At 62.5% G+C, this 44148-nt stretch carries 37 protein-coding genes, 2 tRNA genes, 3 rRNA genes and 1 pseudogene (1 of these 43 cut by a window edge); 15 read left to right on the top strand and 28 right to left on the bottom strand.

The window, feature by feature from the left end; genetic code table 11:
• Nucleotides 1-8: 8 nt before the first annotated feature.
• The 5 genes from rrf to PTT45_RS22235 form a co-directional block, all read right to left on the bottom strand.
• Nucleotides 9-124 (bottom strand): 5S ribosomal RNA (rrf, locus tag PTT45_RS22255).
• Nucleotides 125-261: 137 nt separating this feature from the next.
• Nucleotides 262-3153 (bottom strand): 23S ribosomal RNA (locus PTT45_RS22250).
• A gap of 229 nt (nt 3154-3382) precedes the next feature.
• Nucleotides 3383-3458, bottom strand: a tRNA-Ala gene (locus PTT45_RS22245).
• A 24-nt stretch (nt 3459-3482) separates the two neighbouring features.
• Nucleotides 3483-3559: transfer RNA gene (locus PTT45_RS22240), tRNA-Ile, on the bottom strand.
• Nucleotides 3560-3650: 91 nt separating this feature from the next.
• Nucleotides 3651-5187: ribosomal RNA gene (locus PTT45_RS22235) — 16S ribosomal RNA — on the bottom strand.
• Together the 16S, 23S and 5S rRNA genes with 2 tRNA genes alongside form the textbook arrangement of a ribosomal RNA operon.
• Before the next feature lie 32 nt (nt 5188-5219).
• Between PTT45_RS22235 and PTT45_RS22230 the strand changes: the two genes are divergently transcribed.
• Nucleotides 5220-5723 (top strand): hypothetical protein, encoded by a 504-nt coding sequence (locus PTT45_RS22230; RefSeq protein WP_273816158.1) that lies wholly within the window; start codon nt 5220-5222, stop codon nt 5721-5723.
• Here the strand turns inward: PTT45_RS22230 and msrQ are convergent.
• The 4 genes from msrQ to ilvC all read right to left on the bottom strand — a co-directional run bounded on the left by msrQ (nt 5720) and on the right by ilvC (nt 9421).
• Nucleotides 5720-6355: a protein-methionine-sulfoxide reductase heme-binding subunit MsrQ gene (gene msrQ, locus PTT45_RS22225; RefSeq protein ID WP_273816157.1), complete on the bottom strand. Its 636-nt coding sequence runs from the start codon at nt 6353-6355 to the stop codon at nt 5720-5722. The genes PTT45_RS22230 and msrQ overlap by 4 nt on opposite strands.
• Nucleotides 6355-7356: a protein-methionine-sulfoxide reductase catalytic subunit MsrP gene (gene msrP / locus PTT45_RS22220; protein WP_273816156.1), complete on the bottom strand. Its 1002-nt coding sequence runs from the start codon at nt 7354-7356 to the stop codon at nt 6355-6357. Before msrP ends, msrQ begins: the two co-directional genes overlap by 1 nt.
• A 62-nt stretch (nt 7357-7418) precedes the next feature.
• Nucleotides 7419-8246 (bottom strand): CDP-diacylglycerol--serine O-phosphatidyltransferase, encoded by an 828-nt coding sequence (gene pssA, locus PTT45_RS22215; RefSeq protein WP_273816155.1) that lies wholly within the window; start codon nt 8244-8246, stop codon nt 7419-7421.
• Between the two features lie 158 nt (nt 8247-8404).
• Entirely contained in the window at nt 8405-9421 is a 1017-nt protein-coding gene (gene ilvC, locus PTT45_RS22210) for a ketol-acid reductoisomerase (RefSeq protein WP_160081834.1), read from the bottom strand.
• A gap of 125 nt (nt 9422-9546) precedes the next feature.
• Here ilvC and ilvY point away from each other — a divergent pair, with 125 nt between their 5' ends.
• Nucleotides 9547-10428: an HTH-type transcriptional activator IlvY gene (gene ilvY, locus PTT45_RS22205; protein ID WP_273816154.1), complete on the top strand. Its 882-nt coding sequence runs from the start codon at nt 9547-9549 to the stop codon at nt 10426-10428.
• Between the two features lie 40 nt (nt 10429-10468).
• Here ilvY and ilvN read toward each other — a convergent pair whose 3' ends face one another.
• Nucleotides 10469-10960, bottom strand: coding sequence for an acetolactate synthase small subunit (gene ilvN, locus PTT45_RS22200; RefSeq protein WP_273816153.1), 492 nt, complete (start codon nt 10958-10960; stop codon nt 10469-10471).
• Nucleotides 10961-10962: 2 nt separating this feature from the next.
• Nucleotides 10963-12693 carry an acetolactate synthase 3 large subunit gene (locus PTT45_RS22195; RefSeq protein ID WP_273816152.1) on the bottom strand — a complete coding sequence of 577 codons (1731 nt, stop codon included), beginning with the start codon at nt 12691-12693 and terminating at the stop codon, nt 10963-10965.
• Nucleotides 12694-13101: 408 nt separating this feature from the next.
• Between PTT45_RS22195 and PTT45_RS22190 the strand changes: the two genes are divergently transcribed.
• Nucleotides 13102-13536: a DUF4124 domain-containing protein gene (locus PTT45_RS22190; protein WP_273816151.1), complete on the top strand. Its 435-nt coding sequence runs from the start codon at nt 13102-13104 to the stop codon at nt 13534-13536.
• A gap of 22 nt (nt 13537-13558) precedes the next feature.
• On the opposite strand, the gene PTT45_RS22185 is transcribed toward PTT45_RS22190, so the two are convergent.
• The 3 genes from PTT45_RS22185 to mrcB are packed head-to-tail and all read right to left on the bottom strand — an operon-like array spanning nt 13559 to nt 16954.
• A complete protein-coding gene (locus tag PTT45_RS22185; protein WP_273816150.1) occupies nt 13559-13888 on the bottom strand; it encodes a YqcC family protein in 330 nt (109 codons plus the stop codon).
• Complete coding sequence (locus tag PTT45_RS22180; RefSeq protein ID WP_273816149.1) at nt 13888-14613, bottom strand: tetratricopeptide repeat protein; 726 nt, start codon at nt 14611-14613, stop codon at nt 13888-13890. Before PTT45_RS22180 ends, PTT45_RS22185 begins: the two co-directional genes overlap by 1 nt.
• A 22-nt stretch (nt 14614-14635) precedes the next feature.
• Nucleotides 14636-16954, bottom strand: a complete 2319-nt coding sequence (mrcB, locus tag PTT45_RS22175; protein ID WP_273816148.1) for a penicillin-binding protein 1B — start codon at nt 16952-16954, stop codon at nt 14636-14638.
• Nucleotides 16955-17072: 118 nt separating this feature from the next.
• Between mrcB and PTT45_RS22170 the strand changes: the two genes are divergently transcribed.
• The 5 genes from PTT45_RS22170 to PTT45_RS22150 all read left to right on the top strand — a co-directional run bounded on the left by PTT45_RS22170 (nt 17073) and on the right by PTT45_RS22150 (nt 21005).
• Nucleotides 17073-18635 (top strand): bifunctional aminoglycoside phosphotransferase/ATP-binding protein, encoded by a 1563-nt coding sequence (locus tag PTT45_RS22170; protein ID WP_273816147.1) that lies wholly within the window; start codon nt 17073-17075, stop codon nt 18633-18635.
• 56 nt (nt 18636-18691) lie between these two features.
• Nucleotides 18692-19036, top strand: coding sequence for a pentapeptide repeat-containing protein (locus PTT45_RS22165; protein WP_273816146.1), 345 nt, complete (start codon nt 18692-18694; stop codon nt 19034-19036).
• 12 nt (nt 19037-19048) lie between these two features.
• On the top strand, nt 19049-19807 hold the full coding sequence (locus tag PTT45_RS22160) for a class I SAM-dependent methyltransferase (protein ID WP_273816145.1): 759 nt from the start codon (nt 19049-19051) through the stop codon (nt 19805-19807).
• An 18-nt stretch (nt 19808-19825) separates the two neighbouring features.
• Nucleotides 19826-20098, top strand: coding sequence for a TfoX/Sxy family protein (locus PTT45_RS22155; protein ID WP_043309081.1), 273 nt, complete (start codon nt 19826-19828; stop codon nt 20096-20098).
• A gap of 106 nt (nt 20099-20204) precedes the next feature.
• Complete coding sequence (locus tag PTT45_RS22150) at nt 20205-21005, top strand: cyclic nucleotide-binding domain-containing protein (protein ID WP_273816144.1); 801 nt, start codon at nt 20205-20207, stop codon at nt 21003-21005.
• A 374-nt stretch (nt 21006-21379) separates the two neighbouring features.
• On the opposite strand, the gene PTT45_RS22145 is transcribed toward PTT45_RS22150, so the two are convergent.
• Nucleotides 21380-22387, bottom strand: coding sequence for a DUF481 domain-containing protein (locus tag PTT45_RS22145; protein ID WP_273816143.1), 1008 nt, complete (start codon nt 22385-22387; stop codon nt 21380-21382).
• Nucleotides 22388-22491: 104 nt separating this feature from the next.
• Nucleotides 22492-23487: a DUF481 domain-containing protein gene (locus tag PTT45_RS22140; protein ID WP_273816142.1), complete on the bottom strand. Its 996-nt coding sequence runs from the start codon at nt 23485-23487 to the stop codon at nt 22492-22494.
• Between PTT45_RS22140 and PTT45_RS22135 the strand changes: the two genes are divergently transcribed.
• Complete coding sequence (locus tag PTT45_RS22135) at nt 23486-23878, top strand: MGMT family protein (protein ID WP_273816141.1); 393 nt, start codon at nt 23486-23488, stop codon at nt 23876-23878. The genes PTT45_RS22140 and PTT45_RS22135 overlap by 2 nt on opposite strands.
• A gap of 36 nt (nt 23879-23914) precedes the next feature.
• Nucleotides 23915-25531, top strand: a complete 1617-nt coding sequence (locus tag PTT45_RS22130) for an AmpG family muropeptide MFS transporter (RefSeq protein ID WP_273816140.1) — start codon at nt 23915-23917, stop codon at nt 25529-25531.
• Here the strand turns inward: PTT45_RS22130 and PTT45_RS22125 are convergent.
• Together PTT45_RS22125 and PTT45_RS22120 are read right to left on the bottom strand one after the other, a co-directional pair.
• A complete protein-coding gene (locus tag PTT45_RS22125; protein WP_273816139.1) occupies nt 25523-26359 on the bottom strand; it encodes a mechanosensitive ion channel family protein in 837 nt (278 codons plus the stop codon). The two genes, PTT45_RS22130 and PTT45_RS22125, sit on opposite strands and share 9 nt — an antisense overlap.
• A gap of 108 nt (nt 26360-26467) precedes the next feature.
• On the bottom strand, nt 26468-26947 hold the full coding sequence (locus PTT45_RS22120) for a YajQ family cyclic di-GMP-binding protein (RefSeq protein WP_273816138.1): 480 nt from the start codon (nt 26945-26947) through the stop codon (nt 26468-26470).
• A gap of 137 nt (nt 26948-27084) precedes the next feature.
• Here PTT45_RS22120 and PTT45_RS22115 point away from each other — a divergent pair.
• The 4 genes and pseudogenes from PTT45_RS22115 to PTT45_RS22100 form a co-directional block, all read left to right on the top strand.
• Nucleotides 27085-28062, top strand: a pseudogene (locus tag PTT45_RS22115) (response regulator); the annotation flags it as partial.
• A complete protein-coding gene (locus PTT45_RS22110) occupies nt 28059-28988 on the top strand; it encodes a putative 2-dehydropantoate 2-reductase (RefSeq protein WP_273816137.1) in 930 nt (309 codons plus the stop codon). The pseudogene PTT45_RS22115 and the gene PTT45_RS22110, both read left to right, overlap by 4 nt.
• 54 nt (nt 28989-29042) lie before the next feature.
• The gene (locus tag PTT45_RS22105; protein ID WP_273816166.1) at nt 29043-31055 is read left to right on the top strand and encodes a sensor histidine kinase; all 2013 of its coding nucleotides are present in this window, start codon (nt 29043-29045) and stop codon (nt 31053-31055) included.
• Entirely contained in the window at nt 31055-31639 is a 585-nt protein-coding gene (locus PTT45_RS22100) for a cob(I)yrinic acid a,c-diamide adenosyltransferase (protein WP_273816136.1), read from the top strand. The genes PTT45_RS22105 and PTT45_RS22100 overlap by 1 nt, the downstream gene beginning before the upstream one ends.
• A 15-nt stretch (nt 31640-31654) precedes the next feature.
• Here PTT45_RS22100 and PTT45_RS22095 read toward each other — a convergent pair whose 3' ends face one another.
• The 4 genes from PTT45_RS22095 to secA all read right to left on the bottom strand — a co-directional run bounded on the left by PTT45_RS22095 (nt 31655) and on the right by secA (nt 37425).
• A complete protein-coding gene (locus PTT45_RS22095) occupies nt 31655-32596 on the bottom strand; it encodes a Nudix family hydrolase (protein WP_273816135.1) in 942 nt (313 codons plus the stop codon).
• Complete coding sequence (locus PTT45_RS22090; RefSeq protein ID WP_273816134.1) at nt 32593-33225, bottom strand: glutathione S-transferase family protein; 633 nt, start codon at nt 33223-33225, stop codon at nt 32593-32595. Before PTT45_RS22090 ends, PTT45_RS22095 begins: the two co-directional genes overlap by 4 nt.
• A gap of 135 nt (nt 33226-33360) precedes the next feature.
• A complete protein-coding gene (argJ, locus tag PTT45_RS22085) occupies nt 33361-34593 on the bottom strand; it encodes a bifunctional glutamate N-acetyltransferase/amino-acid acetyltransferase ArgJ (RefSeq protein WP_273816133.1) in 1233 nt (410 codons plus the stop codon).
• A 99-nt stretch (nt 34594-34692) separates the two neighbouring features.
• A complete protein-coding gene (secA, locus tag PTT45_RS22080; RefSeq protein ID WP_273816132.1) occupies nt 34693-37425 on the bottom strand; it encodes a preprotein translocase subunit SecA in 2733 nt (910 codons plus the stop codon).
• A 248-nt stretch (nt 37426-37673) separates the two neighbouring features.
• Here secA and PTT45_RS22075 point away from each other — a divergent pair, with 248 nt between their 5' ends.
• Nucleotides 37674-38126, top strand: a complete 453-nt coding sequence (locus PTT45_RS22075) for a DUF721 domain-containing protein (protein ID WP_273816131.1) — start codon at nt 37674-37676, stop codon at nt 38124-38126.
• A gap of 84 nt (nt 38127-38210) precedes the next feature.
• Here the strand turns inward: PTT45_RS22075 and lpxC are convergent, their stop codons facing one another.
• From lpxC to murC, 6 genes are all read right to left on the bottom strand, one after another.
• Nucleotides 38211-39122 (bottom strand): UDP-3-O-acyl-N-acetylglucosamine deacetylase, encoded by a 912-nt coding sequence (gene lpxC, locus PTT45_RS22070; RefSeq protein WP_273816130.1) that lies wholly within the window; start codon nt 39120-39122, stop codon nt 38211-38213.
• A 106-nt stretch (nt 39123-39228) separates the two neighbouring features.
• Nucleotides 39229-40428, bottom strand: a complete 1200-nt coding sequence (gene ftsZ / locus PTT45_RS22065) for a cell division protein FtsZ (RefSeq protein WP_273816129.1) — start codon at nt 40426-40428, stop codon at nt 39229-39231.
• Nucleotides 40429-40480: 52 nt separating this feature from the next.
• Nucleotides 40481-41725, bottom strand: a complete 1245-nt coding sequence (gene ftsA, locus PTT45_RS22060) for a cell division protein FtsA (protein WP_273816128.1) — start codon at nt 41723-41725, stop codon at nt 40481-40483.
• Between the two features lie 22 nt (nt 41726-41747).
• Nucleotides 41748-42620 (bottom strand): cell division protein FtsQ/DivIB, encoded by an 873-nt coding sequence (locus PTT45_RS22055; protein WP_273816127.1) that lies wholly within the window; start codon nt 42618-42620, stop codon nt 41748-41750.
• A 3-nt stretch (nt 42621-42623) separates the two neighbouring features.
• Nucleotides 42624-43565, bottom strand: coding sequence for a D-alanine--D-alanine ligase (locus PTT45_RS22050; RefSeq protein ID WP_273816126.1), 942 nt, complete (start codon nt 43563-43565; stop codon nt 42624-42626).
• Nucleotides 43562-44148 carry the 3' portion of a UDP-N-acetylmuramate--L-alanine ligase gene (murC, locus tag PTT45_RS22045; protein ID WP_273816165.1) on the bottom strand. Its footprint extends 820 nt past the window's final position, so the window shows 587 of its 1407 coding nt (coding positions 821-1407); its start codon lies beyond the right edge, outside the window — the gene reads right to left on this strand; the stop codon is at nt 43562-43564. The genes PTT45_RS22050 and murC overlap by 4 nt, the downstream gene beginning before the upstream one ends.

Here is a 44148-nt window from a genome sequence, read left to right as displayed (position 1 = left end):
GGATAGGAGCTTGACGATGACCTACTCTCACATGGGGAAACCCCACACTACCATCGGCGATGCGTCGTTTCACTACTGAGTTCGGGATGGGATCAGGTGGTTCCAACGCTCTATGGTCGTCAAGCAATTCGGTTGCTGTATCGGTGTTTAGTCGCTACAGCGAATTGGGTATGTGATCTTGGCTTTGCGGTTCTTAGCGAACTTTCGGTTCGTTTGTCGACTTCACCATCACCGACAATCTACAGATTGTTTGGGTGTTATATGGTCAAGCCTCACGGGCAATTAGTATTGGTTAGCTCAACGCCTCACAGCGCTTACACACCCAACCTATCAACGTCGTAGTCTTCGACGGCCCTTTAGGGAGCTCAAGGCTCCAGTGAGATCTCATCTTGAGGCAAGTTTCCCGCTTAGATGCTTTCAGCGGTTATCTTTTCCGAACATAGCTACCCGGCAATGCCACTGGCGTGACAACCGGAACACCAGAGGTTCGTCCAACCCGGTCCTCTCGTACTAAGGTCAGCCCCTCTCAAATCTCAAACGTCCACGGCAGATAGGGACCGAACTGTCTCACGACGTTCTAAACCCAGCTCGCGTACCACTTTAAATGGCGAACAGCCATACCCTTGGGACCGGCTTCAGCCCCAGGATGTGATGAGCCGACATCGAGGTGCCAAACACCGCCGTCGATATGAACTCTTGGGCGGTATCAGCCTGTTATCCCCGGAGTACCTTTTATCCGTTGAGCGATGGCCCTTCCATACAGAACCACCGGATCACTAAGACCTACTTTCGTACCTGCTCGACGTGTCTGTCTCGCAGTCAAGCGCGCTTTTGCCTTTATACTCTACGACCGATTTCCGACCGGTCTGAGCGCACCTTCGTACTCCTCCGTTACTCTTTGGGAGGAGACCGCCCCAGTCAAACTGCCCACCATACACTGTCCTCGATCCGGATAACGGACCAGAGTTAGAACCTCAAGCATGCCAGGGTGGTATTTCAAGGATGGCTCCACGCGAACTGGCGTCCACGCTTCAAAGCCTCCCACCTATCCTACACAAGCAGGCTCAAAGTCCAGTGCAAAGCTACAGTAAAGGTTCACGGGGTCTTTCCGTCTAGCCGCGGATACACTGCATCTTCACAGCGATTTCAATTTCACTGAGTCTCGGGTGGAGACAGCGCCGCCATCGTTACGCCATTCGTGCAGGTCGGAACTTACCCGACAAGGAATTTCGCTACCTTAGGACCGTTATAGTTACGGCCGCCGTTTACCGGGGCTTCGATCAAGAGCTTCGCTTGCGCTAACCCCATCAATTAACCTTCCGGCACCGGGCAGGCGTCACACCCTATACGTCCACTTTCGTGTTTGCAGAGTGCTGTGTTTTTAATAAACAGTCGCAGCGGCCTGGTATCTTCGACCGGCATGAGCTTACGGAGCAAGTCCTTCACCCTCACCGGCGCACCTTCTCCCGAAGTTACGGTGCCATTTTGCCTAGTTCCTTCACCCGAGTTCTCTCAAGCGCCTTGGTATTCTCTACCCAACCACCTGTGTCGGTTTGGGGTACGGTTCCTAGTTACCTGAAGCTTAGAGGCTTTTCCTGGAAGCATGGCATCAACCACTTCATGTCCAAAAGGACACTCGTCATCAGTTCTCGGCATTAAGACCCCGGATTTACCTAAGATCTCTGCCTACCACCTTAAACACGGACAACCAACGCCGTGCTGGCCTAGCCTTCTCCGTCCCCCCATCGCAGTAACTAGAAGTGCAGGAATATTAACCTGCTTCCCATCGACTACGCATTTCTGCCTCGCCTTAGGGGCCGACTAACCCTGCGTCGATTAACGTTGCGCAGGAAACCTTGGTCTTTCGGCGTGCGAGTTTTTCACTCGCATTGTCGTTACTCATGTCAGCATTCGCACTTCTGATACCTCCAGCAAGCTTCTCAACTCACCTTCACAGGCTTACAGAACGCTCCTCTACCGCATCACTTACGTGATACCCGTAGCTTCGGTGTATGGTTTGAGCCCCGTTACATCTTCCGCGCAGGCCGACTCGACTAGTGAGCTATTACGCTTTCTTTAAAGGGTGGCTGCTTCTAAGCCAACCTCCTAGCTGTCTAAGCCTTCCCACATCGTTTCCCACTTAACCATAACTTTGGGACCTTAGCTGACGGTCTGGGTTGTTTCCCTTTTCACGACGGACGTTAGCACCCGCCGTGTGTCTCCCATGCTCGGCACTTGTAGGTATTCGGAGTTTGCATCGGTTTGGTAAGTCGGGATGACCCCCTAGCCGAAACAGTGCTCTACCCCCTACAGTGATACATGAGGCGCTACCTAAATAGCTTTCGAGGAGAACCAGCTATCTCCGAGCTTGATTAGCCTTTCACTCCGATCCACAGGTCATCCGCTAACTTTTCAACGGTAGTCGGTTCGGTCCTCCAGTCAGTGTTACCTAACCTTCAACCTGCCCATGGATAGATCGCCCGGTTTCGGGTCTATACCCAGCGACTAAAGCGCCCTATTAAGACTCGCTTTCGCTACGCCTCCCCTATTCGGTTAAGCTCGCCACTGAATATAAGTCGCTGACCCATTATACAAAAGGTACGCAGTCACCTAACAAAGTAGGCTCCCACTGCTTGTACGCATACGGTTTCAGGTTCTATTTCACTCCCCTCTCCGGGGTTCTTTTCGCCTTTCCCTCACGGTACTGGTTCACTATCGGTCAGTCAGTAGTATTTAGCCTTGGAGGATGGTCCCCCCATATTCAGACAAAGTTTCACGTGCTCCGTCCTACTCGATTTCACTTCTAAGACCTTTTCGCGTACAGGGCTATCACCCACTATGGCCGCACTTTCCAGAGCGTTCCGCTAAAATCAAAGAAGCTTAAGGGCTAATCCCCGTTCGCTCGCCACTACTAAGGGAATCTCGGTTGATTTCTTTTCCTCAGGGTACTTAGATGTTTCAGTTCCCCTGGTTCGCCTCTTGCACCTATGTATTCAGTGCAAGATACCTAACTTATGTTAGGTGGGTTCCCCCATTCAGAGATCTCCGGATCAAAGTCTGTTTGCCGACTCCCCGAAGCTTATCGCAGGCTACCACGTCTTTCATCGCCTCTGACTGCCAAGGCATCCACCGTATGCGCTTCTTCACTTGACCATATAACCCCAAGCAATCTGGTTATAGATTCGTAACGTGAAGACGACATTCGCCGAAAATTCGCGCTTGAACTCGCAAATTTTGCCTTGATTTGCTGAATGCAGTGAAACATTCAACAAGTCACTTCTATCACATACCCAAATTTTTAAAGAACAGTTCTGGCGCAAAGACCAGAAATCAACATTGAACTACCAATGTTCATTTCTGAGCTTTCAGCGATTTGAGTTGATGGTGGAGCCAAGGAGGATCGAACTCCTGACCTCCTGCGTGCAAAGCAGGCGCTCTCCCAGCTGAGCTATGGCCCCGTCTAGACTGGCCATCCCGACAATTGGTGGGTCTGGGCAGATTCGAACTGCCGACCTCACCCTTATCAGGGGTGCGCTCTAACCAACTGAGCTACAGACCCAATCGTCACTCTCGGGTCTAAACCCAATCGCTTTTCGCAAGTGAATCAAGCAATTCGTGTGGGAGCTTATGAAGAAGCTGATGTCTTCGATTAAGGAGGTGATCCAGCCGCAGGTTCCCCTACGGCTACCTTGTTACGACTTCACCCCAGTCATGAATCACTCCGTGGTAACCGTCCCCCTTGCGGTTAGACTAGCTACTTCTGGAGCAACCCACTCCCATGGTGTGACGGGCGGTGTGTACAAGGCCCGGGAACGTATTCACCGTGACATTCTGATTCACGATTACTAGCGATTCCGACTTCACGCAGTCGAGTTGCAGACTGCGATCCGGACTACGATCGGTTTTATGGGATTAGCTCCACCTCGCGGCTTGGCAACCCTTTGTACCGACCATTGTAGCACGTGTGTAGCCCTGGCCGTAAGGGCCATGATGACTTGACGTCATCCCCACCTTCCTCCGGTTTGTCACCGGCAGTCTCCTTAGAGTGCCCACCATAATGTGCTGGTAACTAAGGACAAGGGTTGCGCTCGTTACGGGACTTAACCCAACATCTCACGACACGAGCTGACGACAGCCATGCAGCACCTGTGTCTGAGTTCCCGAAGGCACCAATCCATCTCTGGAAAGTTCTCAGCATGTCAAGGCCAGGTAAGGTTCTTCGCGTTGCTTCGAATTAAACCACATGCTCCACCGCTTGTGCGGGCCCCCGTCAATTCATTTGAGTTTTAACCTTGCGGCCGTACTCCCCAGGCGGTCGACTTAATGCGTTAGCTGCGCCACTAAAATCTCAAGGATTCCAACGGCTAGTCGACATCGTTTACGGCGTGGACTACCAGGGTATCTAATCCTGTTTGCTCCCCACGCTTTCGCACCTCAGTGTCAGTATCAGTCCAGGTAGTCGCCTTCGCCACTGGTGTTCCTTCCTATATCTACGCATTTCACCGCTACACAGGAAATTCCACTACCCTCTACCGTACTCTAGCTCAGTAGTTTTGGAGGCAGTTCCCAGGTTGAGCCCGGGGATTTCACCTCCAACTTGCTGAACCACCTACGCGCGCTTTACGCCCAGTAATTCCGATTAACGCTTGCACCCTTCGTATTACCGCGGCTGCTGGCACGAAGTTAGCCGGTGCTTATTCTGTTGGTAACGTCAAAACAGCAAGGTATTAACTTACTGCCCTTCCTCCCAACTTAAAGTGCTTTACAATCCGAAGACCTTCTTCACACACGCGGCATGGCTGGATCAGGCTTTCGCCCATTGTCCAATATTCCCCACTGCTGCCTCCCGTAGGAGTCTGGACCGTGTCTCAGTTCCAGTGTGACTGATCATCCTCTCAGACCAGTTACGGATCGTCGCCTAGGTGAGCCATTACCTCACCTACTAGCTAATCCGACCTAGGCTCATCTGATAGCGCAAGGCCCGAAGGTCCCCTGCTTTCTCCCGTAGGACGTATGCGGTATTAGCGTTCCTTTCGAAACGTTGTCCCCCACTACCAGGCAGATTCCTAGGCATTACTCACCCGTCCGCCGCTGAATCAGAGAGCAAGCTCTCTTCATCCGCTCGACTTGCATGTGTTAGGCCTGCCGCCAGCGTTCAATCTGAGCCATGATCAAACTCTTCAGTTCAATACTGCTTGGGTTTTGAGAAAACCCTAAACTTGGCTCAGCAATCGCATGCTCTATTTAAAGAGCTAAAACTCTCGAATTCACGAGTGTTACTTGCGTTGCTGATAATCAGTCGACTACCAGTCTTACATCACAAGCACCCACACGAATTGCTTGATTCAGTTGTTAAAGAGCGTTTCGGCGAAGTCTTTCGTCTCAACCGAGGCCGCGCATTCTACAGCAGCCTTTCAACCTGTCAAGCTGTTTTTGAAGAATTTTTCGTTTCTTCTCAACCGCTTGCGCTTCGGATCAGAACTTCTTCTCGTCAGCGGGAGGCGCATTCTACAGCGATCAAAACCGCTGTCAACCACCTCTTTCAACCGCCTTCGATCAGAACCGATCGAAGCACCAACAAGACCAATCCAGCACCTTGTCAGCCCGGCGCATTCTACTCGAATCCACCGCCGTCGCAACCTTTAATTTCATCTAACTTCTTGTTTATCAAGGAGTTTTCAGATCGGGCTGCGCCGAAACAGGTGCGCATTCTAGGGATTTAGAATCTCCCGTCAACTCTTTTCTGAAATGTTTTCGTCATCTTCAAGCGCAGACCAACCACCCTCTCTATAACGAGCGGTACGCGAAGGAGCATTAGCAGCGCACCAGCACCTGCATAGAGAGCCCATTCGGCGATATCGGAGCGTACGACCCAGAGCATGTGCAACAGTGCCAACGCCAGGATCGGGTACACCAACCGATGGAGCTTCTTCCAACGCATGCCGAGACGACGCTGGCTCCAGCGATTCGACGTCAGCGCCAATGGGGTCAGCCCAGCAAGCGCCAATGCCCCGACGATGATGTATGGCCGCTCGGCAAGATCCGCCAGCAGCCGATCCATTCGCAAACCGAGCAGGAACAGCAGATAAGCGGATAGATGCAGCACAACATAGGTAAAGCACCATAGCCCCAGCTGACGGCGCACGGAAACCCAACCACTCCAGCCAGTCAGCTTGCGCAGAGGCGTCAGGCTCAACGTCAGCAGGAGCAGGACAAGCGCGCCTTGGCCCAGATTGTCCACCAGCACCTTGCCCGGGTCAGGCCCCGTCAGATGCATGAGCCCCTGATACAGCCATACCACAGGAAACGCCGCCGCCACCGCAAAGACCACAGAGCGCCATAGCAGGTAAGGCATCAGTAGTTCTTCCGCAGATCGAGACCACTATAGAGAGAGGCCACTTCGGCGTAGCCATTGAACAGGCGGGTATCGACGACATTGGGACTGAACAGACTATTGGGCAGACGGCGCTCGGTAGCCTGACTCCAGCGCGGGTGATCCACCTGCGGATTGACGTTGGCATAGAAGCCATATTCGGCGGGAGCCAGGTTTTCCCAGGTGGTGCCAGGCTGTTCCGCGACCAGGCTGATGCGCACGATCGACTTGATGCTCTTGAATCCGTACTTCCATGGCACCACCAGACGCAGCGGCGCACCGTTCTGGTTGGGCAGTACTCGCCCATACAGACCAACCGCCATGATGGTGAGTGGATGCATCGCCTCATCCATGCGCAGCCCCTCAACGTAGGGCCAGTCGATCAGCGAGAAACCCGAACGCACACCGGCCATCTGCTCGGGCGCCAGCCTGGTCTCGAAACGCACATACCGAGCATTGCCGGTTGGCTCGGCACGCTTGAGCAATTCGGCCAACGGGAAACCCAACCAAGGAATGACCATCGACCAGGCCTCGACACAACGCAAACGATAGATGCGCTCCTCGAGCCGATGGGGCCTTACCAGTTGCTCCAGCGAGACGGGCCCTGGCTTGGCCACCTCACCATCGATCACGACCGTCCAAGGGTCGACCTCCAGCCGGTCCGCATAGCGCGCCGGATCGCCCTTGTTAGTGCCGAACTCGTAGAAGTTGTTGTAGTGCGTGACGTCCGCATAGGGCGTCAACGCCTCCTCCCCCGCAGTGACCGCCTGCCACTGCACGCTCGGCAGCTTTTCAGCGAACCAACCAGGTAACGCACCTGGCTCGACATCCGTATATCGCTCGGCCTCCGCTCGCGCAGGAAAAGCGCCCAGCGCGAGAGCACCGCCTGCTGCCGACATGAAGCGGCGACGAGAGAGGTAGATGGCTTCGGGGGTAACTTCACATTCGCTTGCGGCGGATGCGAGAGGGGTCTTGATCAGCATAACGAGCTCCGCAGCTGGACATCGAATGTGCCAGTAGACTGCGGAGCCGCGCGGAAATTACATCACTCGGCCGCCTTGCGACGGCGCAGTTGCAACAAATATTGCACAGGACCGGAAGCCGCGTAAGCGAGGAAGATCAGCAGCAGGATGCGAGGCGGATCGCTGAACACCACGGCGAAGACCAGCACTACCGCCAGAATCGCGACAAAAGGTACGCGCCCTTTAAGGTCCAGGTCCTTGAAGCTGTAGTACTTGATGTTGCTGACCATCAGCATGCCCGCAGCGGCCACCAGTACCGCGAACAACATCACCACCACCACCGGCATATCGACGCCTTCGACGTCGAAGTCCTTCAGTGCCCACACGGTTCCGGCAACCACACCCGCGGCAGCCGGGCTGGCCAGCCCGATGAACCACTTCTTGTCGATCTTGCCGATCTGCGTGTTGAAACGGGCCAGGCGCAGGGCGGCGCAAGCGGTGAAGATGAAGGCGACGGTCAGCCCCACATTGCCCAGCTCGGACAGCGCCCACTTATAGGCCAGCAGGCTCGGCGCCAGACCGAAGGCAACCATGTCGGAGAGAGAGTCGTATTCGGCACCGAAGGCGCTCTGCGTATTGGTCAGGCGCGCCACACGCCCATCCAGGCTGTCTAGCACCATGGCGACGAAAATCGCGATCGCTGCCGATACGTAGTTGCCGTTGGTGGCACTGACAATGGCGAAGAAGCCAGCAAACAGGTTGGCCGTGGTGAACAGGTTGGGCAGCAGGTAGATGCCGCGGTGGCGGACCTTGCGACCCTCGGCGTCCTGGCCCTCCTCCACATGTTCATCGATGGGCAGCAGGCTCTCCGGTTCGGAGCCTTTGCTGGAATCCTCGGGACGTTCGTTCATGAACAACACCTTGCAGCAATTGGATGAGACTTCGACCGATGCCACCGGAGCAGGTTCGCCAGTGGCACGGTTAAACGAGAGGGCTTTATACCAGAAGCCCGTTGCGCGCATAAAAAAACGCGGCCTAAGCCGCGTTCTTTTTCGAGCGTCGGAAGACCTTAGTTCTTGGTCTTGTCGACGATCTTGTTGGCGGAGATCCACGGCATCATCGCACGCAGCTTCTCACCGACCACTTCGATGCCGTGAGCGGCATTGTTGCGGCGGTAGGCGGTCATGGACGGGTAGTTGGCCGCGCCTTCGGTGATGAACATCTTGGCGTATTCACCGTCCTGGATGCGCTTCAGAGCGTTGCGCATGGCCTGACGGGATTCGGCGTTGATGACTTCCGGGCCGGTCACGTACTCGCCGTACTCGGCGTTGTTGGAGATCGAGTAGTTCATGTTGGCGATGCCGCCTTCGAACATCAGGTCGACGATCAGCTTCAGCTCGTGCAGGCACTCGAAGTAAGCCATTTCCGGCGCGTAACCAGCTTCAACCAGGGTATCGAAACCGGCTTTGACCAGCTCGACGCAACCGCCGCACAGAACAGCTTGCTCGCCGAACAGGTCGGTTTCGGTCTCGTCCTTGAAGGTGGTTTCGATGATGCCGGTACGGCCGCCACCGACGCCAGCGGCGTAGGACAGGGCGACGTTCTTGGCGTTGCCGGAAGCGTCCTGGTAGATGGCGATCAGATCAGGAATACCACCGCCTTTGACGAACTCGGAGCGTACGGTGTGGCCCGGGGCTTTCGGCGCGATCATGATCACGTCGAGGTCGGCACGCGGTACGACCTGGTTGTAGTGGATCGAGAAGCCGTGGGAGAAGGCCAGGGTGGCACCTTTCTTGATGTTCGGCTCGATCTCGTCCTTGTACAGGCGGCCCTGGAACTCGTCCGGGGTCAGGATCATGACCAGGTCGGCGTTGGCTACAGCAGTGGCCACGTCGGTCACTTTCAGGCCATGGGCTTCAGCCTTGGCGACGGTAGCGGAGCCCTTGCGCAGACCGATGGTGACGTCAACACCCGAATCCTTCAGGTTGCACGCCTGAGCGTGGCCCTGGGAGCCGTAGCCGATAACGGCGACTTTCTTGCCCTGGATGATGGAGAGGTCGCAGTCTTTGTCGTAGAAAACTTTCATGTTCTTGGCTCTTCTGGATCGAATGAAGGGGGTGCTCAGCACCGCTACGGAGGCACCTTAAGCGATCCTTTCCATTGCGTAAAATGATATATTTGCAATACAACGTGCCGATATATGAAACAGTTATGGACAGCCACGCACTCAGGCTTTTTCTTTCTCTGGCAGACAACCTGCACTTCGGCAAAACCAGCCGCGAACAGCATGTCAGCCCTTCCGCACTCAGCCGCAGCATCAAGCAGCTCGAGGACGAGCTCGGCGCACCTCTATTCCTGCGCGACAATCGCTCGGTTCGCCTGACCCGCGAGGGCCAGCAGTTTCGCGGATATGCCCAGGAGGTCATGAACGGCTGGCAGGCCATCCGCCAGACATTCAAGCAGGACCAGCTGATCCTGCATGGCGAGCTCTCTCTGTATTGCTCGGTCACGGCCAGCTACAGCTTTCTGTACGACATCCTCAGCAGCTTCCGACAGAACTACCCGCGCATCGAAATGAAGCTGCACACCGGCGACCCGGCAACGGCCGTCGAGCGCGTGCAGCAGGAACTGGAAGACCTGGCTATCGGTGCCCGCCCGGACAATCTGCCGGCCGACATCGAGTTTCAACCCATAGCCCGCTCCGAACTGCGCTTTATCGGCCCACAGTCATCGCAACTACTCAGCGACGAGCAGTTGAAGCACCCCAACGCGGAAAGCTGGCGGGACGTACCGATGATCCTGTCGGAAGAGGGACTGGCGCGAACGCGCACCGACCGCTGGCTGAAGAGCCACAACATCAAGCCACGTATCTACGCCCAGGTGAGCGGCAACGAAGCGATCGTCAGCATGGTAAGCCTGGGGTTCGGCATCGGCGTGGTGCCGCAGATCGTCCTGGACAACAGCCCACTGACTGCGCGCATCCGCATCTACGATATCCAGCCACCACTGACCGCCTATGACATCGGCCTGTTCGCGCTGCAGAAGCGCCTCAAGGATCCGCTGATCGCCGCCTTCTGGAATCGCCAGAAATAAAAAGCCCCGCACTAGGCGGGGCTTTTTCACAACATGACGATCAGATGCTCAGGACCTTGTCGCCACGCGCAATACCGGTGACACCACTACGGACAGTTTCCAGGATCGACGCGGTGCCGATGGCCTGGATGAAGCTGTCCAGCTTGTCGCTGGTACCGGCCAGCTGGATGGTGTAGACGCTGCTGGTGACGTCGACGATCTGCCCGCGGAAGATGTCGGTGGTGCGCTTGACCTCGGCGCGCTGGGCGCCAGTGGCCTTCACCTTCACCAGCATCAGCTCGCGCTCGATGTGCGCGCTTTCCGACAGGTTCACCAGCTTGACCACTTCGATCAGCTTGTTGAGGTTCTTGGTGATCTGCTCGATCACGTCATCGTGTCCGGCAGTGGTCAGCGTCAGACGCGACAGAGTCGGGTCTTCGGTCGGCGCCACGGTCAGGCTTTCGATGTTGTAGTTACGCTGGGAGAACAGACCAACCACGCGCGACAGGGCGCCCGGCTCGTTTTCCAGCAACAGGGAGATGATATGGCGCATGTTCAGGTCCGCTCCGTCTTGCTCAGCCACATGTCACGCATGGCACCGCCGCGAATCTGCATCGGGTACACGTGCTCGCTGGTATCCACGGCAATGTCGAGGAACACCAGGCGGTTCTTCATGGCGAAAGCCTCTTCCATCATCGGCTTGAGGTCCTTGAGGTCGGTGATGCGCATGCCCACGTGACCATAGGCCTCGGCCAGCTTGACGAAGTCAGGCAGCGATTCCATGTAAGAGTGCGAGTAACGGCTGCTGTACTGCATGTCCTGCCACTGGCGAACCATGCCCAGGGCACCGTTGTTCAGGTTGATGATCTTCACCGGCAGGTCGTACTGCAGGCAGGTCGACAGTTCCTGGATGTTCATCTGGATGCTGCCCTCACCGGTAACGCAGGCCACGTCAGCCTCCGGGAAGTTCAGTTTCACACCCATCGCAGCGGGGAAGCCGAAGCCCATGGTGCCCAGGCCACCGGAGTTGATCCAGCGATTGGGCTTGTTGAAGCGGTAGTACTGCGCCGCGAACATCTGGTGCTGGCCCACGTCGGAAGTGACGTAAGCGTCGCCACGGGTCACTTCGCTGAGGGTCTCGATCACGGTCTGCGGCTTGATGATGCTGCCGTCACCCTCGTTGTAGGGGAACAGGCGGCCGCCACCACGCCACTCGTCGATCTGCTTCCACCAGCTGGCGACGGTTTCCTTGTTCGGGGTTTCGCCAATCTCCTTGAGGATCGCGACCATCTCGGTCAGCACGCTGTCGACCGGGCCAACAATCGGGATGTCGGCCTTGACGGTCTTGGAGATCGACGCCGGGTCGATGTCGATGTGAATGATCTTGGCGTTCGGGCAGAACTTGGCCGCCGTCTCACCGTTGATCACCCGGTCATCGAAACGCGCGCCGACGGCCAGGATCACGTCGGCGTGATGCATGGCCAGGTTGGCGGTGTAGCTGCCATGCATGCCTAGCATGCCGACGAACTGGCGGTCGGTACCCGGGTAGGCGCCGAGGCCCATCAGGGTATTGGTCACCGGCACGTTGAGCATGCGGGCCAACTCGGTCAACGGCTCGGAAGCGCCACCCATGACCACGCCACCACCGGAGTACATGACCGGGCGCTTGGCAGCAAGCAGCATCTCGACAGCCTTGCGGATCTGCCCGGAATGACCACGGGCAGCAGGGCTGTAAGAGCGCAGCTTGACCTTCTTCGGATAACTGTATTCGAACTTCTGCGACGGATCGCCCATGTCCTTCGGAATGTCCACGACCACAGGACCGGGGCGACCGGACTGGGCGAGGTAGAAGGCTTTCTTGATCACTTCGGGGATTTCCGAAGGATGTTTGATGATGAAGCTGTGCTTCACGATCGGACGCGAGATACCGACCATGTCGGTTTCCTGGAAGGCGTCGGTACCGACCACGGTGCTGGGCACCTGGCCGGAGATGATCACCATCGGGATCGAGTCCATGTAGGCAGTAGCAATGCCGGTAATGGCATTGGTTGCCCCCGGGCCGGAAGTCACCAGCACCACACCGGCCTTGCCGGTGGCGCGGGCGTAGCCGTCAGCCATGTGAGTGGCAGCCTGCTCGTGACGAACCAGGATGTGGGTTACTTCCGGTTCCTTGAACAGGGCATCGTAGATGTGCAGGAGGGCACCGCCCGGGTACCCATAGATGTACTTAACGCCTTCGTCACGCAACGAGCGGACGACCATTTCAGCGCCGGATAAAAGCTCCACGTTGTTCACCTCTAGAACGCCAGATCACCACCCGACAACGAGTGGTCCTTGATGTAGGTATTACTGGCCGACAGACAGGCGCGACTGTGGTCGCGGGCGATGCAGGGGTCTGTGTGACGAGTAACGGAAGAGCCCAATCTTGCGGAGCCTTTCCTTCCCAGCGCGAGGTAACGCGTTGCGGGTGTAACGGGGGTCGGCACGGGTAGCGCCTTTTTCCACTGAGCTGAAGGACGCTTGCGGCGGACTTCACAACAGCAGGAAGCGCCGATTGTTCGGATTACTGAACGCCAAGTCAAGCCGCACTTCACTGTTTCTCGTCCTGCCGGCTTGTGACATGGCGCAGGATGAAGATTTGCAGCTTTTGGTTATAGTAACGGGCAAGTTTTGCTGCCGAAAAAAGGAAATGACATGCGTCGCATGATTCTCGCGTGCAGTGTACTGCTCGCCTTGAGCACCGGAGCCACTGCTGGCCAGATATACAAGTGGGTGGATAGCCAGGGCAATGTGCACTTCGGCTCGCAACCGCCGGAAGGGCAGCCATCTGCAGCCGTGAACCCTAATGTCTCCCAGCCCAAGGTCGCCGCGCCCCCACCAGCAGTGCCCAAGAGCGAAGCCAAAGACGAGAAGCAGGAAAAGCTAGACCGCGAGGCCAAGGATCAGATTGCCAAGCAAGATGAAGAGCGCAAAGCCTACTGCGAAAGCACCCGCCAGGATCTAGCGCAGATGCGCGCCACCTCGCGCTTGCGTGTCGAGGAAAACGGCGAGCTGCGCCGCCTTACCGAGGAAGAGCGGCAGGCGCGGATCGACAAAGCCGAAGCTTCGATCAAGGAAAACTGCCAGTAACCTACTGGCAGGCATGGAGCGCTCAGCGAGCGCTCCCGATCAATCGATCAAACTCTCCCAGCGCCCCCAGCAGCGCGCCGACCTCCGCATCACGCCCCTTGTAGCGCTCCTCGGCCAGCGCTCGAATGCCGGATGCCGTCGGCAGAGGGCCGCCCGACTCCAGCAACTGCTTCATCCGCGGCAGGAACAGCCACTGCAGCCAGGCCTCGAAATCCAGGGTATCGATGCAGAACGGCTGCTGGCTGGCCAGCGCCTCGGGAGACGGAGCCTCGACCGACCACATGCCTAGCAGGCGCAGCTCGCGCTCGATCAGCAGCAGCTGATCGGCCAGCCGCGATAGACGCACATCCATTACAGATTGACCCGAGCGCGCTCGCGCGCCTGAGCGGCGCCGGCCGGATCGCCCTGGCGATCACGAGCCTGCGCGATCAGTCCCCAGAGGCTGGCCTGCAGCGCCGGGCGACCGCTGGAGTAGGTCAGCCCGCGGCGCGCCAGCTGCTCGGCCTGGGCAGCATCACCCTGTGCCAGGCGCACTTCGGCGAGACGGTAGAGCACTTGCGGCTCGCGTGGGGCGATGCGCTGTGCACGCTCCAGGCTCGAGGAGGCACCATCCAGATCGCCATTTCCCTGCTGTTGCTGGGCGCTGGTGAGCAGCGCTAGCACCGGGCCATCCAGCTGTTCGTCGGCAGCCAGACCGCCGCCGGACGGAATGCCGCTGGGCATGCTCGGAGCGCTCGGAGCCTGGTAACCACCAGCACTGGAAATCGGCGCGCTGCTCATAGGCGTCGGATTGTAGGTCGATGGTGTTGCGTTGCTGCCATCCGGATAGGTATCCAAGGGCGCCGAACTCACACCACCGGGCACCATCACCACCACGCCCGAATCCTCGGGCATGCTCTGGGCCTGGCTCTGCTGTTGCGGCTGTGCATTCACACCACCACGGCCGGCGAAGGCGCCCTGCTCATCCGAGCGCAGGCTGCCGGTCGAATCCTGTACCGGAATCGAGCCCTTGGGCACGCTGGAACAGCCCGACATCACTGCCGAGGCCAGTACTACGGTAATCCACCACTTAGACATTCATTTCCTCACTCGAAGCGGATCAATTGAGCCAGCCACGCACCCAGTCCATCACGTTGTCAGCCGGAGCCTCCAACAAGCCACAGGGCTGACCGGGCGGCGGCTCGCTGCCACGGATATAGGGAATTTCCACCGCGTTCGGGCAGCCTGCGGCAGAGCCCTGTCCGCTGTATGCGTCTATCCAGGCCGACGCGACGTTATCTGGCATAGGCATGTCCAGCGGCAGCGGATCGGCCTTCTTCATGAAGCCGGTCCATACCTGCAGCGCGCCGGTGGCGCCGGTCAGCGGCGTCTTGCCGTTGTCGTCACGCCCCATCCACACCACGGCCAGCAGATCCTGGCTGAAGCCGGCGAACCAGCTATCGCGCGAATCATTACTGGTACCGGTCTTGCCTGCCAGCGTCAGATTGCTCGGCAACTGGCTGTACACCGAGCGCCCGGTGCCTTCGCGCATAACACGCTGCATCGCATTCTGCACCAGGTAGATGGCACCCGGATCGAAACGCTGCTGGATCTGGAATGGATAGCGCTTGAGCGGCTCGCCCTCGGCAGCCAGAACGCTGCGAATACCTCGCAGCGGCGTATTGAAACCACCATTGGCCAGCGTCTGGTACATGGTCGCCACCTCCATGGGGCTCAGCGCACCGGCGCCCAGCAGCATCGACGGATAGGCCGGCCAATCCTTCTCGACACCCAGCCGTTCGAGGGTTTTGAGCACATTCGGCACGCCCAGTTCCAGGCCGAGCTTGGCGGTCGACAGGTTGTAGGAGTTGGCCAGGCCCTGATACAGATAAATGGTGCCGTGGGCCTTGCGGTCATAGTTCTGCGGACGCCAGACCTGGCCATCCTGGCCCTTCACCGAGAAGGGCGTATCTTCCAGCCAACTGGTCAGGGTGTACTGGCTGGGGCGCTCCAGCGCCGTGAGATAGACGGCAGGTTTGATCAGCGAACCGATCGGGCGATTGGCGTCCATCACTCGATTGAAGCCGGCGAAGCGCGGCTGGCGACTACCGATCAGTGCCTGCACCTCGCCGGTTTCCGGGTTGGTCACCACCATCGCCGCCTCCACCTCGTCCAGCCCCTGACGACCAGACAGACGCTTGAAGGTCTCGCCCAGCGCCGATTCGGCCTTGAGCTGCAGGATCGGATCGAAACTGGTGAAGATACGCAGACCTTCCTCGGTCAGGTCTTCCTCTCGGTAGTCCTCGCGCAGCTGGCGTTTGACCAGGTCGAGGAAGCCGGGGAACGAGCTGTCGGCCAGGCTGCCACGCTTGGTCACGCCCAGCGGTTTCTGCTTCGCCGCTTCGGCGATCTCGGCAGTCACCACGCCCTGCTGCACCAGCAGGTCGAGCACTAGGTTGCGGCGCTCCAGGGCGCGCTCCGGATTACGCCGCGGGTTGTAGAAGGTCGGCCCCTTGACCATGCCGACCAGCAGCGCCACCTGGTCGAGCTTGAGCTCACCCAGCGGCTGACTGAAGAAGTACTGGCTGGCCAGACCAAAGCCGTGCACGGCACGCTGGCCATCCTGACCGAGGAACACCTCGTTGAGGTAGGCCTCGAGGATTTCCTTCTTGTCGTAGTGCAACTCCAGCAACACCGCCATCATGGCTTCGGTGAGCTTGCGGGTCAGGCTGCGCTCGTTGGTGAGGTAGAAGTTCTTCACCAACTGCTGGGTCAGGGTACTGCCGCCCTGGCGCAATTGGCCGGCACTGGCGTTGATCCATACCGCACGGGCGATGCCTTTGGGTGACACACCGAAGTGGTTGAAGAACTCACGATCCTCGACAGCGACCAGCGTCTCGACCAGATACGGCGGAACCTGATCCAACTTGATCAGGATGCGGTCTTCGTGGTGCGCCGGGTACAGGCCGCCGATCAGCAGCGGCTCCATGCGCGCCACCGCCAGCTTGGTGCCATTGCCCTGATTCAGGCCGGCCACGTAGTCGCCGGAAAACTTCACCCGCACCCGCTGGGCCGGCTCGTTGCCTTCATAGAACTGGAAGCCGCGGGTATGCAGGTCGACCAGGTTGCCATTCACCGCTGCCGCGCCCGGGCCGTTGGCAGCGCCTTCACGGCGATAGCCAAGGGCATCCAGTTCGGTGAGGAAGTCCTCCTTGCTCAGCTTCTGGCCGACGAACAGCTCCAACGGCCGGGCATAGACCTTGGCCGGTACCGTCCAGCGCTTACCGGAGAATTTCTCCTGCACCACGGCATCGAGATACACGGCGAAGCCAGCCAGCAGCACCAGGCCGACCAGCGACAACTTGAATAGCCAGCCCAGCCAGGAACGGCTGCCGGCGCGGCGCTTGGCGCCTTTACGAGGGGTACGGGAACGAGTCATGGCGCGGCATTATACGCACTTTGCCCTGCCCCAACAGGCGCGCCCTGGCGGTTTGCAGAGTGCCTCACAGCGGCCATAATGCCGCCTCTAATCGACTCCAAGAACGCAAGGAAAGACCGTGAGCCAAGCCCTGATTGCCGCCCTGCAGAACCCCACCCTCTACCCCCACCCGGTGGACGGCTTCCAGGTAATCGAGACGCACATCTCCTGGGTCCTGCTCACCGGCCCCTTCGCCTACAAGATCAAGAAACCGGCCAACTTCGGCTTCCTCGACTTCACCAACCTGGACCAGCGCCAGCACTTCTGCGGTGAGGAGCTGCGCCTCAACCAGCGCCTGACCGACGGCCTGTACTTGGAAGTCGTGCCGATCACCGGCAGAGAAAGCGCTCCGCAACTGGGCGGTGAAGGTCCGGCCATCGAATATGCACTGAAGATGCGCCAGTTCCCGCAGACCCAGCTGCTCAGCGCCGTACAGGGCCGCGGCGAGCTGACCCCTGCACACATCGATGCCCTGGCCCAACAGATCGCCGACTTCCACGGCCGCACGCCAGCCGTGGCCATCGAGCATCCGCTGTGCCTGCCAAAATCCATCGTCGCGCCGATGCGGCAGAACTTCGAACAGATCCGTCCGCTGCTTTCCGACGCTGCCGACCTGCGCCAACTCGACGCTCTGGAAGCCTGGGTCGAGGCCAGCATCGCCCGCCTGGAACCGCTGCTGGCCAAGCGCGCAGCCATGGGCGCGATCCGCGAGTGCCACGGTGACATCCACCTGGGCAATGCCACCCTGCTGGATGGCGAAGTGGTGCTGTTCGACTGCATCGAATTCAACGAAGAATTCCGCCTGATCGACATCGCCCTGGACGCCGCTTTCCTCGCCATGGACCTGGAAGACCGCGGTCTCAAGGCGCTGTCGCGGCGCTTCGTCAGCGCCTGGCTGGAGCACAGCGGCGATTACGACGCCCTGGAACTGCTCAACCTCTACAAGTCCCACCGCGCCCTGGTTCGCGCCAAGGTCGCCCTGTTCAGCCTGGCCCACCAGAGCGATGCCGTGCAGAAGGCCGCAACCCTGCGCCAGTACCGCAACTACGCCAACCTGGCAGAAAGCTACAGCGCCATCCCCTCGCCGTTCCTGGCCATCACCAGCGGCGTATCCGCCGTGGGCAAGAGCCAGGTCGCCCTGCGCCTGGTGGACGCCTTGGGCGCCATTCGCCTGCGCTCGGACGTGGAACGCAAGCGCCTGTTCGGCGAACAGCCGGATGCCGCCAAAGGCAGCCTGAACGGCGGCATCTACAGCGCCGAGGCCAGCGCAGCCACCTACCAGCGCCTGCATGAACTGGCCGAGCGCGCCCTGCATGCCGGCTTCCCGGTGGTGCTGGACGCTGCCTACCTCAAGCATGCCCAGCGTGCAGCAGCCTGGCAGGTCGCCGAACACAACGGCGTGCCCTTCCTGATCCTGGATTGCCAGGCACCACAGGAAGTCATCGCGGCCTGGCTGGAACAACGCCAGGCCGAAGGCATCGACCCGTCCGACGCCACCCTCGAGGTCATCCAGGCCCAGCAAGCCAGCCGTGACGAGCTGAATGCCGACGAGCAGGCCCATAGCCGCCGCGTCGACACTCACCAGGCAGCCAGCCTAGACAGCCTGATCGAGAGCATCCGCCAGCGCCTGCCGGGCCTCTGATCCGCACCATCCAGGGCCTGTCTATACTGCCGGCAGGCCCTGAATGGAGGCACCCCATGAGCCAGCCGCGCCAACTGGATAACCCGCTCTACCGTTTGCTGCACGATGAGAAGGTCGCCGAGTTCAACAAGCAGAAGCCCGGCGACGGTCCCGTCGACCTGCGCGGCGCCGATCTACGCGGCCTCGACCTGCGCCTGCTGGACGCCAGCCGTGTCGACTTCACCGATGGCTACTTCCGCGGCGCCGACCTGCGCGGCCTGGATCTGCGCGAGTCCAACCTGGAAGGCGCCAGCATCGCCCACGCGCAGATCTCCGGCGCATATTTCCCGGCGCAACTCAGTGCTGACGAAATCCTGCTGTCCATGCAGTTCGGCACCCGCATGCGCTATCGCCCCAACTGAATCCGAGACCCCATGAGCGAGATCGCCCGCCTGTTCGGCAACCGCGCCGATGCCTACGCCAGCTTTCGCCCGCAATACCCCGAGCAACTGTTCGACTGGCTAGCCAGCAACGCTCCCGCCCACGAGCGGGCGCTGGACATCGCCTGCGGCAATGGCCAGGCCAGCCGCCCGCTGCTGGGGCGCTTCCAGCAGGTACTGGCTTGCGACGCCAGTGCCGAGCAGTTGCGCGCCGCACCCGACCTGAAGAGCGTCGACTGTTTTGCTGCGGACGCCACCGCCCAGCCATTGGCCGATGCCAGCCTGGACCTGATCGTCGTGGCCCAGGCCCTGCACTGGTTCGCCACACCCGACTTCTTCGCTGAGACACGTCGCCTGCTCAGGCCCGACGGCCTGTTCTGCGCATGGTGCTACAGCCTGTTGCGTATCGACGATGCGCTGGATGCCGTGCTCGATGACTTCTACTGGAACACCCTGGCCGGCTATTGGCCCGCTGGCCGCACCAGCGTCGACGCCGGCTACAGCGATATCCAGCCGCCCTTTGCACGCATCCAGGTGCCGGCATTCGCCATCGAACTGGAATGGGATCTGCCGCAACTGGTTGGCTACCTAAGCACCTGGTCCGCCGTGCAGAAGCTGGAGCAAGCCAGCGGCCGCGATCCCGTGCAGGACCTGCTGCCCAGACTGCAGCAGGCCTGGGGCGACGGGCAGCAAAAGCGTTTTGTGCGATGGCCGCTACACTTTCTCGCAGGCTTCCCGGCACGCCCCTCATGACAACGGCAAGGAGGCGCCATGAATGATGAGCTGCAACACCTGAAGAACCTGGGCAAGACATCTGCGCAATGGTTGCATGCGGTTGGCATCCATAGCGCCAACGACCTGCGCCGGCTGGGCTCGGTCGACGCATACCGCGCAGTAAGGGCCCGCGGTTTTCGTGCATCCAAGGTCCTGCTCTACGCCATCGAGGGCGCCCTGCTCGACGTGCACTGGAACGATCTGCCGCCAGGGATCAAGGACAGCCTGAACGGTCAGCTGGACGAGCGGGTACCGCGCAACAAGAGCTAGCTCACAACCTCCGAGCAGCGGCATTTACCTGCATCACGCTGCGACCTATTGTTGCCGCACTCTGCGTGCCTTATCGTCAGCCCAGCCAGTTCAAGGAATTACCGACATGTACCTACTCGGGGAGCAACCGGCCTACGCCGACCAGCTGATCCAACGCCTGCAGAGCATTCCCGCACAACTGCTCGAAGGGCTGCAGCCCAGCGGCTCGCCCCTGCGCCTCGAGCAGGTCGAGGATCTGGCCAAGATTCTTCCGGGCAACCAGCTGTACATCATCGAAAACGGCCTGCTGCACGCCCAGGTCGATGAGCGCCCGCTGTTCTACCTGCAGGAAGGCGACCTGGTCGGCCTGCGCCAGGGCATCGACCTGCCCAGCTGCCGCTACAGCAGCGAAGAGCACCTGACCCTGGTGCCCTATGCCCGCACCGATGTGTTCAAGCACATCTACACCAGCGAGCAGCGCCAGGAACTGTTCATCCAGTACCTGATCGGCCACACCGCCCTTCTCTCCGACGCACTGGCCCGCCTCAAGCAACCGGAGATCCGCCCGGCCACCGGCTTCCAACACTTCGCCGCAGGTGAGGAACTGATTCACCAAGGTGACGACGCCGACCACGTGTTCGTGATCATCGAGGGCCACGCCGAGGCCCACGTCGACGGCCAGAAGGTCGGCGACGTGCAGAAAGACGAGATCTTCGGCGCCATGGCCGTGTTCACCCGCGAGAAGCGCAGCGCCACGGTGATCGCCAGCGAGCCCTGCACCGTCATGGTCATCCCCAAGGACCAGTTCCTCAGCCTGATGCAGAGCAACCCGCGCATCGCCCACAGCCTGATCGAGAGCATGGCGCGGCGCATCGACCTGCTGAACAAGGAAGTCACCCAGCTGCGTACCCAGCTGCCGCAAACCTGAGTCACGCAGGGCTGTAACGACAAACCCCGGCCATGGCCGGGGTTTTCTTTGCGCAGGTGTTTTGCCAACCAGTCGAAAATAATTCTCATCCGGGTGTTGACTGGAAAATGAGAATTGTTATTATTACCTCAACTGGTCGCGAGATCAGCCGATAAGCTCAAGAGACCACAGCAGTCGGACTCTTCAGATTATCTCCTCATCAGGCTAATCACGGTTATTGACCCGGCAATTTGCCGGGTCTTTTTTTGCCCGCAGTTTTTAGCCACCACCCGCAGCCACGTCAGTGCAGCCTTGCAAGCGCATTGGACCGGGTATCTCAAATCACTGGGAAATGACCGCCCTCCAGAACGGAAGGCGGCGGCGAGGCGCGTGTCTTACCAGCCCACGCCCAGACCGATCATGTAGCGGCGCTCGTTGGTATCGCCGTACTCGCTGGCGACCTTGTCCCACTCGGCCTTGAGGCTGAGTGCCGCCCAGCTGTTGAGCCGGTAGCGCACGCCCGCCTCGCTATCGATGGTGTAGTCCACCGAGTCGATGAAGGGAGCGCCCACCTCGCCCTGGGTATAGATCTCCAGGTTCTTGCCATACAGGTAGCGCTTGTAGTCCCACTTGCTGGTAGCCGAAGTGAAGTGCTCGGTGCTGCCATCGGCGAACACATAGTCGTTGCGGTTGAGCAGGCCGGCCAGGGAGAAGGCGCCCAGCTCGTCATCCCAGAACTGGTAACCGGGACCGGTACCGATGGTGCGCTGGGTCTCCAGGTCCTCGATGCGGTCGTGGCTGTACTTGAGCTGGCCCTTCCAGAAGAATTTCTGCGTGAAGAAGCGGTCGAGGTCGTAACCCAGCTCTACCCGGTCGGTCTTGCGCTCGTCGTCCTTGGTCTCGTGGTCATACTCGGCCGTGATGCCATGGCGCCAGGCACCGTGGCGGGCCTTGGTGTCGAGATCGACGTTGTAGTCCTTGACGTCGTTGGCGGCGCGCTTGTAATCGGCCGAGAAGTCCAGCGTGCCGGTCCATGCCAGGTCCTGCACCAGCGGCTTGGGCGGCATCATCTGGCTGATAGAGGCAAGCTCCACCACCTTGGGCGCCTCGCCATTGACCAGTTCGACCTGCCCCTGCCCTGCCGGTCTCAGCGACTTGGCATGCTCGCCGACGAAGTCGTCCTGCTTGACCAGCAGCGCCTGGTCACTCTCCAGCGTCGCGACCTTCTTCATGTCGAGGGTGATGACACCGGCGAAGTCGGTCTTCAGCAGCAGCTTGCCGCTGTCGAGCAACTGGATGGTACCGGTGATCTTGTCACCGCTCTTCAGCCAGACAGTGTCGGCGAACAACGGCGTGGAGGCGGCGCAAACGGCCAGGCAAAGCAGGGAGCGAAACGATTTCATAGGCACGGTCAGGCTGGTACTGGAAAAAGGCGCGCATTATCCGGATGCACACCAGCTGAGCAAGCACAGACCGGCAAAACGGCCCATGAGTTCAGCTCTTTCGACTACCAGCCCACACCTATGCCAATCAGATAGTGGCGATCGGAGGCCGTGGTACCCAGTCCGCGAATCTGATCCAGCTCGTACAACAGCGACAGTCGCGCCCAGTCGTTGAGGTGGTAGCGCAGCCCCGCCTCGCTATCGAGCACGTAGTCGATCTCGTCGATCTGCGGCACCTGCAACTGGGCAGTGGTGTAGAACTCCAGGCGCGTCCCCCACAGCAGGCGCTTGTAGTCCCACTCCACCGACCAGCTGTCGAAGCCCACGTCGCCATAGCGGCTATACAGCTCGATACGGTTGAACTGGGTGATCAGGTCCAACCGGCCCAGCTCGTTGTCCCAGAAGCGGTAGCCCGGCCCTGTGCCGTAGATGCGCTGGCGGCTGATGTCCTCGAACTTGTCCTCGTCCTGCTCGTAGCCAACCCGCCAGAACCAGTGATCGGTGAAGAAGCGGTCGAGGTCGTACTCCAGTTCCCAGTTGTCCTCGGTCTTCTCGCCGTTTTCCTTCTCGTGCTCCAGCTCGCCGCGCAGCACATGGCGCCAGCGCCCATGCTCGACACGGGTATTGCCCTTGAGCTTCCACTCATCGGTGCGATCCTGGTTGCGCTCCATATCCAGCTTGGCGTCCAGGTTGCCTTCCCAGACGCGGTCCTTGAGCAGCGGCCGCGGCGGCACCAGGCGTGAAATGCTTGCCAGGGTGATTTCCCGCTCCCCGCCGTTGACCATCTTGACCTTGCCCGGGCCGGCGGCGCGCAGCTGCTCGCTGCTCTCGCTGTCCAGCCCTTCGCGACGCAGCATCAGGGGCTTGTCGGCACTGAGGGTGTCGATATCCTTCCAGTCGATCAGCACCTTGCCGGCATACTTGGTCTTCAACGCCAGCTTGCCGCCGTCGAGCAACAGGATTTCGCCACTCAGGCGATCGCCGTTGTTCAGCCACACCGTATCGGCGACGACGGGCCAAGCCAGGCTCAGCAACAGACAGGACAGCAGAACGCGCGACATGGCCAGACCACCGAAGAAGGAACGAGGCGACGAGCCAGAACATGCCCCAGCCCTGGACCCTACGGCAAGTCCGGAGGGCCGCCGCGCTGCGCTTTATCTGGTGCTGGCGCAGATTCCCGCAGGCAAGGTGACCAGCTACGGCGAACTGGCCGCCCTGGCCGGCCTCGGCCGCGCGGCACGCTGGGTCGGGCGGACCCTCAGCCAGCTTCCCGAAAACACGCGCCTGCCCTGGCATCGCGTGCTCGGTGCAGGGGGGCGGCTCAGCCTCGCCGCCGGTACGCCATCGGGTGATGAGCAGCGCGCGCGCCTGCGCGCCGAGGGGCTGACCATCCGCAATGATCGTGTCGACATGCGCCGCCACGGCTGGCGCCCGATGGAGCCGAACGGTTAGAGTGCGCCCTTTGCCGTGTCCGTAGCCGAACGCCTCATGCCCCGTAGAACCTGGCGCGCCGCCCTTGCCACCTATGCCCACCCGGCCACCCTGGCCCTGCTCCTGCTGGGCTTTGCCGCGGGCCTGCCGTACATGCTGGTGTTCTCCACCCTCTCGGTGTGGCTGCGTGAGGCCGGGGTCACCCACCAGACCATCGGCTACGCCAGCCTGATCGGCCTGGCCTACGCCTTCAAATGGGTCTGGGCACCGATGCTCGACCAGTGGCGCCTGCCGCTGCTCGGCCGCCTCGGCCGCCGCCGCTCCTGGCTGGTGCTGTCCCAGGGCCTGGTGGCCTTCGGCCTGATCGGCATGGCCCTGTGCGATCCGCAGCAGCACCTGTCGTGGCTGATCGGCGTGGCCGTGGTGGTGGCATTCGCCTCGGCCACCCAGGACATCGCGGTAGATGCCTACCGCCTGGAGATCGTCGACGACACGCGCCAGGCCGCGCTGGCCGCCAGCTACATGGCCGGCTACCGCGTCGCAGCCCTGCTGGCCACCGCCGGTGCCCTGTACTTCGCCGGCTGGTTCGGCAACCCCGGCGCCGGCTACCAGCACGGCGCCTGGGCCAGCACCTACCTGCTGTTCGCCATGCTGATGCTGCCGGGACTGATCACCACCCTGTGGATGCGCGAGCCGCCGGTACCAATGCAGACCCAGATGGCCGCAGCGCGCTACGGCCTGTATCGCCAACTGGCCTCGGTGCTGGTGCTGATCGTGCTGCTGGTGTCGGTGCCGGCCATGTTCACCCAGTTCTTCCGCAGCGACGTGTTCCTGCTGCTCAACGGCGACATCGGCCTGGTCGAACTGATCCGCGACGACCGTGCCTTCATGCGCTTCGGCATCTACGCCGTGCTCACCGGAGTCTGCCTGTCGCGCATGGGCCGTCGCGGCCTGGCGCCTGTGCTCACGCCGGTCAACGACTTCATCCTGCGCTATCGCTGGCAGGCGCTGCTGCTGCTCGGGCTGATCGCCACCTATCGCATGTCCGATACGGTGATGGGAGTGATGGCCAACGTCTTCTACATCGACATGGGCTTCGCCAAGAGCCAGATCGCCAGCGTCAGCAAGCTGTTCGGCCTGATCATGACCCTGCTCGGCGCGGCCCTCGGCGGCCTGCTGATCGTGCGTTTCGGCATCATGCCGATCCTGCTGCTGGGCGGCGCCGCCTCGGCGGGCACCAACCTGCTGTTCGCCACGCTCTCCGGCCTGGGCGTGGTCCACGAGCCGGCAGCCTATGCCGAACAGACGGTCAGCCACCTGCTGTGGACGCTGGACCCGCACATGCTGATGCTGGTGGTGACCATCACGCTGGACAACCTCAGCTCGGGCCTGGCCACTGCGGCCTTCGTCGCCTACCTGTCGAGCCTGACCAACCTGAAGTTCTCCGCCACCCAGTACGCCCTGCTCAGTTCCATCATGCTGCTGCTGCCGCGCCTGGTCGGCGGCTACTCCGGGGTGATGGTGGAGAGGGCCGGCTACAGTCAGTTCTTCCTGATCACCGCGCTGCTCGGTATCCCCACGCTGATCCTCATCCTGCTGCAGTGGCGCAGGCAGGGCTCCGGCCCGGCCATGGCAGAGCCAGAAGCACCGCAACGCCAGGGCGAATCAGGCTGAGGCCGGGGTCGCCACCGTGCGCGCCACCAGCCCCGGCACGGCAATATCGACCCCCACCTCGCGCAGGCGATCACGCACTTCCTCGTTGAACCTGAAGGTGACCGGCCAATAGTCCGAATTGGCCGTCCACACCCGCAACGACAGGGTGATGAAGGTCTCGCCCAGCCCGGCCACCACGACCGCCGGCGGCGGATCGCGGCGCACCCGCGGGTCCTCGGCCATCGTGCGCAGCACTTCCTGGGCCTTCTGCAGGTCGCTGTCGTAATCCACCTTCACATCGAACACGATCTGCCGCGTGGCCTGGCGCGAGGTATTGATGATCGGCCCATTGGACAGCGCGCCGTTGGGCAGGATCACCGTGCGGTTGTCCCCGGTACGCAGAACGGTGTGGAAGATCTGGATGCTGTCCACAGTTCCCGACTGCCCCTGCGCCTCGATCCAGTCGCCGATGCGGAACGGGCGGAACAGTAGAATCAGCACGCCGCCGGCGAAGTTGGCCAGGCTGCCCTGCAGGGCCAGGCCGATGGCCAGACCAGCAGCACCGATGGCGGCGATGAACGAGGCGGTGGAGATGCCGATCATGGAGGCCACGCTGACCACCAGCAGCACCTTGAGCACGATGTTGGCGAGGCTGCCGATGAACCCGGTCAGCGCCGCGTCCACCTTGCGCAGCCGCATCAATTGAGCGAGACGAGAGGTCAGCCGATTGATCAGCCACCAGCCGATCACCAGGGTGAACAGGGCCAGGGTCAGCTTGCCGCTGTACTCCAGCACCACCGGCAGCCAGGCCTGGGACAGGCGAACGATCTCCTCGTAGTCGAATTGCATGATGCACTCCTTTTCCGACAGCTGAAACGACACCGCCATGGCGGGCCATGGCGGTGAAAGGTGTACAACTGGGACGCGCGCGAAGCGCCGGAGGTTCCCCCTGCGGGGTCAGTCGCGGAAGTTGTTGTACTGCAGCGGCATGCCGAACTCCTTGCCGCGCAGGGCGGCAATCGCCTCCTGCAGGTCGTCACGCTTCTTGCCGGTGACCCGCACCTGCTCGCCCTGGATAGCGGCCTGGACCTTGAGCTTGCTGTCTTTGATGTGGGCGACGATCTTCTTCGCCAGCTCCTTGTCGATGCCCTCGCGGAAGGTCACTTCCTGCTTCATCACCTTGCCGGAGGCGTAGGGGTCCTTGGTTTCCATGCACTGCGCATCGATCTTGCGCTTGATCAGGCTGGCACGGACGATGTCGAGCACCTGCTCGAGCATGAACTCGGCTTCGGCGGTCAGGGTGATGGTCTTGTCCTTGCTTTCGATGCTGCACTTGCCGCGCAGGTCGAAGCGGCGCTCGAGCTCCTTGATGGCGTTGTCGACCGCGTTGGTCAGTTCGTGCTTGTCCAGTTCCGACACCACGTCGAACGAAGGCATGGGTTTGCTCCTGATGGACGGCGCGATCCCCCTCACGGACTGAACGCGCCTGACTTGACGATAAAATTGGCGCGCCCATTATAACCAGTCTGATACACGCCGTTCGGCCAACCTGCGGCGGCCATTTTTCTCTGCCTGCGAGCCCTTCAATGCCCAACCCCCATCTCAGCATCCTGGTAGTGGACGACGCCAAGTTCTCCAGTGCCATGATCGGCCGTGCCCTGAGCCAGGCCGGCTACCAGGATGTGCGCTTCGCCAACAGTGCCGCGGAAGCCCTGCGCCTGCTGGAAAAACGCCCCGCCAGCGTGTTGCTGGCCGACTGGCTGATGCCGGAGATGGACGGCCTGGAGCTGACGGGACGGGTACGACAGCTGGACGAGACCGCCGAGCACTACACCTACGTCATCCTGCTCACCGGCAAGGAGGGCGAGAACGTGCTGTCCGAGGCCTTCGACCGCGGTGTCGACGACTTCATTAGCAAGGCCGCCATGAACGAGCAACTGGTGCCGCGCGTGTACGCCGCCGACCGCCTGTGCAACACCCTGCAGCGCCTGCTCAACGAAAACCGCATGCTGACCCAGAACATCGCCAGCCTGGAGCAGCGCAATCTGGTCGACCCGCTGACCGGACTGGGCAACCCCCGCTACCTGCAACAGAAGCTGGGCGACTGCCTGCGCCAGGTGGAGTCGCGCGGCGGCGCCCTGTGCTACCTGCTGATCGGCCTGCAGGAGGGCGAAGCGCTGCGTCGCCAGTACGGCAATGGCTTCTGGAACGAAGTACTGCACGGCGTGGCTCGCCGCCTGCAACAACTGGTGCGCCCGCTGGACGTACTGACCCGCGTCGACGAGACCCACTTCGGCATGATCGCCATGCTCGACGACCTGCAGGAATGCTCGCCGAGCAGTTTCAAGCGCCTGCACGAGGGCCTCAACCTCAAGGCATTCAAGACCAGTGAGGGCTTCATCAGCCTCAAGGCAGGCATCGCCCTGGTCGGCCTCGACGCCAAGTCGCTGCCGGTCGAGCCGCATCACCTATTCGCCGAAGCCGGCCGCGTGCTGCCGGATTCCTACGCCAGCGGCCGGGTTAGCGCGGTACGCCTGCCGTTGCCCCAGTGAGTACCTGGCACATCCTCGGTGCCGGCAGCCTGGGCGGGCTGTGGGCGGCACGCCTGTCCCGCGCCGGCCTGCCGGTGCGGCTGATCCTGCGCGACCAGGCCCGTCTCGCCCAGTATCGCGTCGCCGGCGGCCTGACCCTGGTCGAAGACGGCCTGGCCAGCCTGCATCCGATCCCGGCGGAAGTACCAAGCACCGATATCCCCATCCGCCGCCTGCTGCTGGCCTGCAAGGCCTATGACGCCGAGGAGGCGGTGGCCGAACTGGCACCACGCCTGACACCCGGCGCCGAGATCATCCTGCTGCAGAACGGCCTGGGCAGCCAGGAAGCGGTCGCCGCCCGCGTGCCTCGTGCACAGTGCATCTTCGCTTCCAGTACCGAAGGCGCCTTCCGCGAGGGCGCCCCAGAAGGTAACAGTTGGCGCGTGGTCTACGCCGGCCGTGGCCAGACCTGGCTGGGCACCCCTGGCGAACGCCGCGCGCCGGAGTGGTTGGAGGAGCTGCAAAGAGCCGGGATACCCCATGACTGGAGCGACGACATCCTTGCCAAGCTGTGGCGCAAGCTGGCGCTGAACTGTGCGATCAACCCACTGACCGTGCTGCACGACTGTCGTAACGGCGGATTGCGCGACTGGCCGGCCGAGGTCGCCGGTCTGTGCGAAGAACTCAGCGAGCTGCTGCACGCCTGCGGCCAGGGCGCCGCGGCCAGCGACCTGCACCAGGACGTGCTGCGGGTGATCGACGGCACCGCCGCCAACTTCTCGTCCATGTACCAGGACGTGGCCTGCGGCCGACGCACCGAGATCGGCTACCTGCTCGGCTACGCCCTGCGCGAGGCACAGCGCCTGGGCATCGAACTGCCGCGCCTACAAGACCTGCTGCAGCGCCTGCGCGAGCACCTGGCCGCCCGCGGATTGCCCGTGGACTGAAGCGGCGCTAACCTGCCCCTCCCACCCCAAGCGGAAGCCGCGCCCTTGACCCGTCTGCGCCAGCGTCTCGACAACCTGCCGGTCGGCCGCAAGCTGCTCGCTGCATTGCTGGTGTTGCTGGCGACCGTGCTGCTGGTGGCCAACCTGGCGTTCATCAGCGCGGCGTACTGGATCTCCCAGGAGAGCGTCGCGCCCCAGGCGCTGCAGACCCTCGGCAAGCTGGTCGCCACCCCCGAGCTGAGCCGCCACGCGTTGTCCTCGCCCAAAGCCGCGCGCGAAGTGCTGAGCCGCCTGGAGAACTACACACCGCTGCGCGCCGCCGCGCTCTACGACAGCAGCGGCCGGCGCCTGGCCGACCTGCAGCTGGGCGAGCCGCTGCAACTGCCCGACTACAGCGACAACCTCGAGCACTGGCGCCTGAGCGAGTTCCGCTCCACCCGGGCCATCGAACTGCCGCAGCAGGGCAAGGCGCCCGGCTACCTGCTGCTGGTGGCCTCCAGCGAGCTGCCCGGCGCCTTCTACACCGGCACGGTCACCGCCAGTGCGGTGATCCTGGCCTTCAGCGTGCTGCTCTGGGCGCTGATCGCCCGGCAGATCCGCCGCCTGATCACCCGGCCCATTCGCAAACTGGAAGAACTGTCGCGCCAGGTCACCCGCGAGGAGAACTACTCCCTGCGTGCCGCCCGCGGCAACCACGACGAGATCGGTAGCCTGGCCGATGCCTTCAACACCATGCTCGGCCGCATGGAGGCCCGCGAACAGCAGCTGCGGCGCGCCCGCGACGACGCCGAGAGCGCCTTCTCCCAGGCGCAGAGCCTGGCCGAGGAGACCCGCCACTCCAACCGCAAGCTGGAACTGGAAGTGCAGGTGCGCAGCAAGATCGAGAAGAAGCTCACCGGCTTCCAGAACTACCTCAACAACATCATCGACTCCATGCCCTCGGCGCTGATCGCCCTCGACGACCAGCTCTACGTCACCCAGTGGAACCAGGAGGCCAGCGCCCTCTCCGGCACGCCGCTGGACGAGGCGCTGAACCAGCCGGTGTTCCTCGCCTTCCCCTCGCTCAAGCCCTTCCTCCTGCAGCTCAAGCGCACCGCCGAACAGCACCGGGTGGAGAAGATCGAGCGCGTCACCTGGCGCCGTGGCGAAGAGGCCCACCACTACGCGCTGACCTTCTACCCACTGATGGGCGCCGGCGGGCGCGGCGCGGTGATCCGTATCGACGACATCACCCAGCGCCTGTCGCTGGAGGAGATGATGGTGCAGTCGGAGAAGATGCTCTCGGTCGGCGGCCTGGCGGCCGGCATGGCGCACGAGATCAACAACCCGCTGGGCGCCATCCTGCATAACGTGCAGAACATCCGCCGACGCCTGTCGCCGGAGCTGGCGAAGAACCAGGACCTGGCCGTGGAGATCGGCATCGCCCTCGACGACGTCAACGCCTACCTGCACAACCGCGAGATTCCCCAGCTGCTCGATGGCATCGCCCAGGCCGGCTCGAGGGCAGCCAAGATCGTCACCCACATGCTCGCCTTCAGCCGGCGCAGCAACCGCCAGCTGGCGCCCTGCCAGCTGACGGTGCTGATCGACCAGGCGCTGGAAATCGCCGGCAACGACTTCGACCTGACCGAGAGCTTCGACTTCAAGGGCATCGCCATCGAACGCGATTTCGACGCCCAGCTCGGCCCGGTGCCGGCCACCGCCAACGAACTCGAGCAAGTCCTGCTCAACCTGCTGAAGAACGCCGCCCAGGCCATCCACCTGCGTGACGACGACACCGAGCCGGGACGCATCGTCCTGCGCACCCGCCTCAATCCGCCCTGGGCGGAAGTCCAGGTGGAAGACAACGGCATCGGCATGCCCGAGCTGGTGCGCAAGCGCATCTTCGAGCCCTTCTTCACTACCAAGGAAGTCGGCCAGGGCACCGGCCTCGGCCTGTCCGTGTCCTACTTCATCGTCACCAACAACCACAAAGGTCAGCTGGAAGTGCAATCCGCCCAGGGCAAGGGCACCTGCTTCACCCTGCGCCTGCCGCTGACCGCTCCTACCGAAGGCATCAACAGCTGATGGGTTACCGACTGAGCAAGATCTACACAAAGACCGGCGACAAGGGCGAGACCGGCCTGGCCGATGGCCGCCGGGTGACCAAGGATCATCCGCGCGTCGAAGCCATGGGCGAGCTGGATACGCTGAACAGCCAGCTCGGCCTGCTGCTGGCCGATCTCGCCGAGCAGGCGGCCCTGTGGCCCGGCCTGGGCGAGATCATCGAGGTGCTGGAGCCTTGCCAACACCGCCTGTTTGACCTCGGCGGCGAACTGGCGATGCCCGATTACCAGGCGCTGCAGGAACCAGAAGTGGAGCGCCTGGAGGCGGCCATCGACCGCTGGAACGAGGAGCTCGGCCCGCTGCAGAACTTCATCCTCCCCGGCGGTTCGCGCCTGGTGGCGCAGGCCCACGTCTGCCGCAGCCTGGCGCGCACCAGCGAGCGCCGTTGCCAGCAACTCAACGCGATAGAGCCGCTGCGCCCGGTGGGCATGGCCTACGTCAATCGCCTGTCCGACCTGCTGTTCGTCGCCGCACGATTGATCGCACGGCGCACGCAGATCAGCGAGGTGCTCTGGCAGGCCGCAGAAAAACCGCAGGAACGCTGACCGGCAGCGACCGAGTCAGACCGGCCAGAACGCGCGAATGCCAGCCACGCCCTGGGCACCGGCCTGCCAGGCGCGCTCGCGCTCCTGCGGACCGACACCACCGAGCAGGAAGGCCGGGATGTTGCTGCCGCGCAGCAGCTCGGCAGCGGCGTCCCAGCCCAGCGGCGCAGCGTCCGGGTGGGTCTGGGTGGCCTGCACCGGCGACAGGGTGACGAAGTCCACGCCCATGCGCGCGGCCAGGGCCAGCTCCTCGGCACTGTGGCAGGAGGCAGCCAGCCAGCGCTGACCGGGGAAGGGCCGGCCATTGGGCGCGTACTTGCGCAGCTGCTCGGCGGTCAGGTGCCAGCCAGCGGCGGGGAAGTCGCCCAGCCACTCCAACGGCCCCTTGAGCATCAGCTGCGCCTTGCCGGCGCACAGGCCCTGGATGTCCACCGCCAGGTCGCGGTACTGCGGGTCGAACATGTTCGGCGCGCGCAGCTGGATCAGCTTGGCACCGGCGGCCAGGGCGGCGCGCACGCCGCGCATCAGTTCGGCCGGCTCCAGGCCCTCGGGCGTTATCAGGTAGGTGTCCGGCAGGCGCGCCGCCGAAACTATGGGTTTGTTGGCGGCGGGGAACTCGTAGTCGAGCAGCTCATGCTCATCGGCCCAGGCCAGTGGCTGGCCCTCGGCGCCATGCGGCTCGCCGGTGAAGGAGGAAACCTCCCAGACATCCAGCAGCACCTGCTTGTCCGGGTAGTCGTGATGCACCTGGATCAGCGGCCGGGCGACGCTGACACGGATGCCCAGCTCCTCTTCCAGCTCGCGGGACAGGGCCAGCTCGACGGCCTCGCCCTCCTCGACCTTGCCACCGGGAAACTCCCACAGGCCACCCTGATGCTTGTCCTGCGGGCGCTTGGCGATCAGCACCCGCCCGTCCGCGCCACGGATCACCGCCGCGGCCACATGCACACGTTTCACCCCTGTACCTCCTCGAGAGCGGCCTGGTACCAGCGACCGAACGCCGGCCATTGATAGATGGTGTCGACATAGGCGGCGGCCGCTTCTGGCAAGGCCACCCGATAGCTGCGCAGGCGCGCCGCCACCGGCGCGAAGAAGGCATCGGCGATGCTGGCGTGGCCGAACAGGAAGGCACCGTCCTGGCCGAAGCGCTGGCGGCAATCGGCCCACAGGCGGCACACGCGATCGATATCGGCCTGCACCTCGGCCGGAATCTCGGCCAGCGCCTGGTCACGCGCCAGGTCCATGGACATGTGGCTGCGCAGGGCCATGAAACCGCTGTGCATTTCGGCGCAGACGCTGCGCGCCAGGGCGCGGGCGTACTGGCCACGCGGCCACAGATGCGCCTCGGGGAAACGCTCGGCCAAGTACTCGGCGATGGCCAGGGAGTCCCACACCGGGCCTTCCTCGGTCAGCAGCACCGGCACCTTGCCGGTCGGCGCGTGGCTCAGCAGCTGGCTGCGGCTGTCCGGCTGGTACAGGCGCACCTTGATCTCTTCGTAGGGCGAACCGGTCAGATCCATGGCCAGCGCGGCGCGCAGCGACCAGGAGGAATAGTTCTTGTCGCCTATCACCAGTTTGAGGGGCATGTGGTTCTCCTAGAGAGGGGGTAGGAGGAGCGTCGCAGGCCTGGCGGCCGCGAGCAATTCCGTGTGCGCATGCCCCCATGAGCGCGGGGAATGGCAACACAGCGGGCCGGGGCAGGACGCCCCGGCCGCGAACCGTCAGGTGCGGTATTCGGCGTTGATCTTCACGTACTCGTGGGACAGGTCGGTGGTCCAGATGGTTTCGCTGCAATCGCCGCGACCCAGCTCGATACGGATGCCGATCTCTGCACGAGCCATCACCGCCGCACCTTGCGTCTCGGTGTAGCTGGCATCGCGGCCGCCCTGGTTGGCGATGCGCACCTCGCCCTGGCGCGAATCGCCGAGGAACACGTCGATCAGGCTCACGTCCAGGTTCGGCACGCCGGCATAGCCCACGGCAGCGAGGATGCGACCCCAGTTGGGATCGGAGGCGAACAGCGCGGTCTTGATCAGCGGCGAGTGGGCCACGGCGTAGGCCACGTCCAGGCACTCCTGATGATTGCCGCCGCCGTTGACCTGCACGGTAACGAACTTGGTGGCGCCCTCGCCGTCACGGACGATGGCCTGGGCCACTTCCATGAACACCTCCAGCACCGCCTGCTTGAGCTTGGCGAACAGCTCGCCGGAAGCCGCGGTGATCTCCGGCAGGGCAGCCTGGCCGGTGGCGATCAGCATGCAGCAGTCGTTGGTCGAGGTGTCGCCGTCGATGGTGATGCGGTTGAACGACTTGTTCGCCGCATCGCGTACCAGGGCCTGCAGCACGTCGCGGGCGACCTTGGCGTCGGTGGCGATGTAGCCGAGCATGGTGGCCATGTTCGGGCGGATCATGCCTGCGCCCTTGCTGATGCCGGTCACGGTGACAGTCACGCCATCGTGCTGGAACTGGCGGCTGGCGCCCTTGGGCAGGGTGTCGGTGGTCATGATGCCGGTGGCGGCCTCGGCCCAGTGGTCCTCGTGCAGATCGTCCAGGGCGGCCTGCAGCGCGCCCTCGATCTTGGCCACCGGCAGCGGCTCGCCGATCACGCCGGTGGAGAACGGCAGCACGGCGTCCTCGGCAACGCCGGTCAATGCGGCCAGCGCGGCGCAGGTGCGGCGGGCGTTGGTCAGGCCATCCGGGCCGGTGCCGGCATTGGCGTTGCCGGTGTTGGTCAGCAGATAGCGCACATCACCTTCCACGCGCTCGCGGGTGACGATCACGGGAGCCGCACAGAAGGCGTTGGTGGTGGTCACGCCAGCCACGCGCGAGCCTTCGGCGCAGCGCATCACCACCACGTCCTTGCGCCCCGGGCGCTTGATGCCGGCGGAGGCGATACCGAGTTCGAAACCGGGAACCGGGTGCAGCTTGGGCAGGGGACCGAGACCGACGGCCATAGGAGCGCTCCTTACTAAGGCAGTGACACAGAAATTGGAAAAACGCCGCGAGCGGCTGAGCCGGTCGCGGCGTTTCTGGTATAGCAGGCTAGGTGCGGTTTAGCCGACCTGGCCGTGGCAATGCTTGTACTTCTTGCCGGAACCGCACGGGCATGGCTCGTTGCGACCAATCTTCGGCTCGCTGCGCACCGGAGCGGCGACAGCCAGTTCGCCCTCTTCCTCGCCTTCTTCGGCACCCGGCATGGACGAGACTTCAGCGTGCTGGAACTGCATGCGCTCGGCCATAGCCTCGGCTTCGCGGCGCAGACGCGCCTCTTCCTCGACCGGGTCTTCGCGGCGTACCTGGACATGCGACAACACACGGATAGTGTCGCGCTTGATCGAGTCGAGCAGGTCCTGGAACAGGGTGAAGGACTCGCGCTTGTATTCCTGCTTGGGGTTCTTCTGTGCGTAGCCGCGCAGGTGGATGCCGTGACGCAGGTGATCCATGGTGGCCAGGTGGTCCTTCCACAGGTCGTCCAGCACGCGCAGCAGCATCTGCTTCTCGAAGGTACGCAGGGCCTCGGCACCGGCCAGGTCTTCCTTCTCGGTGTAGGCGGTGATCAGCTCGGCAAGGATCTTCTCGCGCAGGGTCTCTTCGTACAGCTTGTCGTCTTCGTCCAGCCACTGCTGTACCGGCAGGCGCAGGCCGAAGTCGCTGTACAGCGCATCTTCCAGACCCTTGATGTCCCACTGCTCGGGCAGCGACTGCGGCGGAATGTGGGTATTGACGGTGCTGTTGAGCACTTCTTCGCGGAAGTCGGTGATGGTCTCGCCGATGTTCTCCGCCGCCAGCAGGCTGTTGCGCATGTGGTAGATCACCTTGCGCTGCTCGTTGGCCACGTCGTCGTATTCGAGCAGCTGCTTACGCATGTCGAAGTTGCGGCCCTCGACCTTGCGCTGCGCCTTCTCGATGGCGTTGGTCACCATGCTGTGCTCGATGGCCTCGCCGGACTGCATACCCAGGGCCTTCATGAAGTTCTTCACCCGGTCGGAGGCGAAGATGCGCATCAGGTTGTCTTCCAGCGACAGGTAGAAGCGGCTGGAGCCCGGGTCACCCTGGCGGCCGGCACGACCACGCAGCTGGTTGTCGATACGGCGGGATTCGTGACGCTCGGAGGCGATCACATGCAGGCCACCGGACTCGATCACCTGCTGGTGACGCTTCTGCCAGTCGGCCTTAATCTGGGCAATCTGCTCCTCGCTCGGCGACTCCAGGGCAGCCACCTCGGCCTCCCAGTTGCCACCCAGCAGGATGTCGGTACCACGACCGGCCATGTTGGTGGCCAGGGTCACGGCGCCCGGGCGACCGGCCTGGGCGATGATTTCGGCTTCCTTCTCGTGGTATTTGGCGTTGAGCACCTTGTGCTCGATACCGGCCTGTTCCAGGAGTTTGGAGACGTATTCGGAGGTCTCGATCGAAGCGGTACCGACCAGGATCGGCCGGCCCTGGGCCTGGCATTCCTTCACGTCGGTGATGATCGCTCGGTACTTCTCTTCCTGGGTCAGGTAGACCAGGTCGTTGTAGTCCTTACGCGCAACCTGACGGTGGGTGGGGATAACCACCACGTCCAGGCCGTAGATCTGGCGGAACTCGAAGGCCTCGGTATCGGCGGTACCGGTCATGCCGGACAGCTTGTTGTACAGGCGGAAGTAGTTCTGGAAGGTGGTCGAGGCCAGGGTCTGGCTCTCGGCCTGGATGTTCACGCCTTCCTTGGCCTCGATGGCCTGGTGCAGGCCTTCGGACAGGCGACGGCCCTGCATGGTACGGCCGGTGTGCTCGTCGATCAGGATGACCTGGTCGTTCTGCACGATGTATTCGACGTTGCGGTGGAACAGCTTGTGCGCACGCAGGCCGGCGTAGACGTGGGTCAGCAGGCTCAGGTTGTGCGCGGAGTAGAGGCTCTCGCCCTCGGCCAGCAGGCCACCGGCGGTGAGCAGTTCCTCGATGTACTGGTGGCCGGCTTCATTGAGCTCGACCTGACGGGTCTTCTCGTCGACCTTGTAGTGGCCTTCTTGGGTGACCACGCCTTCCTCTTCCTCGATGTGCTGCTTGAGGCGCGGAATCAGCTTGTTGATCTCCATGTACAGCTTGGAGCTGTCCTCGGCCTGGCCGGAGATGATCAGCGGGGTACGCGCCTCGTCGATGAGGATGGAGTCCACTTCGTCGACCACGGCGAAGTTCAGCTCACGCTGGAACTTGTCTTCCAGACTGAAGGCCATGTTGTCGCGCAGGTAGTCGAAACCGAATTCGTTGTTGGTGCCGTAGGTGATGTCGGAAGCGTAGGCGGCGCGCTTCTCTTCCGGCGGCTGGAACGGGGTGACCACCCCGACGGAAAGACCGAGGAATTCGTACAGCGGGCGCATCCAGTTGGCGTCGCGGCGGGCCAGGTAGTCGTTCACCGTGACCACGTGCACGCCCTTGCCGGACAGTGCGTTGAGGTACACCGCCAGGGTACCCACCAGGGTCTTGCCCTCGCCGGTACGCATCTCGGCGATCTTGCCCTCGTGCAGGGTCATACCACCGATCAGCTGCACATCGAAGTGACGCATGCCCATCACCCGCTTGCCGGCCTCACGGGCCACGGCGAAGGCCTCGGGAAGAATCTGGTCGAGGGTCTCGCCCTTGGCCAGGCGCGCCTTGAACTCTTCGGTCTTGGCCGTCAGCTGCTGGTCAGAAAGTCCGAGTATTTGCTCTTCGAGGGCGTTGATCGCGGTCACTGTCTTGAGCATGCGTTTGACGTCACGCTCGTTCTTGCTTCCAAAGAGTTTCTTCAACAGTGGCGCAAACATATCGACGGATTCTTCCACTCAAGGGGATGGGGGGTGGCCCCGGAGGACCTGCCCGACGGCCTGCTCGGCCGCATGCAAAGGGGGCATTCTACTCGGAAACGTTGGCGAGAAAAGGGCGAACTCCCGCGAGCCTCGCGGATACGCCAAGCGCGCCCGCCAACGCGTCGTTCTTCCTATATGGGGACGGCAACCGACAGCTGCAAGGGGGCTTTGCTAACATGGGCGCACCATCGTCCGAAGCCACCGCCATGAGCCTGCGCCCACCCAAAGCCAAGACCCCCAACGCCCTGCTGCGCGAACACAAGCCACTGCAGGCGTTGTTCAGCGCTGCACAGCGCCTGGGCAAGCTACAGGCCCTGGTGGAGGCACAGCTGGAGCCAGCGGCGCGCGAGCATTGCCAGGTGGCCAGCTGGCATGACGGCTGCCTGTTGCTGCTGACCAGCAACGGCCACTGGGCGACCCGCCTGCACTACCAACAGCGGCGCCTGCAACGCCTGCTGCAGGCACTCCCCGAATTCACCGGGCTGCAGAAGATCCAGGTCAAGGTGCGCCCACCGAACACTCACGCGACCTACCAGACGAACAAGACCGAGCTATCCGAAGCCGCTGCCGACAGCCTGTGCAGCGCTGCCGAAGGCATCGACGACCCCAAGTTGCGCGCAGCCCTCGAACGCCTGGCGCGCAACGCCAAGCGCGATTGAGCTCTCGATTCAGCAGAGACAGGAGCCAGAAAAAAACAGGCCACCCGAGGGTGGCCTGAATACAACAGAAGGGAGGGGTATTGCTTACACGGCCGCAACCGGGCGCATGTAGGAGATCGGCGCGGTGCTGGCGTCGTCGAAGATCACCACTTCCCAAGCATCTTGTTGCTCGATCAGGGTGCGCAGCAGACGATTATTCAGCGCATGGCCCGACTTGAAGCCACGGAATTCGCCGATCAGGCTGTTGCCCAGCAGGTAGAGATCGCCGATGGCGTCGAGGATCTTGTGCTTGACGAATTCGTCCTCATAACGGAGGCCGTCTTCGTTGAGCACGCGGAACTCGTCCACGACGATGGCGTTTTCCACGCTGCCGCCGAGTGCCAGGTTCTGCGAACGCAGGAACTCGATGTCACGCATGAACCCGAAGGTCCGCGCGCGGCTCACTTCCTTGACGAAGGAAGTGCTGGAGAAGTCGACGCTGGCGGTCTGGGTACGACCACGGAACACCGGGTGATCGAAATCGATCTCGAAGCTCACCTTGAAGCCGTCGAAGGGCAGGAAAGTGGCGCGCTTGTCGCCCTCTTCCACAGTCACTTCGCGCAGCACGCGGATGAATTTCTTCGGTGCTTCCTGTTCTTCCAGGCCCGCCGATTGAATCAGGAATACAAAGGGACCGGCACTGCCATCCATGATCGGGACTTCTGACGCCGACAGCTCGACGTAGGCGTTGTCGATGCCCAGGCCTGCCATGGCCGAAAGCAAGTGCTCGACGGTGTCCACCTTGACGTCACCATTGACCAGAGTGGTCGACATGGTGGTCTCACCGACGTTCTCGGCGCGGGCGGGGATCTCCACGACCGGGTCCAGATCGGTGCGACGGAACACGATTCCGGTATCCACTGGGGCTGGCTTGAGGGTCAGGTAAACCTTCTCCCCCGAGTGCAGGCCAACACCGGTGGCGCGAATGATGTTCTTCAGGGTGCGTTGTCTGATCATGGTCTTGGCTGCGCTTGTTGCGAACTGTTTTCAACAATGGGCGGCGATGATAGCAGAACCGCCCTTTGCTGAACACCAATCACCGATATACTCCTGATAGACAGCATCAATCAGCCTGACGACGCAGGAAGGCCGGGATATCCAGATAGTCCAGGTCATCCTGATTGTTCAGCTTGGCTGCGGCGGCACTGCCGGCGAGGCTCTGGCGCTGAACGGTCGGGCGCTCGTAGTCCTTGTAGTTGACGGCCGGTTGCTCGGCGGCACGCGGAGCGGCGCTGATGGTAGCGGCCGGAGTGGCAACGGCAGCGGCTGCGATGGTGTTGTCGACCACCTTGACCGGCTTCTCGATGCGCGCGCCCAGGCCGGTAGCGACCACGGTCACGTGCAGCTCGTCACGCATGTCCGGATCGATCACAGCACCGACCTTGACGGTCGCAGCTTCCGAGGCGAAGGCCTCGATGATCTCGCCCACAGCGGCGTATTCGCCCAGGGACAGGTCCAGACCGGCAGTGATGTTGACCAGGATGCCACGCGCGCCCTGCAGGTTGACGTCTTCCAGCAGCGGGTTGCGGATGGCGGCCTCGGTGGCCTCGCGAGCACGGTTCGGACCGCTGGCGCAGCCGGTACCCATCATGGCCATGCCCATCTCGCCCATCACGGTTTTCACGTCGGCGAAGTCGACGTTCATCAGGCCCGGACGCTGCATGATGTCGGAGATGCCACGCACGGCGCCGGACAGCACGTCGTCAGCCTTGGCGAAGGCGGACAGCAGGCTGGCGTCTTTGCCGAGGATGGTCAGCAGCTTCTCGTTGGGGATGGTGATCAGCGAGTCGACCACGTCGGACAGAGCGCGGATGCCTTCGTCGGCGACCTGCATGCGCTTGCGGCCTTCGAACGGGAACGGACGGGTCACCACGGCAACAGTGAGAATGCCCATTTCCTTCGCCACTTCGGCGATGATCGGCGCTGCACCGGTACCGGTACCGCCACCCATGCCGGTGGTGATGAAGACCATGTCGGCGCCATTCAGCACTTCGGCGATGCGCTCACGGTCTTCCATGGCGGCCTGACGGCCGATTTCCGGGTTGGTACCAGCGCCCAGGCCCTTGGTCACGCCAGGGCCGAGTTGCAGCACGGTACGCGCGCCGACGTTCTTCAGCGCCTGCGCGTCGGTATTGGCGCAGATGAATTCCACGCCTTCGATGTTGTTTTTGATCATGTGGTTGACGGCGTTACCGCCGCCGCCGCCCACGCCGATCACTTTGATAACTGCGCTTTGTGGAGCGTTATCTACTAATTCGAACATTTCCCCTCTCCTTCCTTTTTAGTTATCGCCTACAGCTACCGCGGGTTTCACATCAAAAATTGCCCTGGACCCAGCGTTTAAGCCGTTCCAGTACCGGTGTTTTGGGCTCATCGCCATATTGGATTCCAGGCACGTGGTAGCCGTCGGACTGCTTCCGCAGCCCATACATCAGCAGGCCCACGCCTGTGGAATAGATAGGATTACGCACGACGTCGGTCAGTCCCTTGACGCTGTGGGGTACGCCCAAACGCACCGGCATGTGAAAGATCTCTTCGGCCAGTTCGACGGCGCCTTCCATCTTGGCGGTGCCGCCGGTGAGGACGATCCCAGCCGGAATCATGTCCTCGTAGCCGCTGCGCCGCAGCTCGGCCTGGATGAGGGTGAAGAGCTCGTCGTAACGGGGCTCTACAACCTCGGCCAGAGCTTGACGGGACAGCTCCCGCGGTGGCCGGTCTCCCACACTGGGAACCTTGATGGTTTCCCCTGGACCCGCCAGTTTGGCTAGGGCGCAAGCATACCGAATCTTGATTTCCTCGGCATACTGGGTCGGGGTGCGTAATGCCATTGCAATATCATTGGTGACCTGGTCGCCGGCGATCGGAATCACCGCCGTGTGACGTATCGCACCATCGGCGAAGATGGCGATGTCGGTGGTACCGCCACCGATGTCGACCAGGCACACACCCAGCTCCTTCTCGTCCTCGGTCAGCACCGAGTAGGCGGAAGCCAGCTGTTCCAGAATTATGTCGTCCACTTCCAGGCCGCAGCGGCGCACGCACTTCTCGACGTTCTGCGCGGCGTTGGTGGCGCAGGTGACCACGTGCACCTTGGCCTCCAGGCGCACGCCGGACATGCCGAGCGGCTCGCGCACGCCCTCCTGGTTATCGATCACGTAGTCCTGCGGCAGGGTGTGCAGCACACGCTGGTCGGCCGGAATGGCCACGGCCTGGGCGGCATCAAGCACCCGCTCCAGGTCGGCAGGGCTCACTTCGCGGTCGCGAATGGCGACGATGCCGTGGCTGTTCAGGCTGCGGATGTGGTTGCCGGCGATGCCGACGAAAGCCGAGTGGATGCGACAGCCGGCCATCAGCTGCGCCTCTTCGATGGCGCGCTGGATCGACTGCACGGTGGACTCGATGTTCACCACCACGCCCTTCTTCAGGCCGCGCGACGGGCTGGTACCGATACCGACGATATCCAGGTCGCCATCTGCGGTCACCTCGCCCACCAGCGCCACCACCTTGGAGGTGCCGATGTCCAGGCCGACGATCATCTTGCCGCTCTGCACGCTTGCCATGATCTCTACTGTTCTCCTCGATTCACTGGACGGCGACCGTCGTTTCGGTTGCCGTCGGCGCCACCGGCGCGCGCCAGGCCACGGCCAGGCCGTTGGCGTAGCGCAGGTCGATGCGCGCGATATTCGCGATCTGCTGCTTGAGCACCTTGTCGTGGATGCTGGCGAGCCGGCGCATCTTGTCGACCAGGTGATCCCGGCCCAGGAGGATGTCCACACCCTGGGCGGTACTGATGAACCAGCTGCCGTGCTCGCGCAGCTCCAGGCTGCTGATGGTGAAGCCCAACGGACGCAGCAGCTGGCTGAGCACTTGGTACTGCTGCATCACCTGCTGTTGGGCGCGCTGCGGCCCGGACAGCAGCGGCAGGTGTTCGTAATTGGCGGCCTCGCGCGGGGCGAAGGCACGCCCCTGGTTGTTGAGCAGCGCGCCATCGCCCCAACGGGCCACCGGCAGCTGCTCTTCCAGGGTGATCGATACCTGGTCCGGCCATACGCGGCGTACTTCCGCATGAGCGATCCAGGGCATCTGCTCCAGCTCGGCACGCATGCCGGCCAGGTCGATGGTGAAGAAGCTGGCCGAGGTATAGGGCGCGATGCGCTCCTGCACGGCCTGCTGGCTGATGTAACTCAGCTCGCCCTGCACACTGACGCGGCTGATCGGCCGGTCGGCATACGGCAGCAGACGCTGGGCACCCTCGTAGGTGCCAAGGCCCAGGACCACCAGCAGCAGCGGCCAGCCCAAACGCTTGAAGCCGCTGGCCAGGCCGCCGAGGTCCGGCTTCGGCAAGCGCGCGGCCAGCGGTTCCTTGGCCACCATCCGGCTCGCGCCGCGCGCAGCGATAGGCTGACGCCGAGTGGCGCCTCCTATGGGCTGCGGGTGACGGAGGGTGGCGACCATGGTTTAGCCCCTCGCCTCTACGCTGTCGGCCAGGATCGCCAGCACCAGCTGCTGGAAGTCCAGACCAGCGGCGCGTGCGGCCATTGGTACCAGGCTGTGATCGGTCATGCCCGGCACGGTGTTCACTTCCAGCAGCCAGAACTTGCCGCTGGCGTCCTGCATCACGTCGGCGCGCGCCCAGCCCTGGGTACCCACGGCCTCGCAGGCACGCGCGGTGAGATCCTTCAGCTCCGCCTCTTTCTCGGCCGACAGGCCGCAGGGAACACGATACTGGGTGTCATTGGCCAGGTACTTGGCGTCGTAGTCGTAGAAGGTGTGCGGAGTGCCCAGGCCGATGGGCGGCAGCACTTCGCCACGCAGCATGGCGATGGTGTACTCGGGACCGTCGATCATCTGCTCGACCAGCACCTGCGAGTCGTAGCCACTGGCGTCCTTCCAGGCCGCGATCAGTGCATCGATATCGGCGACCCTGGCCATGCCGATGCTGGAACCTTCGTGGGCCGGTTTGACGAACAGCGGGAAGCCCAGCTCGGCAGCCGCAGCACGGCAGTCCTCTTCGCTGGCCAGGGTGGCATGGGCAGGCGTCGGCAGGCCCAGGCTCAGCCACACGCGCTTGGTGCGCAGCTTGTCCATGGCCAGGGCAGAAGCAAGGATGCCGCTGCCGGTGTAGGGAATGCCGGCGCACTCGAGCAGGCCCTGCATGGAGCCGTCTTCGCCACCGCGCCCGTGCAGCACGATGAAGGCGCGGTCGATCTTCTCGGCAACCAGGCGCTGCAGGAAGTCGTCACCGACGTCGATGCCGAAGGCGTCCACACCGGCGCTCTGCAGGGCTTCCAGCACGGCAGCGCCGGACTTCAGCGACACCGCACGCTCGGCGCTCTTGCCGCCGAACAGCACGGCAACGCGGCCGAAGGCCTTGGGGTCGAGGGTGGAATGCAGGCTCATTTCGACTCACCTTGAACAGCAAACAACGGGTGCTTGATCAGTTGCGGGGCGACGCCGCCGATATCACCGGCGCCCTGGCACAGCAGGATGTCGCCAGCACGCAGCAGCGGCTTGATGATCGGAGCCAGGTCGGCGCCGCGCTCGACGTAGATCGGGTCGAGCTGGCCGCGCTGGCGAATGCTGTGGCACAGGTGACGGCTGTCGGCACCGGGAATCGGCTCTTCGCCGGCCGGGTAGACCTCCATCAGCAGCAGCACGTTGACCTCGCCCAGCACCTGGACGAAGTCGTCATACAGGTCGCGAGTACGGCTGTAGCGGTGCGGCTGGTACAGGATCACCAGGCGGCGCTCCGGCCAGCCGCCGCGCACGGCCTTGATCACCGCGGCCACTTCACGAGGGTGGTGACCGTAGTCGTCGACCAGCATCACGTTGCCGCCGTCCACCGGCAGCTCGCCGTAGACCTGGAAGCGCCGACCCACGCCCTGGAAGCCCGAAAGACCCTGGACGATGGCGGCGTCCTCGATGCCTTCGTCGGTGGCGATGGCGATGGTCGCCAGCGCGTTCAATACGTTGTGGTTGCCCG

The organism is Pseudomonas sp. Gutcm_11s, assembly GCF_028649395.1.
Taxonomy (GTDB): domain Bacteria; phylum Pseudomonadota; class Gammaproteobacteria; order Pseudomonadales; family Pseudomonadaceae; genus Aquipseudomonas.
Note: the sequence above shows the minus strand (reverse complement) of the source record. Positions and strands in the feature narration are given on the sequence as shown.

Bases quoted from the DNA above. Each gene is read 5' to 3' on its own strand.
- msrQ (WP_273816157.1), bottom strand. From the start codon at position 6,355: ATGCCTTACCTGCTATGGCGCTCTGTGGTCTTTGCGGTGGCGGCGGCG.
- msrP (WP_273816156.1), bottom strand. From the start codon at position 7,356: ATGCTGATCAAGACCCCTCTCGCATCCGCCGCAAGCGAATGTGAAGTT.
- pssA (WP_273816155.1), bottom strand. From the start codon at position 8,246: ATGAACGAACGTCCCGAGGATTCCAGCAAAGGCTCCGAACCGGAGAGC.
- ilvC (WP_160081834.1), bottom strand. From the start codon at position 9,421: ATGAAAGTTTTCTACGACAAAGACTGCGACCTCTCCATCATCCAGGGC.
- ilvY (WP_273816154.1), top strand. From the start codon at position 9,547: ATGGACAGCCACGCACTCAGGCTTTTTCTTTCTCTGGCAGACAACCTG.
- ilvN (WP_273816153.1), bottom strand. From the start codon at position 10,960: ATGCGCCATATCATCTCCCTGTTGCTGGAAAACGAGCCGGGCGCCCTG.
- PTT45_RS22190 (WP_273816151.1), top strand. From the start codon at position 13,102: ATGCGTCGCATGATTCTCGCGTGCAGTGTACTGCTCGCCTTGAGCACC.
- PTT45_RS22185 (WP_273816150.1), bottom strand. From the start codon at position 13,888: ATGGATGTGCGTCTATCGCGGCTGGCCGATCAGCTGCTGCTGATCGAG.
- PTT45_RS22180 (WP_273816149.1), bottom strand. From the start codon at position 14,613: ATGTCTAAGTGGTGGATTACCGTAGTACTGGCCTCGGCAGTGATGTCG.
- mrcB (WP_273816148.1), bottom strand. From the start codon at position 16,954: ATGACTCGTTCCCGTACCCCTCGTAAAGGCGCCAAGCGCCGCGCCGGC.
- PTT45_RS22165 (WP_273816146.1), top strand. From the start codon at position 18,692: ATGAGCCAGCCGCGCCAACTGGATAACCCGCTCTACCGTTTGCTGCAC.
- PTT45_RS22160 (WP_273816145.1), top strand. From the start codon at position 19,049: ATGAGCGAGATCGCCCGCCTGTTCGGCAACCGCGCCGATGCCTACGCC.
- PTT45_RS22155 (WP_043309081.1), top strand. From the start codon at position 19,826: ATGAATGATGAGCTGCAACACCTGAAGAACCTGGGCAAGACATCTGCG.
- PTT45_RS22150 (WP_273816144.1), top strand. From the start codon at position 20,205: ATGTACCTACTCGGGGAGCAACCGGCCTACGCCGACCAGCTGATCCAA.
- PTT45_RS22145 (WP_273816143.1), bottom strand. From the start codon at position 22,387: ATGAAATCGTTTCGCTCCCTGCTTTGCCTGGCCGTTTGCGCCGCCTCC.
- PTT45_RS22135 (WP_273816141.1), top strand. From the start codon at position 23,486: ATGGCCAGACCACCGAAGAAGGAACGAGGCGACGAGCCAGAACATGCC.
- PTT45_RS22140 (WP_273816142.1), bottom strand. From the start codon at position 23,487: ATGTCGCGCGTTCTGCTGTCCTGTCTGTTGCTGAGCCTGGCTTGGCCC.
- PTT45_RS22130 (WP_273816140.1), top strand. From the start codon at position 23,915: ATGCCCCGTAGAACCTGGCGCGCCGCCCTTGCCACCTATGCCCACCCG.
- PTT45_RS22125 (WP_273816139.1), bottom strand. From the start codon at position 26,359: ATGCAATTCGACTACGAGGAGATCGTTCGCCTGTCCCAGGCCTGGCTG.
- PTT45_RS22120 (WP_273816138.1), bottom strand. From the start codon at position 26,947: ATGCCTTCGTTCGACGTGGTGTCGGAACTGGACAAGCACGAACTGACC.
- PTT45_RS22100 (WP_273816136.1), top strand. From the start codon at position 31,055: ATGGGTTACCGACTGAGCAAGATCTACACAAAGACCGGCGACAAGGGC.
- PTT45_RS22090 (WP_273816134.1), bottom strand. From the start codon at position 33,225: ATGCCCCTCAAACTGGTGATAGGCGACAAGAACTATTCCTCCTGGTCG.
- argJ (WP_273816133.1), bottom strand. From the start codon at position 34,593: ATGGCCGTCGGTCTCGGTCCCCTGCCCAAGCTGCACCCGGTTCCCGGT.
- secA (WP_273816132.1), bottom strand. From the start codon at position 37,425: ATGTTTGCGCCACTGTTGAAGAAACTCTTTGGAAGCAAGAACGAGCGT.
- PTT45_RS22075 (WP_273816131.1), top strand. From the start codon at position 37,674: ATGAGCCTGCGCCCACCCAAAGCCAAGACCCCCAACGCCCTGCTGCGC.
- lpxC (WP_273816130.1), bottom strand. From the start codon at position 39,122: ATGATCAGACAACGCACCCTGAAGAACATCATTCGCGCCACCGGTGTT.
- ftsZ (WP_273816129.1), bottom strand. From the start codon at position 40,428: ATGTTCGAATTAGTAGATAACGCTCCACAAAGCGCAGTTATCAAAGTG.
- ftsA (WP_273816128.1), bottom strand. From the start codon at position 41,725: ATGGCAAGCGTGCAGAGCGGCAAGATGATCGTCGGCCTGGACATCGGC.
- PTT45_RS22055 (WP_273816127.1), bottom strand. From the start codon at position 42,620: ATGGTCGCCACCCTCCGTCACCCGCAGCCCATAGGAGGCGCCACTCGG.
- PTT45_RS22050 (WP_273816126.1), bottom strand. From the start codon at position 43,565: ATGAGCCTGCATTCCACCCTCGACCCCAAGGCCTTCGGCCGCGTTGCC.